Source organism: Neopararhizobium haloflavum (genome assembly GCF_002750855.1).
GTDB lineage: Bacteria > Pseudomonadota > Alphaproteobacteria > Rhizobiales > Rhizobiaceae > Georhizobium > Georhizobium haloflavum.
In genome coordinates, this window is the sequence record NZ_NWUC01000006.1 from 111744 (window position 1) to 169414 (window position 57671).

Consider the following 57671-nt stretch of genomic DNA (forward strand, 5'->3'; position numbering starts at 1 on the left):
AGCCCAGAAAACGAGCGGCACCAATGCAAAGACGGCACCCAGTCCGAAGAACTGCATCGCGATGTCGGCAAAGACTGCGCCGGGATAACCAAGCGCGTTGGTCGGCGTTGCCCCGTTGGCAAAGGACAGGCTGGGGTCGTTGACGTTCCAGGTTGCGAGCGCGCCGATCGCGAACGCCAGCAGAGAGAGGACAATCAGGCCGCCGGTAATTCTCAGGGGAGCGCGCAGCAGGGGCGGAACGGACAGCACCGGCCGTCGCCTGTATCCCCGGGCGACCTGGGCCACACCCCGACCGCCGCCTGCTTGATAGACACCGTTGTCCGCTTGAAGAGTTCGCCGCATGCCACACCCGTTTTCGCGCCTGGATGGCGCCGATTGTGGTGCGACACTAGCCGCGGCATGGTTAATGCGGATTTAACCATGCCGTAAACAGGCGGTTTCAGGCCCAGGGACGAGCCTCTGACCGGCGGCTTTCAAAGGCGGCGATCTTGTCGGACTTTTCCATCGTCAGGCCGATGTCGTCGAGCCCTTCCAGGAGGCAATGCTTCTTGAACGGATCGATATTGAATGTCACGACGCCGCCGTCAGGGCCATGGATTTCCTGCGTTTCGAGATCGACGGACAGCGTGGCGTTGGCGCCGCGGTCGGCATCATCCATCAGCTTGTCCAGATCATCCTTCGAGACGACGATGGGCAAAATGCCGTTCTTGAAGCAGTTGTTATAGAAGATGTCGGCGAAGCTGGTCGAAATCACGCAGCGAATGCCGAAGTCGGCGAGCGCCCAGGGGGCGTGCTCGCGCGATGATCCGCATCCGAAATTGTCGCCGACCACAAGCACCTGCGCTTTGCGATAAGCGGGCTTGTTCAGCACGAAGTCCGGATTCTCGGTGCCGTCGTCGTTGAAGCGCATCTCGGCGAAAAGCCCCTGGCCCAGACCCGTCCGCTTGATCGTCTTCAGGTAATCCTTCGGAATGATCATGTCGGTGTCGATGTTGATGATGGGCAGCGGCGCAGCAACGCCGGTGAGCTTGTCGAATTTCTGCAAGGCACCTGTCTCCACTTCTATCTGCCATGCTCTAGCAAAGCTTGCGGCGAAAAAGAAGGGGCCATGGTGCGCGCCCCGCTGTCCGGGATGGCGCGCTGATCACATGTCGATGATGGTGCCGCGCCCGTCATTCCATACGCGCGGCTGCGCCTTGGCGCGCGCAGCAACGGGCGCCGGCTTCGGTCCGGAGAGCTTCACGGCGACAGCGGTGCCGAGAGCGGCGACCAGCGTCACGCCGACAATGGCGATGCCAAACGCGGCGAACAGCGCGAGCGCCACGACACCGATCGTCAAACCTCCGACGACGCGAATGGCATTCGTGAATGCGTTCATTGTCTCATACCCCTTGTTGCCAACCTGATCTGGGGAGTCGAAAATGGCGCTTCAATGGCGAAACGCTCGTTATCGAACGTGGCGTTTCGAAACGCAGGGCAGCGATGTCCTTGCGAAGCCATGGCCCAGCGGGCAAAAGGGCTGGATGTCGACCAATTCGAAATTCACTCAGCCGGCGCACCCGATGCGGCCCTCGCGGCCTCGCCGCTCCGTGCTCTACGTGCCCGCCACCAATGCCCGCGCGATGACGAAGACCGCCTCGCTCGACTGTGATGCCGTCGTCTTCGATCTTGAGGATTCCGTTGCGCCCGACGCCAAAGGCAAGGCCCGTGAAGCCCTTCGCGCCTTTTTGGCCGAGCGGCCCTTCGACGGCAAAGAGATCGTCGTTCGCATCAACGGGCTCGACAGCGAATGGGGAACGGAGGATCTGCTGGCCGCACGCGGCGCCGGCGTCGATACCATCCTCCTGCCGAAAGTCGAGGAGCCGGAGGACATCCAGACGGCGGCTTCCGCGCTGAACCAGAGCGACGCTCCCGACACGATGCGGCTCTGGGCGATGATCGAGACGCCGAAGGCGATCATGAATGCCGGACACATCGCGCTAAGCGCCCGAACCGTCGGCGCACGGCTGGACTGCTTCATCATAGGGCCCAACGACATTGCCAAGGAAACCGGCGTGCCTCATCTCGAGGGCCGGCCCTATCTGGTACCCTGGCTCATGCAGGTAGTGCTTGCGGCAAAGGCATTCGGACTCGATATCCTGGATGGTGTGTACAATGATTTTCGTGATCTGGAAGGCTTCGAGCGCGAATGCGGCCAGGGTCGGGACATGGGTTTTGACGGCAAGACGCTGATCCACCCCGGCCAGATCGGCGCAGCAAATCGCCTTTTCGGTATCGACCGTCAGGCGCTGGCAGAAGCCGAACGGATTATCGCCGCGTTCGATGCGCCGGAGAGCGCCGGCCTTGGGGTCATCCAGATCGACGGGAAAATGGTCGAGCGCCTGCATCGCGACCAGGCCGAGAAACTGGTGGCCAAGGCCAAGGCTCTGGCCGCGCGATCGCAGGTGTCAGAAACGGGAGACGAGAAATGAGACTGTACCGCTTCCTGACAGGCAGCGACGACTCTGCCTTCTGCCACAAGGTCACCCTGGCACTGAACAAGGGTTGGCTGCTTCATGGCGGTCCGACCTATGCCTTCAACCCGGAGACACGGCAGATGCAATGTGGCCAGGCTGTCTACAAGGAGGTCGAAGGCAAGGAATACAGCCCCGAGATGAAACTCGGCGACGCGTGAAGCGGCCTATTCGGCTGCCTCCTCGATCTGCTCCATATCGTCGTCGCTGAGCCCGAAATGATGGCCGATCTCATGAATGAGGACGTGGGTGATGATATCGCCCAGCGTTTCCTCATGTTCGGCCCAGTAGTCCAGGATCGCGCGGCGATAGAGGGTTATGCGGTTCGGAAAGTCGCCGGTTTCCAGTGCGAAGCGTTCGCCGATCCCGCGCCCTTCGAAAAGGCCGAGCAGGTCGAACGGCGTCTCCAGCGCCATATCCTCGAAAATCTCTTCGCTCGGAAAATCATCGAGCTTGATGATGACCTCCCCCGTAAGGCTGCGAAACGCATCCGGCAGCCGCGCATAGGCCTCGCGCGCCAGCGATTCGAACTCGACGAGTGATGGCGAATAGGCTCTGCCCCAATCGTTTGTCTGATCCATTCGGGCCATGCGCCCCCCTTTCTCGCCGCCATATAGGCGATGTCGCGTCAAAGCGCGAGAGGCTTCGTCGGCAGCCAGTCGATGATGGGGCAGTATACATCTTGTCTTCATGCTTTGCCCCGCCGCCTCGATGGGGTAGTCAGGGCGCCGAAGAGAAATCGCAAGGAGACCGCGCATGACCGCTCAAACCCCGCCCTTCCGCGCCGACCACGTCGGCTCGCTTCTGCGGCCCGAAAGCGTCAGGAAGGCCCGCAAGGCGCACTATCAGGAAAAAACGATGACGGCTGCCGAGTTGAAGTCTGTCGAAGACGCAGCCATCCGCGACCTGGTCGCAATGCAGGAATCGGTCGGCCTCAAGTCCGTCACGGACGGTGAGACGCGTCGCTCGTTCTGGCACTACGATTTCATGGGCGATCTAACGGGACTTGATCTCGAAGAGCGCGAGCAGGACGGCGTACAGTTTCACGGCGTGAAGCTGCGGCCGATTTTCCCGACGATCAACGGTAAGCTTGATTTCCCGGACGATCATCCGATGCTCGATCACTACAAATATCTCGCTTCAGTGACGAAGAGCGCCACGCCCAAGATCTCGATTCCCGGCCCCAGCGCTGTCCATTTCCGCGTCGGAAAGGATGATATCAACGTCAAGGAGTACAAGGACGAACCCGAAGCGCTTTTCACCGATCTCTCCAGGACCTACGCCAAGGCCGTGAAGGCTTTTTATGCGGCCGGCTGCCGGTATCTGCAGATGGACGACATCTTCTTCGCCTATCTCTGCGACCCGAAAATTCGCGAGCAGAAGAAGGCCGAGGGCACCGACCCGGACTGGCTGATCAACCGCTACGCCGACATGATGCATGACGCCATCGCCGACCGGCCAGACGACATGGTCATCGGCATGCATATGTGCCGGGGCAACTTCAAGTCGACCTGGGTGGCCGAGGGCGCCTACGACCCGGCCGCCGATGCGATCTTCAACAAGACCGGCATCGACATCTACTTCATGGAGTATGACACCGACCGCGCTGGCGGACTTGAGCCCCTGCGGCTGCTGCCCAAGGGCAACAAGCGCGTTCATCCTGGTTTCATCACGACGAAGACGGGCGAACTCGAAGCGCTGGATGACCTCAAGCGCAAGTTCGACGAGGCGTCGAAATATGCCGATATCGACCAGTTGGGCATCGCGCCGCAATGCGGGTTCGCCTCGACCGAGGAAGGCAACGACATCACACCGGACGACCAGAAGCGCAAGCTCGAGCTCGTCGTGAAGACGGCAGAAGCCATCTGGGGCACCGCCTGATTGACCAGCCCCATTGCTATGAAAGGCCGCGTCCGCGAGAAAGCCAGCGGACGCGGCTTGCTTTTTACCCGCCAACGATCATAACGTTGAGCACCCCGATGGGAGAAACCGGCTCTGCCGGTGCCGAAGGAGCAACCGCCCCGGAAACTCTCAGGCAAAAGGACCATCGGACCGGTCATGCACTCTGGAGAGAGGCGCATTCGCTGCGCCCGCCGAAGGGATAACAATCTCAGGCGAAAAGGACAGAGGGGGCGTCGCGCGGCGAAGGAGTGGATTCTTCGCCTGGATTCGACGCCGGACCTGTGCCGCATGGCATGCCGGCGACAAGCCGGAGGCGTTATGGCCGATTCCACCGACCTGAAGACGACACCGCTTCATGCCATGCACAGCGCCGCCGGCGCCCGAATGGTACCCTTCGCCGGATACGACATGCCGGTGCAGTATGCGCCCGGGGTGCTCAAGGAACATCTGCACACGCGCGCAAAAGCCGGGCTGTTCGACGTGTCCCACATGGGGCAGGTCGAATTGCGTCCCAAGGACGGCATGGTCGAGACCGCGGCGCGCGCGCTCGAGACGCTTGTACCCGTCGACATTCTCGGCCTGAAGCCGGGCCGGCAGCGGTATGCTCTCTTTACCAATGAGGAGGGCGGGGTCATGGACGACCTGATGGTCGCCAACCGTGGTGATCATCTCTTTCTGGTCGTCAACGCGGCCTGCAAGGCGGCGGACATCGATCATTTGAAACGGCACCTTGGAGAAAGCTGCGACATTGTCGTGCGCGACGACCGCGCACTCCTCGCCCTTCAAGGACCCGAGGCGGCCCGCATCATGGCCGGGCTTGCACCCGAGACGGCCGAGATGCGGTTCATGGACGTTCGCGACATCGAGATCGCCGGAGCCGGTTGCGTCGTGTCCCGTTCGGGCTACACGGGAGAAGACGGCTTCGAGATATCTGTCCCCGGCGACAAGGCGGGTGACCTTGCTTCCGCACTGCTGGAAGACGGCGATACCGAATGGATCGGCCTTGGCGCCCGCGATTCCCTGCGGCTCGAAGCCGGGCTATGCCTTTACGGCAACGACCTTGATGCTGAGACGACGCCCGTCGAATCGAACGTCGCCTGGGCCATCCAGAAGGTGCGGCGCCGCGGCGGTGCGCGCGAGGGCGGTTTTCCGGGCGCCGGCCGCATTCTTTCTCAGTTGAGCGACGGCGCATCGAGGCGCCGCGTCGGTCTGAAACCTCGGGGCCGCGCACCGGTGCGTGCGGGCGCCTGGCTCTTTGCCGACGAGAAAAGCAGCGACGCGATCGGCAAGGTCACGTCAGGTGGATTCGGGCCGAGCGTCGACGGGCCGGTCGCCATGGGCCTCGTCCCCACCGAACAGTGCGGCGAAGACACGATCCTTTTTGCGGAAGTCAGAGGCAAGCGGCTGCCGGTTGCGGTTTGTGCCCTACCTTTCGTCAAGCAGACATACAAACGTTGAAAACAGGGGAGCCGTTATGCTGAAATTCACCGAAGACCACGAATGGCTGAATATCGAGGGCGATACCGCGACGATCGGCATCACCACCCATGCGGCCGAGCAGCTTGGCGATCTCGTCTTTGTCGAATTGCCCGAGGTCGGCGCAAGCTTCGAGAAGGGTGGAGAAGCAGCAACCGTCGAATCGGTCAAGGCGGCGTCGGAAGTCTATGCGCCTCTGGGCGGCGACGTGGTCGAAGTGAACGAGAAGATCGTTGATGACCCCTCGCTCGTGAACTCCGACCCGATGGGCAGCGGCTGGATGTTCAAACTCAAGCTCTCTGACGCGTCGGCCGCCGATGGCCTGCTCGACAAGGACGCGTACGACAAGCTCATCGGATAACGCCATGGCCTTCGAATTCACCGACTACCAGCCCTACGATTTCGCCAACCGCCGCCACATCGGTCCATCGCCAGAAGAGATGGCCGATATGCTCGACGTTGTCGGCGCCGAAAGCCTCGATGCACTGATTGACGAGACCGTGCCGGCATCGATCCGCCAGAAGTGTCCATTGGACTGGGGCCCAGCCATGACAGAGCGCCAGGCGCTCGACCGGCTGCGCGAAACCGCCGATATGAACCGGAATCTGGTTTCGCTCCTCGGGCAGGGGTACCACGGCACCATCACGCCCCCCGTTATTCAACGCAACATCCTGGAAAATCCGGCCTGGTATACTGCTTACACGCCCTACCAGCCGGAGATTTCGCAAGGCCGGCTCGAAGCGCTGCTGAATTTTCAGACGATGGTCTGCGACCTGACGGGTCTCGATGTCGCCAACGCCTCGCTGCTCGATGAGGCAACGGCCGGCGCCGAGGCCATGGCGATGGCGCAACGCATCTCGAAGTCGAAGAAGACGTCCTTCTTTGTCGATGCCCAATGCCATCCGCAGACCATTGCCGTCATCAGGACACGTGCCGAGCCGCTCGGTTGGGATGTCGTGGTTGGCGATCCATTCACTGATCTTGAGCCGGCTAATGTCTTTGGCGCCGTCTTGCAGTATCCCGGCACTGATGGAGACGTCCGGGACTTCACGCCGGTCATCAAGGCGTTGCATGGCGAAAGCGCGATCGCAATCATGGCGGCAGACCCGCTCGCGCTCGCGCTTCTCAAGACGCCAGGCGAAATGGGCGCCGACATCGCATACGGCTCGACGCAGCGCTTCGGCGTCCCGATGGGGTATGGTGGACCGCATGCTGCCTACATGGCCGTCAAGGACCAGTACAAGCGCGCCATCCCTGGCCGTCTCGTCGGCGTCTCCGTCGACGCGCGCGGCAACCGCGCCTATCGACTGGCGCTGCAAACGCGCGAACAGCACATTCGCCGCGAGAAGGCGACCTCGAACATCTGCACCGCCCAGGTTCTTCTCGCCGTCATGGCGTCCATGTACGGCGTTTTCCACGGCCCGAGGGGCATCAGAGCCATCGCCCAACAGGTTCACCAGAGCACCGTCCGGCTGGCCGCTGGTCTGGAGCGGATCGGCTACGAGATCGAGACCACCACCTATTTCGACACGATCACGGTCAAGGTCGGCGCGATCCAGGGCGCCATCGTAAAATCCGCGCTCGACGGCGGGGTCAATCTGCGCCGCGTCGGACAGGACCGGATCGCAATCACGCTCGACGAGCGCACCCGGCCATGGGTGATCGAGACCGTATGGCGCGCCTTTGGCGGCGAATTCAGCTTCGACGAATTCGAATCCGGCTATCGGTTGGACGACGTCCATCTGCGCAGATCGGATTACATGACGCATCCGATCTTCCATATGAACCGCGCGGAAAGCGAGATGACCCGCTACATCCGCCGCCTCGCCGATCGGGACCTGGCGCTCGACCGCGCGATGATCCCGCTTGGTTCGTGCACCATGAAGCTGAATGCGACGGCCGAAATGCTTCCGATCACCTGGCCCGAATTCTCCGAGCTCCACCCCTTCGCGCCGGCCGATCAGGCCAAGGGCTATCGTCTTCTGATCGACGACCTGTCGGACAAGCTCTGTCAGATCACCGGCTATGATGCCATCTCCATGCAGCCGAACTCGGGGGCGCAGGGGGAGTATGCCGGGCTCCTGACGATCCGGGCCTATCACGCGGCAAACGACGAAGGGCACCGCGATGTCTGTCTGATCCCGACCTCGGCGCACGGCACCAATCCGGCGTCGGCGCAGATGGTCGGCATGAAGGTGGTCGTGGTCGGCGCGGCCGAGAACGGCGACATCGACGTGGCTGACTTCCGCGCCAAGGCCGAGGCCCACGCGGGCAATCTTGCCGCCTGCATGATCACCTATCCTTCGACCCACGGCGTCTTCGAAGAAACCGTGCGCGAGATCTGCGAGATCACGCATCAGCATGGTGGTCAGGTTTATCTCGACGGTGCCAATCTCAATGCGCTGGTCGGACTGGCCCGCCCGGGCGATATCGGCGCCGATGTCAGCCACCTCAACCTGCACAAGACGTTCTGCATTCCCCATGGCGGCGGCGGCCCGGGAATGGGCCCGATCGGCGTCAAATCGCACCTGACGCCTTTCCTTCCCGGCCATCCAGCCTCGGGCGGAGATCAGGGACCCGTGTCGGCGGCGCCGTTCGGTTCCCCATCGATCCTGCCGATCTCCTGGAGCTATTGCCTGATGATGGGCGGCGCCGGACTGACGCAGGCCACCAAGGTTGCGATCCTCAATGCCAACTACATCGCCAAGCGACTCGAAGGCGCTTTCGGCGTGCTCTACAAATCGCCATCGGGACGCGTCGCCCACGAATGCATCATCGACACCCGGCCCCTGCAGCAGAAAGCTGGCGTGACGGTCGACGATGTGGCCAAACGGCTGATCGACAGCGGCTTTCACGCACCGACCATGAGCTGGCCGGTCGCCGGCACCTTGATGGTTGAGCCGACCGAATCGGAGACCAAGGCGGAGATCGATCGCTTCTGCGACGCCATGCTGTCGATCGCCAGCGAAGCGAAGGCAATCGAGGATGGCAAGCTCGATCGGGAAAACAATCCCCTGAAGAACGCGCCTCACACGGTGGAAGATCTCGTCGGCGAATGGAACCGTCCCTACAGCCGTGAGGAAGCGTGCTTCCCGCCAGGCTCGTTCCGCGTCGGCAAGTACTGGTCTCCGGTCAATCGCGTCGACAACGTCTATGGCGACCGCAACCTGATGTGCTCCTGCCCGCCGGTCGAGGACTATCTCGAAGTGGCCGAATAGGGGCCAATGCCGCAGACGGCGCGGCACCATCGTGTCGCGCCGATAAACATATGGTTCTCTTAGGAAAATTGGAGCGGGCGATGGGATTCGAACCCACGACCCCAACCTTGGCAAGGTTGTGCTCTACCCCTGAGCTACACCCGCTTCCGACTTGGTTCGGGGCAAAAATGAACCATGTCGTGAGGACGCTGCGGCGTCCGACGGGCGCTGTATGGCGCAAGAATTGGCGAATTGCAACAGGGAAATCGCAGGAAGGCGACGGATTCTGCCTTTCGTCAGGCTTGGCCGTGCCAGCGCTCGATTGCGTCGGCGGCTCATGGGACTTATGAACGGCGGAACGAACGGATCGAGGCCCCTCCGGATGCACCAGACGATCGACGACCGCGCAGAATCGTTGTTCCAGCGGCTTGACGCGCTTGGCATAGCGCACAGGACCGTCCGACACGAATCCGTTTACACCGTCGAGGAAGCCCAGAGCATTCGCGATGACGTTGCCGGCGCGCATACCAAGAACCTTTTCGTCAAGGACAAGAAGGACAACTACTTTCTGCTCGTCCTCGAAGAGACCGCGCAGGTCGATCTCAAGACCATTCATGGCGTGATTGGTGCGCGAAGCAGGGTGTCGTTCGCCAATGCCGAGCGCCTGATGGAATATCTCGGCGTCGAGCCCGGCTCGGTGACGTCTCTGGCGGCGATCAACGATACCGATCTCAAGGTGACCGTCATTCTCGACGAGGCGTTGATGGACAATGAGATCATCAACGCCCATCCATTGAAAAACGATGCTACGACATCGCTCAGCCGCGATGATCTCGTGCGCTTTCTTCGCGACTGCGGCCACGAGCCGCTGATCTTGAAACTTTCGGCGTGAATGACGATTTCTCGTCCGCACCCGCCAGTCAATTTCTTGGAGCCACAACCATGATGAGCGACAATCCATATGCCGGCCACGGAATGGGTGGTGAGCAACTGACGGGCAGCGTCAATTTCTCCGGCGCCGCCGCGCCGGCGAATGCGCCCGCCGGCGATGCCGAACTCATCAAGGACACGACGACCGCGAAGTTCATGGCCGACGTCGTCCAGGAATCGCGCAACCAGCCCGTTCTGGTCGACTTCTGGGCACCGTGGTGCGGCCCATGCAAACAGCTCACTCCCGTTCTCGAAAAGGCGGTTCGCGCGGCGGGCGGCCGGGTCAAGCTGGTCAAGCTCAACATCGACGAGCATCCCGCAATCCCTGGCCAGATGGGCGTTCAGTCTATTCCCGCCGTCTTCGCCTTCGCTGATGGCCAGCCTGTCGACGGGTTCATGGGCGCGCTGCCGGAAAGCCAGATCAACGCCTTCATCGACAAGATCGCCGGACCGGCAGGGAAGGATGAGAAGGCACAGATCGACGCCGTCATTGATCAGGCGCGGGAGCGGCTGGCCGCTGGCGACGTGGCAGGCGCAGCGCAACTGTTCCAGGCCGTCGTTCAGCACGACGCGGAAAATCTTCCTGCCAAGGCCGGTTTGGCCGAGTGCCTGATCGCATCTGGCCGCGACGATGAAGCAAAGGCGCTGCTCGACGGTCTCGATGAAAAAGCCAGGGCGCATCCGGATATCGCCAGGATCCTGGCTGCGCAAGCGCTTGAGGCAGAGGCGGCCGATCTCGGCGATCCCGAAGCATTGCGCGCACGGATCGAAGCCGACCCGTCCGATTTCGACGCCCGCATGGAGCTTGCCAAGATCCTGAACGTTAGGGGCCGCCGCGACGAAGCGGCCGAGCAGTTGCTCGCCATCATGAAGGCCGATCGCTCCTGGCAGGACGACGGTGGGCGACGGGAGCTATTGACGTTCTTCGAAGCCTGGGGACCTGCCGATCCTGCGACGCTCTCAGCTCGCCGCAAGCTGTCGTCGATCCTGTTCGCCTGAAATAATGCGCCGGCTGTCGCCGCTTTCGCGGGATATCCCTTGAGATTGAGCCGTCGCGCCCCACATTTTCCGTGAGGAATTTCACGCGGTGGAGGCCATGCAGGCGGGAAACGCGCACTACAGGACAGCACGAGACTTGCCGGACGTCGTGGCGATGTTCCCTTTGACGGGAGCGCTGCTGCTGCCGGGCGGGCAGATGCCGCTCAACATCTTCGAACCGCGCTATCTGGCGCTGTTCGACGATGCATTGGCATCCAATCGACTGATCGGGATCGTGCAGCCCAATTTCGACCGCTGCAAGGAACAGCGCGACAAGGACAATCCGAAAGTCTGCGAAGTCGGCTGCCTCGGACGCCTGACCTCGTTTTCCGAGACAGGCGACGGCCGATATATCGTCTCGCTCACCGGGGTTTGCCGCACGCGCCTCTTGGACGAGACAGCCCAGCGGCATGGCTACCGCAGTTTCCGGATCGCACCTTTTCTTTCCGACCTTTCTCCGGACGAAACGGCCGATCAGGTGGATCGCAAGGCGCTCCTGTCGAGCTTCAAGGCATACCTCGACGCCAACCAGTTGGAAGCCGATTGGCCGAGCGTCGAGAGGGCGAGCAATGCCACTCTGGTCAATTCCATGTCGATGATGTCGCCCTATGGCCCCGCCGAAAAGCAAGCGCTTCTCGAGGCTCCCGACCTCAAGAGCCGTGCCGAAACGCTCATCGCCATCACCCAGATCGCCCTTGCCCGCTCAACGGACGATTATGACGGTACCGTTCTGCAATGACCGCGACCGGTGAGATCGACACCAAGCTGCTGGAACTGCTGGTCTGCCCGCTCACGAAGGGGCGCCTTTCCTACGACGGCGAGCGCAACGAACTCGTTTCGGAGGCGGCGAAACTGGCCTATCCGATCCGTGAAGGCATTCCCATCATGCTGGTCTCCGAAGCGCGGCAGATCGAGGCCTGAAGGCTTTCAAGTCTGCCAGAGCGATCTCTTCGTGCTAAATCGCCTCGCCTCGCAGAAGCCGCGGCGCGTCGCCCGACGCTTCACCCGCAGCCTGGCGAATGAAGAACGACTTGAGGGCCGGCATCCGGTCCACCAATCCAAGCCCGAAGTCACGCAGCGCACGCACCGGCGTAACATCGTTGGAAAACAGCCGGTTGAGCACGTCCGTCGTCACGCCCATTTGAAAAGTGTCAAAACGGCGCCATTGCTGATAGCGCTCGAGCGTCGCGAGGGAACCGATATCGAGCCCCAGCCTGTCGGCCTCGACCACCGTTTCAGCGAGAGCCGCGACATCCTTGAATCCGAGGTTGAGACCCTGCCCTGCGATGGGATGGATTCCATGCGCCGCGTCACCGGCGAGCGCCATGCGCGAGGCGACGAATGCGCGAGCGAGCGTCAGGCCGAGCGGAAAGGCGCGGCGCCCCCCTGCAAGCTTGAGAGCGCCCAGCTTGTGACCGAACCGGCGCTCCAGTTCTGCCTCGAATATGAAATCGTCTTCGCGGATAAGACGATCCGCGTCGGCTGTGCGCTCCGTCCACACCAGGGACGAGCGGTTGCCCTTGAGTGGCAGGATGGCGAAGGGACCGGCGGGCAAGAAATGCTCTTCCGCCCGTCCATTGTGGGGCCGCTCGTGTTCCACCGTGGTGACAATGCCCGATTGGCCGTAGTCCCATTTGACGGTCCGGATGCCGGCGATCGCTCTCAGCCCTGAGTGAATGCCGTCCGCCGCCACCACGAGGCGCGCCATCAGCCGGCTGCCGTCCGAAAGCCGGACGTCCCGCACAGCCCTGTCCCGGTCTTCGCGCGCGTCGGTGATCTTCAACCCTTGCCTGATGTCGATGCCGAGCGACTTGGCCCGCTCACGAAGGCTTCGCACCAAGGACCTGTTGGGGACCATATGAGCAAAAGGCTGACCTGCGCCGATCTCTCCGTCAAAAGTCAGGAAAACCGGACGAACCGGGTCACCGGTCCGCGAATCGGTCACGATCATGTCGCGGATCGGCTCCGCGTCCGACACCATCCCATCCCAGGCGCCGAGTTTGTCCAGCATGCGGCTGGCGGCGGCTGCGATCGCCGAGGCGCGCTCGTCGCGCTGCCAGGCGTCCTGGGGCGCCGCATCGACGACGACGATCGAAAGGTGCGGCGCCGCATCCTTGATCGCTACCGCGGTCGCGATCCCGACATAGCCGCCACCGCCAACGACGATGTCGAACCCCTCATCGATCCGGCCTTCGCTCATTCGTTGCATCTCCCTCGTGCCCGCCTCGCTCGTCGGGGCGTTGCAATCTCGTGCCCTCGCATATAGTTCGTTCGATCGCCCGTTCCCACCGCGACAGGAGCATTTCGTTTGTCACGCGCCATGGAAGAACTCCTGTCGATCCTCGACCTGGAGCGATTGGAACACAATCTGTATCGCGGTCGCAGCCCGCAGGTCGGCTGGCAACGCGTCTTCGGGGGTCAGGTAATCGGGCAGGCTCTGGTCGCGGCCCAGAGAACCGTCGATGACGGTCGCTACGTCCATTCCCTGCACGCATATTTCATGCGCCCGGGCGATCCGTCGGTGCCGATCATCTATGATGTTGACCGGATCAGGGATGGTTCCAGTTTCGCCACACGGCGCGTGGTCGCCATCCAGCACGGCAAGGCGATCTTTTCGCTGTCGGCGTCCTTCCAGCGCGACGAGGACGGCTTCGACCATCAGTTCGAGATGCCGGTTGTCACCCACCCCGACCAGCTGATGAGCGAACAGGACCTGAAGGAACAGTTCCTGAAGAACGCTCCAGAGAACATCCGACGCTATTGGGAGCGCGAACGGGCGATCGAAATCCGTCCCGTATCGTTGGTCCACTATGTATCGCGTGAGAAACTCCCGCCGAAGCAGGATGTCTGGGTTCGAGCGAACGGGGCCGTTCCAAACGAACGGCACCTTCAGGCCGCAGTGCTTGCCTATCTGTCCGATATGACGCTGCTCGATACGTCTCTTTTCGCACACGGACATTCTGTTTTCGACAAACACCTTCAGGTCGCAAGTCTCGATCATGCCATGTGGTTTCACCGGCCCACCGAGCTGGCGGACTGGTTGCTCTATACCCAGGACAGCCCCAATGCATCGGGCGCCCGTGGCCTCACGCGCGGCAGTCTCTATACGCCCGACGGCACGCTGATCGCCTCCGTCGCCCAGGAAGGTCTGATCCGCGATCGTCGATAGCATATTTTCTATGCTTTTCGGCTTTTTTGCCTATTTTTTGATCATTGATGCACCATTAATAAGTTGCTGACTCCCGATCAGCGATTATTTTTTGCATATTTTCAAAGCCTTACGCAGCCAAAAACCAACTGGCACGCGCCTTGAATCCTTCAAAACCGAGTCACGCTGTGGGGGCAACTGCAGCCGCTGGCCGGATGGATGGCGACGGACTCGTCGCCGAACCGTGAAGGATTGGAAAACGCATGAAAATTGTGATGGCCATCATCAAGCCGTTCAAGCTCGAGGAGGTGCGCGAAGCCCTCACGGCTGTCGGCATCCAGGGCCTGACCGTCACCGAGGTCAAAGGTTACGGTCGGCAGAAGGGGCACACGGAGATCTATCGCGGCACAGAGTATGCCGTGAGCTTCCTGCCGAAACTCAAGATCGAAATCGCAGTCGCCGCCGATCTCGTCGACCGCGCGGTGGAAGCGATCGCCGCGTCTGCCAAGACGGGTCAGATCGGCGACGGGAAGATCTTTGTCTACGCCATCGAGCAAGCCGTGCGGATTCGCACCGGCGAGACCGACACGGAAGCGTTGTAAGGGCCAAGGGGAGCATCAGAACAATGGAATTCAAACCGAAACACATCGCCGGCCTTGCCGCCTGCACGTTGCTGGCAGCCACGCTGCCCGCGTTCGCTCAGGAAGCGGCGGAACCTGCGGCCGAAGCCGCGACGACGGCGCCCGTCGGGGAACATGTCGTCTTCATCTTCAATTCGCTTCTCTTCCTGATTGGCGGGTTTCTCGTCTTCTGGATGGCCGCCGGCTTCGCCATGCTCGAGGCAGGTCTCGTGCGTTCGAAGAACGTATCCATGCAGCTGACCAAGAACGTGGCGCTCTTCTCGATCGCCGCCATCATGTACTATCTCATCGGCTACAATCTCATGTATCCGCTGGGCAGCTGGACCATCGGTGCGGACGAAACGGGCGGCTATCTCGGCGCCTTCGGCGTTGCCGTTCTGGAAGCGGTCGGCGTCGCCCCGGAGGCTGCTGACGATCTCAGCTACGCCTCGACCGGTTCGGACTTCTTCTTTCAGCTGATGTTCTGCGCAACGACCGCTTCGATCGTCTCCGGCACGCTCGCCGAGCGCATCAAGCTGTGGCCCTTCCTGATATTCACCGTCGTGCTGACCGCCATTCTCTATCCGATCCAGGCGTCCTGGAAGTGGGGTGGCGGCTTCCTCGACACGCAGTTCGGGTTCCTCGACTTCGCCGGCTCGACGGTTGTCCACTCCGTTGGCGGCTGGGCGGCCCTCACCGGGGCGCTGATCCTCGGCGCACGCAAGGGCAAATACGATCCATCCGGCGCCGTCATGCCGATGCCGGGCTCAAACATGCCGCTTGCAACGCTGGGCACGTTCATCCTCTGGCTCGGCTGGTTCGGCTTCAACGGCGCATCGCAGCTGGCAATGGGCTCGGTAGGCGACGTCGCGGACGTATCGCGCATCTTCGCCAACACCAACATGGGCGCGGCCGGCGGCGCTGTCGCCGCTCTGGCCCTGACCCAGATCCTCTACAAGAAGGTCGATATAACGATGGTTCTCAACGGCGCGCTCGCCGGTCTGGTCTCCATCACGGCAGAGCCGCTGACACCCACTCTCGGCGCAGCAACGCTCATCGGTGCCGTCGGCGGCGTGATCGTCGTGTTCGCGGTCCCGTTCCTCGACAAGCTCAAGATCGACGATGTGGTCGGCGCAATCCCGGTACACCTCTTTGCGGGGATCTGGGGTACGATCGCCGTCCTCTTCACCAACAGCGATGCGACGCTGACCGGTCAGCTTTCGGCTATCGTGATCGTCGGCATCTTCATGGTCGTCACATCGGCTGTCGTCTGGTTCATCCTCAACGCCGTCCTCGGCCTGCGTTGCAGCGAGGAAGAAGAGATGCTGGGCCTCGACAAGGCAGAGATCGGGGTCGAAGCCTATCCTGAATTCGTCAGGGGCTGATCTGCTTGCGGGCCGCGCGCGGCCCGGCACACCACGGAAAAATCCCGTCGGAGCGCCTCGCGCTCCACAACTTAGGGCCCGATCGGATCGGGCCCCTTTTTTGTGCGCCGATGCGGCTTGCGTGCCGGGCTGCATGGCTTTAGCAAAACCCCGACAAGATCGTGGAGAGGACCCCTGATGGCAAACCGAACGCTTTTCCTGCTTCCCGGCGACGGGATCGGACCAGAGGCCATGGCCGAGGTACGCAAACTGGTGGCGTATATGAACGACGACCTCGATGCCGGTTTCGCGACCGACGAGGGCCTGGTCGGCGGCGCCGCCTACGATGCGCACGGCGCATCCATCTCGGATGCCGACATGGAGAAGGCGATGGCGGCGGATGCCGTCCTGTTCGGGGCTGTCGGCGGACCGAAATGGGATGCCGTACCGTATGAGGCGCGCCCGGAAGCCGGCCTGCTCCGCCTGCGCAAGGACATGCAGCTGTTTGCGAACCTGCGTCCGGCGATCTGCTACCCGGCGCTTGCTGCCTCCTCCTCGCTGAAGCCCGAAGTGGTGGAAGGGCTCGACATCCTGATCGTGCGCGAGTTGACCGGCGGCGTCTATTTCGGTGAGCCGAAGGAGATCATCGACCTCGGAAACGGCCAGAAGCGCGGCATCGACACGCAGGTCTACGATACCTATGAGATCGAGCGCATCGCCGGCGTGGCCTTTGAGCTGGCCCGCACACGCGGCAACAAGGTCTGCTCGATGGAAAAGCGCAACGTCATGAAATCCGGCGTGCTGTGGAACGAAGTCGTGACAGCCACTCACAAGGCCCATTACGCCGATGTGGAGCTGAGCCACATGCTGGCCGATGCCGGCGGCATGCAACTGGTTCGCTGGCCCAAGCAGTTCGACGTCATCGTCACCGACAATCTGTTCGGCGACATGCTCTCGGATGTCGCTGCCATGCTGACCGGGTCCCTCGGAATGCTGCCGTCCGCCTCGCTCGGAGCGCCTGACGCCAAGACCGGCAAGCGCAAGGCGCTCTACGAACCGGTACATGGCTCGGCACCGGACATCGCCGGTCAGGGCAAGGCCAATCCGATCGCGATGATCGCCTCGTTCGCCATGTGCCTGCGCTATTCCTTCGACATGAGCGCGGAAGCCGACCGCCTCGAAAAGGCGATCGCCAACACCCTCGATCGCGGGCTGCGCACGGCCGACATCGCCGACAAGGGTGCAGCCACGGTCTCGACCGCGGAGATGGGCGATGCGGTATTGGCAGAGTTCAAAACGCTGTCGGCCTGAGGGCTGGCCCTGCGCCAACCATCTGCTAGGGTCCGGCTGATCCGACACGGAGCCGGACCCCTCGCCGCTCCGTTCCCACGCTAAACGGCAGCGGCACTCCATGAAACCAGCAAGCCTCTCGATCGGGGAAGCACGCCGCCTCTGGCTGAAGGCGCAGCGCCTCGACCGTGAGACCCCGTTTGGAAGTGGCCCGGCCGCCGTCAGGGCGGCGATCGAACATCTCGGTTACGTGCAGATCGATACGATCAATGTCATCGAGCGTTGCCACCATCACATCCTCTTCAATCGCATACCGGCCTATCGGCGCGACGATCTGGACATCGCCCAGTCCGTCGAAAAGACCGTCTTCGAATATTGGACCCACGCCCTGTCCTATATTCCGGCGCGCGATATCCGCTTCTTCCTGCCGGCCATGAAGGCCCATCGGGTCGAGAAGAATCGATGGTTCGCCAATGTCTCGCAGGCCGATTTGCGCAAGGCGGTCGGCCGTGTGAGGCGCGAAGGCGCGCTGACGATCCGGGATGTCGATGAAAAGCTGATTGAGAAGGACCATCCCTGGGCCAGCCGCAAGCCGACGAAACAGGCGCTGCAGATGGGCTTTTACAATGGTGAGCTGACGATCAGTGGCCGCACCGGCATGGTCAAGACCTACGAGATCATGGCCCGCCATTTTGGCTGGGAGCGGCCGCCACGTCCGGCCACCGAGCGACAGGTCAACGACTACGTGCTCGACCGCGCGCTACGCGCCCAGGGCATCGTCAGCCTCGATTCCATCTGTCACCTCGATGCGAAGCGAAAGCCCGCGGTGGCTGAACACATCGCGCGCCGCGTGAAGGCGCGCAAGCTCGTGCCCATTGCCGTCCAAGGGCTTGAGAAAACCCGCTTCTGGGCCGAGCCGTCGACGCTGGAGGAAACGGCCGAACTGGCGCATATGACGCATGTTCTGTCGCCGTTCGATCCGCTCATCATCCAACGCAAGCGCACCGCCGCGCTTTTCCAATACGATCATCTTTTCGAAGCCTATGTGCCCAAGGCAAAACGCAAGCTCGGCTACTTCGCCCTGCCCGTGCTGGTCGGGGAGCACATCGTGGCGGCGATTGACATGAAGGCCGACCGTCAGGCGGGAACGCTGCTCATCCAGAACTGGACCTGGACCGAGCACGCCGACAGGTCCCTCCACCAGCCGGAAGTCGAAAACGCCCTTGACCGGTTCGAGCGTTTCCAGTTCGATCGCAGGTGATCCGCCTTCACACTGGGCCGCACATTCATCACTCGTGCGCGACCAAGGTCATATTTGACTTCGCTAACAAGCAGTGTAGAACCACGGACCATATCTGGAGCGACCCGATGCCGACGATCAATACCTGCATTGCGGTCAACACCGAGCGAACCTTTTCACTGATAAAAGCGTTTCGCCTCACTCCGGCGTCGAAAACGGCGACATTCATCCACTGAGCTTTCCGGCCCGTCCGCCTCTCCCCGGTCAGGTCGGCTGCGAGGCCCGACGGGCTTCTGGGACGGGAGAGAGGAGATGGACAGGTTATGAGTTTCAAGATTGCGATCGCCGGCGCGACCGGCAATGTCGGCCGAGAAATGCTCGACATCCTCGCTGAGCGCGGTTTCCCGGCCAGCGAGGTCGTTCCTCTTGCGTCAAGCCGCTCGGTCGGCACGGAAGTTTCGTTCGGCGACAAAACGCTGAAGGTCAAGAACCTCGAAAACTACGACTTCTCCGACACCGACATCTGCCTCATGTCGGCAGGTGGCTCGGTGTCGCAGAAATTCTCGCCGAAGATCGGCGCGCAGGGATGTGTCGTCATCGACAACTCGTCGGCCTGGCGCTACGACCCCGACGTGCCGCTGATTGTGCCTGAGGTCAATCCTGACGCGATCGAAGGCTTCAGCAAGAAGAACATCATCGCCAATCCGAACTGCTCGACGGCACAGCTCGTCGTCGCCCTCAAGCCGCTGCACGAGGCCGCGGGCATCAAGCGCATCGTCGTGTCGACCTATCAATCGGTCTCAGGCGCCGGCAAGGACGGCATGGACGAGCTTTTCAACCAGTCCCGGGCCGTGTTCGTCGCCGATCCCGTTGAAAGCAAGAAGTTCACCAAGCGCATCGCCTTCAACGTCATTCCGCATATCGACTCCTTCATGGATGATGGTTCGACCAAGGAGGAATGGAAGGTTCTGGCCGAGACGAAGAAGATGCTTGATCCGAAGATCAAGGTCACCTGCACCGCGGTGCGGGTGCCGGTCTTCATCGGCCATGCCGAAGCGGTGAACATCGAGTTCGAACGTGAGATTACCGCTGATCAGGCGCGCGATATTCTTCGCGAAGCGCCCGGTTGCCAGGTGATCGACAAGCGCGAGGACGGCGGCTACATCACGCCCTATGAGAGCGCCGGCGAGGATGCGACCTACATTTCACGCATCCGCGAGGATTCAACGCTCGAGCATGGTCTGAACATCTGGGTCGTCTCGGACAATCTGCGCAAGGGCGCCGCCCTCAATACGATCCAGATCGCCGAACTGCTCGTCAGCCGGGGATTGATCAAGGCAAAGCAGCAGGCGGCCTGACACCGCCTTTTTGGAGTCGAGGCTTGAAGGGCCGCCGACCGTTCTCGGTCGGTGGCCTTTTTGTGTGCGCCACGTCTGGATCACCGTTAAGCATCGCGCATCTTTTGCAACGATGGCGCGCACAGCTTTGTTGTGACTTCGCCGAAATTTTGTCACTATCCGGTCAACCGGAGAGGACATTTCATGATCGGCAGAAAAGCGCGTCACACGATGAAGGCCGTTGCGGCTGGTCTTCTGTTCTCCGCCGTTTCGGCAACGGCGCAAGCCGCGCAATGCGGCAACGACGCCTCGGGTTTTCCCGCATGGGTTGAGCAGTTCCGGGTCGAGGCTCAGGCCAACGGCATATCGCCGCAAACGCTCGACGTCTCGCTCGGCAACGTGCGCTATGCGACGAAGACTATCTCGCTCGATCGTAATCAGAAGAGCTTCAATCTCTCGCTGGAACAGTTCATGCAGCGCCGCGGCGCCGACCAGATCGTATCGCAGGGTCGCCGTCTGAAGGAGCAGAACGCCGCACTTTTCGCGAGCATCGAGAGCCGCTATGGCGTGCCACCCGGCGTGGTCATCTCCATATGGGGCATGGAGACCGCATTCGGCAGCTTCATGGGCGATCAGAGCGCTATGTCGGCCTTGTCGACCCTGGCCTATGATTGCCGCAGGTCCGAGTTCTTTACGCGTGAACTCTACGCCGCCCTGCAAATCGTCCAGAGCGGCGAGCTCACGCCGGATCAGATGCGGGGCGCCGGCCACGGCGAGCTTGGCCAGACCCAGTTTCTGCCATCGAACTATGTTCGCTTCGCGGTCGACGCAGATGGAGACGGGCGCCGCGACTTGATCCGCTCCAAGCCGGATGCGCTGGCTTCGACAGCGAATTTCCTGAGAGCCTATGGCTGGCAGCCCGGCGCGGGATATCAGCCGGGACAGCCCAATTTCGGTGCTATTCAGGCGTGGAACGCGGCCGGTGTCTATCAGCAGGCGATCGCGATCATCGCCGCCCGCATCGATGGATGATCACTGCGGATCGGGCCGCCTGAAGTCGCCGCTCGCACCGTCCATCACCCATAACTCGCCAGTCCCGATGTCGAACCAGGCACCGTGAAGGCTCAGCTCGTCCTTCTCTTCCAGGTCGCTGACCCAAGGGAAGGTTCTGAGATTCTTGATGGAGTTGCGGATCGATATCCGCTCCAGCGCCGTCTGCCGCTCTGCCGCTGTCAGCGCGCTGTATCCGTTCATTTCTTCTGCGAGCGGTTTGACGAGCGCCATCCAATGGCCGACGAAGTTCCCGGGCGACAGTGGCTCGCCATCCTCGTTGAGGGCGGCCTGAATGCCGCCGCATCGTCCGTGACCCATGACGATCACGTTGCGAACCTTCAATCCGTTCAACGCAAATTCAAGCGCCGCCGAAATGCCATCGTGCTCCCGATCCGGATCGTATGTCGGCACCAGGTTGGCCACGTTGCGCACGACGAACAGCTCGCCGGGTCCAACGTCAAAAATCGTCTCCGGCGCTGCGCGGGAGTCGCAGCACGCAATCACCAGCGCTTTGGGGCTCTGGCCGGCATCGGCCAGGCGGCGGTATCTGTCCTGCTCCTGCGCGTAACGCGCGTGCATGAAGCTGCGATAGCCATCAAGAAGGGTTTGCGGAAAACCAGTCATCCTGTCTGATTAGCGTTGCTTTAGTGACATTGCAATCACCGACACGCGGCCTGAACGCGGCCTATTTGCGCCGCCTCTGGCCGGGATGAACGAGATGACGCATCTGAACCATCGCCATCGGCCGCAACACGCTTTCCGTGTCGCTTTCCAACGTCAGTTCGTCGGCGCCGCGCTTCACCGTGCGCGCCAGAATTTCATAGACGGTTGCCGTCGCCGATTGCAGCGCTTTTTCATCTGATTGCCCGCTCATCAGCCGAGCCAGGAACACGGCTGCCAAAAGATCCCCCAGCCCGTTGGGCGGATTGGAAATCGCCCTGTGCTCGGCCAGGAGCGCCTGTCGCGCCGTCAGAAGAAGATTGCCGATGCCGCCGGACATCATCGGCACGGCCGAGGTAACGAGGACGCGTTCGGGCCCGAGCCAGAGTGCGGCGTCCATGATCGCGTTGTTGTCATCGAGGGATGCGCCGCTCATCCAGGCCAGTTCGTAGCGATTGGGGGTCGCAACGCTGGCGATCGGCAACAGATGCTCCTGTATCGCGGCAGCGGTCGCTTTGGGAACATATAGCCCACCGAGGTCGCCGATCACCGGATCGCACATGTAGATCGCTCGCGGATTGTGCTTGCGGACCGCGCTAACGGCCCGTGCGACGGCCGCAGCCTGCCCCGGGTCGCCGAGATAGCCCGACAGAACAGCCCCGATTTCGCCGAGCCATGGCGCGCCGCACAGGTCATCGATCATCGCGCCAAAAGTGCCCGCGTCGAGCGCCATGCGCGTGGATGGACCGTGGCCGGGGTGCCAGGGAAGGATGACCGTCGGCAATGCCCATACGGGATGGCCAAGCAATTCGAGTGCCAGAACGGCGGCTCGATTGCCGACCGAGCCACGCACGACATGGCTGGAAATGACGAGGACCGCCTGCTTGTCGGCTGCTGTCTCGCTCATGCCGTCAGCTGAAACTTATCGCCGAGAGAAGCCACAAGGCCAGCGCCACGAAGGCGATGACCGCGAGAACGCGTCCCGTCCGCGTCGCCGCCACTTCGATCGGGTCGCTCTGATCCGCGTCGCGCGCGGCGAAATGGTCTCCCACCGATTTCGCCTTGCTCTGCATCGCCGGCGAACCGAAGACGCCACCCTCTCCGCCCAACCGGTCGAGGTCGCGGCGGGCCTTTCGGCGATCCCTGTCATCGTCCTGCATCGAGGCCTCCTTGAGAATGGCAGTCATCGAGCCATGCGATGGTAGGCCGAATTCGGCCGCATGTCAGTCGCCGATGCCATCCGATTGGACATGTTGAAGAAGGCAGCAACAGCGGCAATATCCCAGATGTCGCGGTCGGTAAATCCGTGCTCACGCAGATCCTGCCGGTCCGCTTCCTCAATACGGTCCGGAGCCTCGGTCAGCTTGACCGCGAAGTCGAGCATCGCCTTCTGCTTTTCGGTGAGGACGGCCGCGCGGTAATTCATCGCCATTTCCTCCCCGAACGCCGGGTCACCGGAAAGGCCGCGCACAGCCGCCCCATGCGCCGTCAGGCAGTAATAGCAATGATTGACCGCCGAAACCGCGACAGCGATCATCTCGCGCTCCAGCTTGCTCAGACCCGAATCGCCCAGCATGAGATCATTGTAGAAATCGGAGAAGGCACGCAGCTTGCGCTCGTCGAAGGCGTAGGCCTTGAGGACGTTCGGGATCATCCCGAGTTTTTCCTCACATTTGGCGAAATAGGCCTTCGTTTCGTCGCTGAGCGGATCGGCCATCGCCAGATCGAGCGCCGTCACCTGTGTCTCGTCCTGCGCCATAATCATCTCCCAAAAAGAACCGGACCTGGCAGCCGCAAGGGTTCTGCCGCGCAATTCTTCTGATAGGCTCCACCGAAACACAAGGGAGGCAAAGCCTTGGGCGCACGCAGAAACCCTCGAATCGACCGAAAGATCGCCGATGCGCGCAGTGTGCTGGCACAGCGAAAATCTGACGACGCGATCGATCCGGCGGTTCTTTTCGGCCGCGTCGCCTACGACGATCTGGATGCCTATGACGGAAGCGAACTGGCCATGGTCGCACGTCATGCCCACGCCGAAGTCAATGCATTCGACGGCAAGTCGGCACGCATCTCGGTCGTGTCGCCCACCGATCTTTCGGCTGACGGCCAGCAAGTGTCGATCATCTCCGTCACCGACCGAAACATGCCATTCCTCTATGATTCGATCGTCGGCGAGATTTCTGCTGCCTACCGCACGATCTTTCTCGCCATGCACCCGATCCTGTGCCGTGGAGAGGATGGCGGACTGGAACTGTTCTCCTCCTCCCGGCCGTGCCCGCCGTCCCAGCGCATCAGCCACGTTCAGATCCACGTGCCTGTGCTGTCGGACGAACAGGGCGAGACGCTCCGCGAAAAGCTGAAGTCGATCCTCGAGCAGGTCCATGCGGCCGTTGGCGACTGGAAGCCGATGCTGTCGCGCCTGGACCGGACCATGACTCTTCTCGAAGAGGCTCCGGCCTCGGGTAGAAAGGCCGAGCGCGCCGAAGCGCTGGCCTTCCTGCGCTGGCTGCGCGACGACAACTTCACCTTTCTGGGCATGCGGGAATACGTCTATTCGTCCGAGGACGGCGAGGGAAAGGTCGAGCGCGCCCGCGAAAAGGGTCTCGGCATCCTGGCGGACCCCGATATCCGGGTGCTTCGGCTCGGCAAGGACCACGTCACCACCACGCCTGAGATACTCGCCTTCCTCGAGGGTCCGGACTCGCTCATCGTGACCAAGGCCAACATGCGCTCGATGGTCCATCGCCGCGCCTACATGGACTACATCGGCGTTAAACTCTACGGCGAGGACGGCACGCTCGCCGGTGAGTTGCGCATTGTCGGTCTCTTCACATCGACGGCCTACACACGCTCGGTCGCCGACATTCCGCTTTTGCGCATGAAGGTCGATGCGGTGGTCTCCCGTCTCGGCTTCGACCCGGAGAGCCACTCGGGCAAGATGCTTTTCAATACGCTGGAATCCTATCCGCGCGACGATCTCTTCCAGACCGACGTTGAGACGCTGACAGCCTTCAGCATGCAGCTCAACGAATTGGCCGATCGGCCCCGCGTTCGTGTGCTGCCGCGAATAGACCGTTTCGACCGCTTCGTTTCCGTCATCGTCTACGTCCCGCGCGATCAATATGATTCCGACGTGCGCGAGCGCATCGGGCTTGCGTTGGCAGACCATTTCGACGGCCACGTCTCTGCCTATTATCCCGCCTTCCCGGAAGGCAACCTGGCGCGTGTTCACTTCATCATAGGCCGCGCCGGCGGCAAGACCCCGCGCGTGGCGCAAGACAAGCTGGAGCGTCACGTACGCACCATCGTGACCCGGTGGGAAGATCGCTTCGATCTGGACCGGCCGCTGGGCACGCCGATGCTGCATGCGTCCGAGGCCTATCGCGAACGATACACGCCGAGCGAAGCCATAGCGGACCTCGCCGATTTGCAGGCCTGCAACGCGCTGGGGGCGATCCGCATCGAATTGAGCGAAAGCAAGGACGGCGAGACGGCCCGCCTGACGCTCAAGATCTTTCATGCGTTCGAGCCGGTCGCGCTGTCCCGGCGAGTCCCGCTGCTGGAGAATCTCGGCTTCAACGTCATCAGCGAGCAGACCTTCGATCTCCAGGTGAAACCCGACAAGGGGCCTTCGCATCTGGTCGTTCTGCATGAGATGGAACTGGAGCCGGCGGACGTTGCCAGCTTCGACCTCGCCGCAACTGGTCCTCTGGTGGAACATGCGTTTCTCGAAGCCTGGCACGGCCGCATCGACGATGATCGTTTCAACCGCCTCGTCGTCTCCGCCGGCCTGACGGCCGAGCAGGTCGTGGTGCTGCGCGCCTATGGCCGCTACATGCGCCAACTCGGCAGTTCCTATTCACAGGACTACATTGCCAGGGTCCTGAACCGTTACCCCGCGCTGACGCGAAAGCTCTTTGAGCTGTTTCGCATCCGCTTCGATCCTGACATGGCGCTCGACCAGCGAACCAGAAGGATGGAGACTGCCAGAAAGGTGATCGCCCAGGCATTGGGCGACGTGACGATCCTCGAAGAGGATCGGATTCTGCGCCGCTATGAGAACGCCATCCTGGCGACGCTGCGAACGAACTACCATCAGCGCGACGCGGCCGGGGATGCAAGGCCGACTCTCGCTCTCAAGATCAATCCCCGTGCGCTTGATAGCGTTCCCGAACCCAAGCCATTCCGTGAAATCTTCGTCTACGGCGCCGAGGTGGAGGGGGTCCACATGCGCTTCGGGCCCGTGGCGCGTGGCGGTTTGCGCTGGTCCGACCGGCCGGAGGATTACCGCACGGAAGTGCTGGGTCTCGTCAAGGCGCAACAGGTCAAGAACGCTGTCATCGTTCCGGTGGGTGCGAAGGGCGGCTTCTTTCCCAAACGCCTGCCGATGTCGAAAGGACGGGACGCGGTTTTCGACGCGGGGCGCGATGCTTACAAGACCTTCATCCGCACCCTGCTCTCGGTGACTGACAACATTGTCGACGGCGCGATCGTGCCGCCGGACAAGACGATCCGGCATGACGGCGACGATCCGTATTTCGTGGTTGCCGCCGACAAGGGAACCGCGACGTTTTCCGACACGGCGAACGCCATCAGTCAGGAGCACGATTTCTGGCTTGACGATGCGTTCGCCTCCGGCGGATCGGCCGGCTACGATCACAAGAAGATGGGCATTACCGCCCGCGGCGCGTGGGAGGCGGTAAAGCGTCATTTCCGCGAAATGGATATCGACATCCAGACGACCCCCTTCACCGTGGTCGGTGTCGGGGATATGTCGGGCGACGTGTTCGGCAACGGCATGCTGCTGTCGCGCCAGATAAGGTTGCTCGCCGCATTCGACCATCGCGACATCGTTATCGATCCCGATCCGGACCCGGCGACAAGCTTCAAGGAGCGCAAACGCCTTTTCGGCCTCGGCCGGTCGAGCTGGCAGGACTACAATCGCGACAAGCTCTCACCGGGCGGCATGGTGATTTCGCGCAGCGAGAAATCGGTCAAACTGACGGCGGCGGCGGCCGCGGCGATCGGCCTCGACAAGTCCACGGCATCACCACCCGAGATCATCAGCGCGATCTTGAAGGCGCCGGCCGATCTGCTGTGGTTCGGCGGCATCGGAACCTATGTGAAGGCAGCCGACGAAAGTGACGCCGACGTCGGCGACCGGACCAATGACGGCATTCGGATCACGGCCGGCGAAGTCGGCGCACGGGTCATCGGCGAAGGCGCCAATCTCGGTGTCACGCAGAAGGGCCGCATCGCCTATGGTCTTGCGGGAGGGCGGTGCAACTCCGATGCGATCGACAACTCGGCAGGCGTCAATTCCTCCGACGTCGAGGTCAACATCAAGATTGCGCTCGCATCGGCCATGAAGGAAGGCCGCTTGTCCCGCGCCGACCGCGACAAGCTCCTTGTGTCGATGACCGACGAAGTCGCTGCATTGGTCTTGCGCAACAATTATCTGCAGTCCCTTGCCATTTCCCTCACCGAGAGGCGCGGCAGCCAGGCAGCCGGAGAACTCGGGCAACTCATGCTGCGGCTCGAGGAGGAAGGCAGGCTGGATCGGAAGGTGGAAACCTTGCCCGCACCGCAGGTTTTCGCCGAACGCTACGCCGCCGGCAAACCCCTCACCCGAGCCGAGATCGGCGTGCTTCTGTCCTATGCCAAGATCGGCCTGTTCGACGATCTGACAGCGAGCAGCCTGCCTGCTGATCCCTATTTCGAGACGACGCTCGGCTCTTATTTCCCCCGCGCCATGCGCGAAGGATTTGACGGCGACATCGCCAATCACCGTCTGCGCCGCGAAATCGTGGCGACGTTGCTTGCCAACGACGCGATCAATCGCGGCGGGCCTGGCTTCGTCAGCTACTTCGCCGATGCCAGCGGTGCATTGCCGGCCAACACGATCAAGGCATTCGTCATCGCTCGCGACGGCTTGCAGTTGAACGACGACTACGATCAGATCGATGCGCTGGACACCAAGCTGCCGGGGGACGTGCAGAACCGGCTCTACCAGATGGTCGGCGACACGTTACGCGGCGCCACGGGCTGGGCCTTGCGCTCCTCGGCGTATAATGGCGATCTGAAGACGTCGGTCACCGCCTTGCGCGACGCCGCCAAGCGTCTGAAGCCCATCCTCAAATCGCTGATTCCTCCTTTTCTCAAGGAGGAAGCAGAGGCCCGCCTCGTCATGTTGCTGGACGCCGGCGTTCCCGATCGTCTGGCAAAGGCTGCCGCCATGTTGCCGACGCTCGCGCATGTGCCGGAAATGGCCGAGATCGCCGTCTCCTGCGATACCGACGTCGAGGCGACGGCTCGGCAGTACTTTGCCGTCACCGACGCATTTCGCATCGGCCGGATCGAGGCTGCGGCACGCCGGATCGATACGGCCGACCATTACACGGCCCTGGCGCTGGCCCGAAACCTTGATGAGATTTCGGTGGCGCGTCGCGCGATCACATCGGTCGCACTCTCGCGCTTCGGCAAAGAGGCAAACCCCGTGGAAGCCTGGATCCGAAACGACAAGCTCCGCATCAGCCGCGTGCGCGGTCAGATTCTCGCGCTTGCCGAGGGCGGCGACTTCAACGTCGCGCGCCTGACCGTGGCCGCCGGGATGATGGCTGATCTGGCCCGCGGAGAAAATGGATGAACGGCCCAGCAGCGGCCCCGTCCAGCGTTGGCATGCCGTCCGAAGTCGATAAGCGCGGCATCTACGGCTGGATGGCGTTCGATTGGGCAGCACAGCCATTCTTCACGGTTGTCATCACGTTCATCTTCGGACCTTACTTCGTCTCCGAATTGGCAAACGATCCGGTGCGTGGTCAGGCTTGGTGGGGCTATGCGATTGCCCTTTCGGGCCTCCTGATAGCGGTTCTTTCGCCGGTCCTCGGCGCGATCGCCGATGAAACAGGCAACCGTAAGCGATGGATAGCGGGGCTGGCCATCATCAAGATCGTGGCCCTTGCTCTGCTATGGTTCGCAGCCCCCGGCTCCCCGCTCATCTACCCATTCCTCCTGATTATTGCTGCCTCGGTTGCCGCCGAATTTTCCATTGTGTTCAACGATTCCATGATGCCGCGTCTCATGAACGACAGGCAGATCGGCAAATATTCGAACATCGCCTGGGGGCTTGGCTATCTGGGCGGGATGGTCTTCCTGATAGCCGTCGTCGCGTTCATGGCGGGTTCGCCCGAGACGGGGCGCACGATCCTGGGGCTGCAGCCGATCTGGGGCCTTGACCCGGTGGCGGGCGAAGGCGCGCGGGCAACCGGGCCGTTGGCGGCTCTCTGGTATCTGATCTTCATCCTGCCGATGTTTGTCTTCACACCGGATAGCGCGACGGGAAAGCCGATCAGTCGCGCCGTGACGGATGGCATCGTCCAGTTGAAATCGACATTCCGGGAGATCCGCCGACGCTCCGGCATCCTGCGGTTTCTGGTTGCACGCATGATCTACCAGGATGGCGTCAACGGATTGATCGCACTCGGCGGCACATTCGCGGCCGGCATGTTTGCCTGGAGCGTTACCGAGATCGGCATCTTCGGCATCATTCTCAACGTCGTCGCCATCGCCGGATGTCTGGTCGCGAGCAGACTGGATCAGCGCCACGGTGCAAAGCGCGTGGTCGCGGCGGCGCTTGTCTGCCTGCTCGTGGCAACGGTCGGCATCGTGTCCACCGGTCCCGGCTTTACACTTTTCGGCGCCTTGCCGCTGGGCGCCGAGGACAGCGGCGGGCTGTTCGGCACGCCGGCGGAGAAGGCCTATATCGTGTTCGGGTTGCTGATCGGCCTAGCATTCGGCCCCGTCCAGGCCTCGTCGCGCTCTTATTTCGCGCGCAGCGTCAGCGCCGAAGAGGCTGGACGCTATTTCGGCTTCTATGCTCTGGCTGGCCGAGCGACATCGTTCCTCGCGCCGCTATCGGTGGCGACGGTAACCGCCGTTTCGGGCTCGGCTCGGCTCGGCATGGCAACGCTGATCGCATTTCTGCTGGTCGGCCTTCTCGTGCTGCTCGCAACGCCTTACCCGGCCTCCGAGCCGCTCAGTGACGGAAGTGACGCACGCCGGTGAAGACCATGGCGATTCCGGCGTCGTCAGCCGCAGAGATCACCTCGTCATCGCGCATCGATCCGCCCGGCTGGATCACAGCCGTCGCTCCGGCTTCGACTGCCGAGACAAGGCCGTCGGCAAAAGGGAAGAAGGCATCGGATGCAACCACTGACCCCCGGGTCAACGGCGCGGCCAGCTTCCGTGCGTCAGCCGCGTCTTGTGCCTTTCGAGCGGCGATCCGCGCCGAGTCCACCCGGCTCATCTGGCCAGCTCCCACGCCAACGGTGGCGCCGTCCTTGACATAGACGATGGCATTGGACTTGACGTGCTTTGCGACCTGGAAAGCAAACCGAAGGTCGCGAAGCTCGGCCTCGCTGGGCTTGCGCCTGGTCACAACCTTGAGGTCGAGGTCGTCAACGGCCGCGTTGTCTCGCGACTGGACCAGGATGCCTCCCGCCACGGTCTTGGCGAACAGGCCAGGCGCTTTGGGATCGGCAAGACCCTCGGTCGTCAGAAGCCGGAGGTTTTTCTTCGCCGCCACGATGGCGCGCGCCTCCTCGCTGGCGCCCGGCGCGATGATGACCTCGGTGAAGATCTTGACGACTTCTGCCGCCGCAGCCGCATCGAGCGGCTGGTTGAAGGCCACGATCCCGCCGAAAGCAGAGGTCATGTCGCAGGCATACGCCTTGCCATAGGCGTCGGCGAGCGACGATCCGACGGCGACGCCGCAAGGGTTGGCGTGCTTGATGATGGCGCAGGCCGCCCCCTTCTCCGGCGCGAATTCGCTGACCAGTTCGAACGCCGCGTCGGTATCGTTGATGTTGTTGTAAGAGAGCTGCTTGCCCTGATGCAGAACGGCTGTCGCAACGCCGTTGCGTTGCTCGCCGGTGGCGTAGAAACCGGCGCTTTGATGCGGGTTTTCGCCGTAGCGCATCACTGCCTTTAGACTTCCGCCGAGCGCGCGATGACGTGGAACGGCCACATCCAGCACCTCGGCGAACCAGTTCGAGATCGCCGCGTCGTAGGCGGCGGTTCGCGCATAGGCCCGGGCCGCAAGGTGTTTGCGCAACTCAAGGCTGAGACTGCCGCCGCTGGCCACCAGTGCCTTCAGGATTTCGTCGTAGTCGGCAGGATCGGTTGCCACGCCGACATAGGCGTGGTTCTTCGCCGCCGCCCGGATCATCGCGGGGCCGCCGATATCGATGTTCTCGACGCTCGTGGCGTAGTCGCCGCCCGCTGCTCTCACACTTTCAAATGGATAAAGGTTGATGACCGCAAGATCGATCGGACCGATGCCGTGCGCTTCCATGGCCGACTTGTGATCTGCATCGTCCCTTATCGCCAGCAAGCCGCCATGAATGGAAGGATGAAGCGTCTTGACCCGGCCGTCCATGATCTCCGGGAAATCCGTGATCTGCGAGACATCCTTTACCGGCAGGCCTGCGTCGGCGATCGCGCGTGCGGTGCCACCGGTCGAGATGAGTTCGACGCCGTGCTGTGCAAGCGCGGTTGCCAGATCGATCAATCCGGTCTTGTCGGACACGGAAAGCAGCGCCCGCTTGATCTGAACCTGATCCGGCGCGGGGATCTGCTTTGCAACTACGGCCATGACGATATCCTGTGCTGATTGTGCGCGCGACTTAGCACAGCGCTCCGGGCGTGCAAATGCGGCACAAAGCGGGACAGCCCGTCATTCCGGGCGGCGGATCAACTGCCATTGGATTTCAGGGCATGACCCGACCGTGAAGCTGAGCGTGATCTGACGCGTCTTGCGCGGTCCCGTCAGGTCGGCAAGAAAGATGCTTTCTTCAATCGCCGGCCGGGCGTCGATCGAACTGAATAGCCATTTCTCACCGTCGGCCGCCGTCAGCAGAATTGCCCCGTCGCTTGTCTGGCCGACCGAGATCTTCGGATGGATATGAAACCGCACGATAGCGAGCGAGGCGTCCTCCGCCTTCGGATCCTTGTCGCCAGTGCGCAGCAGCCGGTCACGGCCGGTGATCCGGTCGCCTTCGGCGTTGAGCCGGATTTCGCGCTCGTGAATAAGGCCGAAACGCGAGAGATAGCCATCGTGGCGCGCGGAAAACCCCTGCGCACCCTCGTCGCTGTCGATGCGCTGCGATGTCACGGAGCGAATCCCGCCAACGATGATCGGGCCAAGAAAATGCGACTGTGACTGACGTGCCGATGACGTGTCATTGAGAATGAGTCCCGAATGCGCAGCGGTCGAACGCGACAATGCACCGAACTGCGAAGCCGCCGCCACCGGCACACCGGCATTGACCACATAGCGATTTCGTCCGGACGACATCTCGAATGAAAGACATCCGGCATGGGCACGCTGCGACAGCACGCCGGGCGGCGGGCGTCCCGTATCGGCGATCACCACCGTCTGGCTGCATTCCAACCGGTGATAGTGCATGTGTGGAGCGGCACGGAAGGTGCGACCCGTGCTCTCATCGTAACGCAGGACGCACAGAAGCCGGTCGGCCGAGACTGCCGTCGCTCCATTGAAGAGCGCCAGTTCGCCATTCGAATGGCGAAAGAAACGCAGGGCGGGAAACATCCTGTCGATGCCCGGTATCAACCTTTTCGGCAAGGACTGGCCTAGGTTGATGTATGTCTGACGCAGCGGAAGGAGATCGGCCAGAAGATCGAGGATCACCTGCGGATTGCGCGAGACATGCCCGCCGTCCGGCAAGATCTGCCGATCCATCTCGTGATCGAGATTTCGCGCTGCGCTGCGGATCGTTGATGGGCTGGCCGGCATCGCCAGCGTCGCCATCGCAAGCGCGATGCGTACGCGCAGCCGCACCTCACCGTCGATCGTCGTGGGCGCGATGTGGCGCAGATACCTTATCTGGAGCGCGAGGCTGCGCAGGAAGCGTCGATAAAAGCCGTGGTCGGCGCCTTTGAGCACGATCGGCGAATGCGAAAGCCATGCGATCGTCCGCTCGGCAATGATGTCGGGCCGCCAGCCGATCCCTGTCATGCGCCGTCCGTGAACGGAGATCCATTCATCCACCAGTGCGCGCCCATTGGCAAAGGCAAGCTCATGGTTGGCCGCGCGCAGATGCCTCAGCCAGCGGAAGGAATGCAGCCGCTCGGCGAATTCCTCCGAAGGCAGATCCGAGATGAAAGGAGAAGCACCGAACGTGTCGAAGACCTGTCCGGCAAGCGGAAACCGGCCCGCATAGATTTCTTCCGCGATGTGGCGGTCGGCGATTCGCAGATCGGTCGGGGCGACGATCAAACGATCCGGCGCCATTCCGGAAAACCGGAACGCCGTCATCCGGCCGAGAGCCACGCGACGATAGAAACGTCGCCATGTCTCTTCCGCATAAAGACGCAACGAACGTCGCGCATCGGAAATAGCCAATGCCAAATGGGCCCCGCAAAGCTTGTCCGCGGCCAGCGCCACGGAACGCGAATCTAATGCATATCGGCTCTATACGGAATCGTCTAAAACAAATGACGAAATTGAACGATACGGCGAACCGGTTGTCGGTCAGTCCGTCCGCACGAGAATGGCCGCGAAGAATCCGTCCAGCCCCGAAAGGCGCGGCGAATAGGTCTCCAGCATCGCCGGCGTGGTCCTGACTGCCCCTTGCCGCGTGATTGCGCCTTCCAGCCCTGGCAGGTCGTCTGGGGTGACGGGCTCGAGCCGCACCGCGTTTACACTGGACAGAACACGATCCACCAGATGCTCGCCCTCGCTCGGGTCCAGCGAGCAGTTGGAGAAGACGACACGTCCGCCCGGACGCACGAGCGCCAGCGCCCGTCGAACCATTTTCTCCTGCAGGTCAGCGAGTTTGGCGATGTCGTCCGGTCCCTTGGTCCAGACGACGTCCGGATGGCGGCGCACCGTTCCGGTCGATGAGCAGGGAGGGTCGAGGAGGATGGCGTCGTAGCTGCTTTCGGGCGCCTCCGTCATGAAGTTGCCCACGCGGCATTCTGCTTGGAGGCCGAGACGTTGCAGATTGTACTTCAGGCGCTTCAGCCGATTGGCCGACAAATCGTAGGCTGTCACGTTTGCTCCGGCTTGCGCAAGCTGGGCCGTCTTGCCACCCGGAGCGGCACAGAGATCAGCGACCTCCTTACCGGCGATCGCGCCCATCAAACGGGCAGGAATGCTGGCGGCAGCATCCTGAACCCACCAGGCTCCATCTGCAAAGCCTGGCATTTCGCTGACGGGGCCGTTCAGTTCGGCAAGACGCACGCTGCCTGTTGGCAGCACGATGCCGGAAAGGCGCGCTGCCCATCCTTCGGCGTCGGATTTGACGGTAAGGTCGATCGGCGGCTCGCGGCCATGCGCTTCGAGGATTTGCTTTGCCGCCGCATCGCCATAGTGCGATTTCAGTCGGTCCACGAACCACCCCGGCGCGTCAGGAACGTCGGCGACAGCCGGCAGAAGCGCACCCTTCTCGCGCGCAAGCCGCCTCAGCACGGCATTGATCAAGCCGGAAAACCGGCGATTTCGCGGGTCCCCATTGGCCTGCTCCACCGCCAGATCGACAGCCGCCCGGTCGGGAACGTCAAGATAGAGGATCTGCGTCGCAGCGACCACGAGCACCATGTGCAGCGAGCGGGCGCCTTCGGGCAGAGGTTTGTCGATGAGCCGGCCGAGAGCTGCCTCGATCTTTCCCAGATGACGCAGGCCCGCCAGTAGAATGGCGCGGGCCAAGGCACGATCACCATCCGCGAGCGCCCGATAGGCGGCATTGCCGTTGTCGACATCGAGAAGGCCGTCGAGCGAAACCTTCCTGTCGATCACAGCTGCAAGCAACTTTGCTGCGGTTCTCCGCGTCTCGAGACCCGCCTTCACCGGCACGCTGGAAGACGAGGTCGGCTTGCCGGCTCTCGCCGCCGCGCCCCTCAAGACCAAGGTCCACGCGGTGCGTCAGTGTCGCCCGCACGGCCCCAAGGACCATTGCCCCCCTGTGGCGACGCACCGCCCATCTCGCGGTGCAACTCGGTCAGAGCCGCAATACGGTTCTCGGTCGAGGGGTGCGTGGAAAAGAGGCCGTCCATTCGCTGCCCGTTCAGCGGGTTGATGATGAACATGTGCGCCGTTGCGGGATTGCGTTCGGCATCTTCGTTCACAACGCGCCGTGCGCCCCCGGCGATCTTCTGCAATGCCGATGCAAGCCACATCGGGTTGCCGCAAATCTCCGCTCCGCGCCGGTCAGCCGCGTATTCGCGCGTCCTGCTGATCGCCATCTGAACCATCATTGCCGCAAAGGGCGCGACGATCATCGCTGCGAGCACGCCGATGATGCCAAGTGGATTGTTGCGGTTGCCGCCGAAGAAGAACGCGAAATTGCCGAGCATGGAAATCGCACCGGCCAGCGTCGCGGTAATCGTCATGATCAGCGTATCGCGGTTCTGCACATGCGCGAGTTCGTGGGCCATAACGGCCGCGACCTCCTCACGCGTCAGCGAATTCAACAGCCCGGTCGTGGCCGCAACGGCTGCGTTCTCGGGGTTGCGCCCCGTGGCAAACGCGTTCGGCTGCGGGTTGTCGATGATATAGACCTTCGGCATCGGCAGGTCCGCGTTGCGTGCCAGTTGCTCGACGATCCGGTAATATTCCGGCGCGTTGCGCTGATCGACCTCCTTCGCGCGATGCATGCGAAGCACCATCTTGTCGGAGTTCCAATAGGCAAAGACATTCATACCGATCGCGATGAAGAGGGCGATGAGCATGCCGTTGCTGCCGCCGATCAGGAGCCCGACGCCCATGAACAGCGCGGTCATGAAGGCAATGAGCATCGCTGTGCGCACATAGTTCATCGGCGTAAATCTCCAACTGCGGCGCCCGGTTGGCCGGTGCGCACTTTGCGACTATATGATGGGGAGAAAGCCGAGCCACTTCAATATTTTCGATGCAATGACCGATACCGCCAATCGCACCCCATCCTCCGATACGCCTGCTGAACCACCGCGCAAGACGCCGAACCCCGCCGCTCAGCGCGCGCTGGCCGAAGCAGAGGCGCGTCGACGCCAGGAGCCACAGGCGACCCAAGCCCGCGAAATTGGTGGCCGTGGGGGGCTGGACCCCGCGAGATTTGGTGATTGGGAAATCAAGGGCCGCGCTATCGACTTCTAGATTTCCGACCCCGAAGTCCCGGAGTGGAGCACCGCCTGCCCAGCACCGGAACACATGTACTAATCGTGTACAAATAGGCGTTATTTCAAAACGTTATTCGGTTAACTCCACTTAAAGCACGTTTTGACAGAGAAGGAGGGGTTTACTCTTCCGTTAACCGCGACCGGCTATCACCGATTTCGTCCCGCGCACCTTGATGGCGGGTTCTGGCATGAACAGGCGGAACGGTGATGATAAAGGCAATCCATCGACAGGCCAGGCGGCTGTTCGGCGATCGCGGCGGCAACTTCAGCATCCTGTTCGGCGTATCGGCGATCGCCATCATGATGAGCGCAGGCATCGCGGTGGAATTCACCCGCGCGATGTCCGAAAAGAGTGCCATGGCCAATGCGCTCGACGCGGCCGTGCTGGCGACCGCACGTGGCATCGCGATGGGTGACCTCACACTTGATACCGCCGAGGATTATCTCCAGGCCGTCTTCGTCGCCAACATGAATGCCCCGGCCTCAGAGGCCGCCGGTGCTTATCGGGTCGAGAACATCGAATTCAATACGACAACCGAGACGCTGACTGCGACCGCCGCCTCACGCTTCGACACCATGTTCCGCTTCTTCGGTGAGAACAACACGCAGACCATTCGCACCGCGGCAGCTGCGACCTACGGCTCCAACAAGGCGGAGGTCGCCATGATCTTTGACCTGACAGGCTCTATGAGCGGAACGAAGATCAATGCGTTGAGAAATGCTGCCGTGGAGGGTGTTACGCTGCTCCTAGAGCAAAAGGCAGCCGAGCCGCGTATTCGCGTCAGTTCGATACCGTACGCCCAATCAGTGAATGCCGGCCCTCTGGCAGCCTATGTATTTCCAGACAATGGGAACGACAATGCCAATCCACCCAGCTATGGTCAATTCGTCGACGAGACAGAGACCGGCGTTGGACCGAAATGGTTTGGCGGAAATTTCAAGCGGAACGGCTCGCTTGCCGGCGTAAATGGTGCATCCGATACCTGCGCGACCGAGCGAAAGGGCGACCATCGCTATGATGCTTCCGGGCCGGACGTGGCCATGGTCAACCGTGATGGGGATCTGAAGTACGAGGCACCGCCATTTTGTCCAAGCTCCGAAATCATACCGCTCACGAGCGACCTGAAGACGCTGGCTGACCAGTTCCGGAAGTTTTCCACCTACGAAATGACGGCCGGACACATCGGTATTCAATGGGGTTGGTACACGTTGTCCCATGAATGGGCGGATTACCTGCCGACCGACAGCAAGCCTGCGGACCCGAGCGATGAAACCGAGAAAGTCCAGAAGTACGCGATCATCATGACCGACGGCGTCTTTAACAAGCCCTACGCGCCCCTCCCCGAAAGGCGCGGCCGCGCCAATGCGGAGGAAATCTCGACCCAGCACGCGCTTGCCTTGTGCGCAGCGATGAAGGCCGAGAGTATCGCCATATTCACGATCGGCTTTGAGCTGGAGAATACAAGAGCCATCAACATGCTCAAGCAGTGCGCAACGCCGGACACGCCCAGCACCCGTTATTTTTATGACACGTCTGGCGGTCGCGAACTGACTGAAGCCTACCAGGCGATCGCACGCTCGATCCAGGCGCTACGCCTCGTCCAATAAACGGCAGAAAGATAAAGACCGCCCGGACGGTGTGTCCGGGCGGTCCATTCGTGGCGTGATCTGCATCCGCCGCGGTGCTGTCGGCCGACTGGCTTCAGCCGGCACCGCTCATGTCTTGCCGGTCAGCGGGAAGGCTGCTCCCCGTGGCGGCGATCCATCAAAGCCTCGCGACGGACACCAAAATCACTCGACATCGGATCACCTCCTTTCGTTTCGTTGGACATGGATCGAATATGGGGCGTTTGGCGATCAGATGCAAACAGCGCCATGGCTTGCCTTGCCAACGCAGCGCACCTCCGCAACTGTAAGGTCGTGCTCTGGCTGGCCACAACCGAGGAGGAATTGCGATGACGCGTTTCGATCAGGCGGCGCTCGATATGCTGCGCATCATCGTTTCCGTGCTCGCTCCGAGATTTGCCGTGACCAGTTGGACGGGCGAGCGCATCGGCCCGCCTGACGGGCCGGCCCTGCACATTGCAAGCCCCGATGCCGTGCGTCGCATGGCCTTGCGTCCGCGCATGGACACCGTCGTCGACCTTTGGGCGGAAGGCGCGGTCGATGTCGAAGGCGGCACACTGTTCGACATCGTGGACCTGAAGCCGGAAGGCCGGTTCAAGGAACGGCTGAGGGCGCTTCCGAAGGCGCGTTTGCTGGCGCTGATCCCCGCACTGCTGGGCGGCGGCTCCAAGCGCCAGACGTCGGAGCTCGCCGGCAAGGACCCATTCGTCAGCGGTTCGGACAAGGCGGCCATAACTCACCACTACGACGTCTCGAACGCCTTCTACCGTCTCTTCCTGGACGAGCGCATGGTCTACACATGCGCCTATTTCAAGGACTTCTCCAACACCATCGACGAGGCCCAGCGCGACAAGCTCGATCACATCTGCCGCAAGTTGCGTCTGAAGCCCGGCGACCGCCTGCTCGATATCGGGTGTGGCTGGGGCGCCCTGCTTATTCACGCGGCCAAGCATTATGGCGCGATCGGGACCGGCGTTTCCCTGTCCGAAGCACAAAGCGAGCTCGCGCGCGAGCGAATCCGCGCCGAGGGCCTTGAAGGCAAGATCACGATCGAAATCAAATCCTATACGGAAATAGAGGGCACGTTCGACAAGATCGCCTCGATCGGCATGTTCGAAGCGGTCGGCATCGCAAACTACGATACCTACTTCACGACCGTACACCGGCTTCTGGCGCCCGAGGGCATCTACCTGCACCACGCCATAACGCGCCGGCAAAAGCGGAGCCGGCGCCGGTTTCGAAAGAAGAGCGCCGAACATCTCGCTCTGGTCAAATACATCTTCCCTGGTGGTGAACTCGATCATCTCGGCATGACGATCGAAAACCTCGAAGGTCATGGATTCGAAGTGCACGATGTCGAAAATCTGCGCGAGCACTATGGCCGGACTTGCCGTTTGTGGGCCGAGCGATTGCATGCCCGTTTCGCAGACGCGGTGGCCGAAGCGGGTCAGCCGCGCGCCAGACTCTGGCTCCTCTATCTGACCGGCTGCGCATTGGCGTTCGAGCGCGGAACCGTGCAAATCAACCAGACGGTCGCGACCAGGCGGCAGCGGGGGCCGAGCGGATTGCCGCCGACGCGCGATGATCTCTATCGCGCGTCGGAAGCAAGGTGATGGCCGTCAGCCCTTGCGATTTTCGCGGTTGTCGATCAGGTCGTCGACAACAGCGGGATCGGCAAGGGTCGAGGTATCGCCGAGTGACTTGAAGTCGTCCTCGGCGATCTTGCGCAAGATGCGCCGCATGATCTTGCCGGAGCGGGTTTTCGGCAGTCCGGGCGCGAACTGGATCTTGTCTGGCGAAGCGATCGGGCCGATCTCGTTGCGCACGTGCTTGACCAGCTCTTTCTTGAGATCGTCCGACGGGTCGATGCCGCCCATCAGCGTCACGTAGCAATAGATGCCTTGGCCCTTCACGTCATGGGGGTAGCCGACGACAGCTGCCTCGGAGACCTTTTGGTGTGCGACAAGCGCGGACTCGACCTCGGCCGTCCCCATCCGGTGTCCGGAGACATTGATGACGTCGTCGACCCGGCCGGTAATCCAGTAATAGCCGTCCTCGTCGCGTCGGCAGCCGTCGCCGGTGAAATACTTGCCCTTGTAGGCGGAGAAATAGGTCTGCACGAACCGTTCATGGTCACCATAGACCGTGCGCATCTGCCCGGGCCAGGAATCGGCGATGCACAGATTGCCGTCCGTCGCCCCTTCCAGAACCTTGCCCTCCGCATCGACCAGCTCTGGTTTGACGCCGAAGAAGGGCTTGGTCGCCGAGCCCGGCTTGAGATCGGTCGCACCGGGCAAGGGTGTGATCATGATGCCGCCCGTCTCGGTCTGCCACCAGGTGTCGACGATCGGGCACCGCTTGTCGCCAACGACGTTGTGGTACCACTCCCAGGCTTCCGGATTGATCGGCTCGCCCACCGATCCGAGCGTGCGCAGCGACTTGCGGGACGACGATGTCACGTGATCGTTGCCGGCACCCATGAGAGCGCGGATCGCCGTCGGGGCCGTGTAGAAGATATTGACCTGGTGCTTGTCGACGACCTCCCAGAAGCGCGCGGGCGTCGGATAGTTCGGCACGCCTTCGAACATCAGCGTCGTCGCGCCGTTCGCCAGCGGACCGTAGACGATATAGGAATGCCCGGTTACCCAGCCGACATCCGCCGTGCACCAATAGATGTCACCATCGTGATAGTCGAAGACGTATTCGTGCGTCATTGACGCATAGACCAGATAGCCGCCCGTCGTATGGAGAACGCCTTTCGGCTTTCCGGTGGACCCGGAGGTGTAGAGGATGAACAGCGGATCTTCCGCCTTCATCTTTGCCGGCGGGCAGTCCGGCTTCGCCTTGGCGACTTCCTGATGATACCACAAGTCCCTCTTGGCATCCCAGTCGACCTGCGCGCCCGTGCGCTTGACCACCAGCACATTGCGCACCTTCGCCTTCGATTTGGCAGCGATCTCGATCGCTTTGTCCGTGTTCGCCTTGAGGGGAATCTTCTTCCCCCCGCGTATGCCTTCATCGGCCGTGATCACGAAGTCGGACGCGGCATCGACGATCCGGCCGGCCAGCGCATCGGGCGAAAACCCGCCGAAGACGATCGAGTGCACCGCGCCGATGCGCGCGCATGCGAGCATGGCGTAGGCTGCCTCGACGATCATCGGCATGTAGATCGTGACACGGTCGCCCTTCTTGACGCCGTTCGACTTCATCACGTTGGACAGGCGGCAAACCTGCTCGTAGAGCTCGTTATAGGTGACCTTGCGGTCATCATAGGGATTGTCGCCTTCCCAGATGATGGCCGTCTGGTTGCCACGCTTCTTGAGATGGCGATCGACGCAGTTGTAAGCGACGTTGGTGACGCCGTCCTCATACCACTTGATCGCGACCTTGTCCTCGAAACTGGTGTTCTTGACCTTGCTGTAGGGGGTGAACCACTCGATGCGCTTGCCGTGCTTGTCCCAGAACTTCTCGGGATTCTTCACGCTCTGCGCATACCACTTCTCGTAGGTCTCCGCGTCGATCTTGGTACGCTTCTTGGCGTCCTTGGGTACCTTGTAGACGGCTGCGGACATGGAAATCCTCCTCAAAGCTGGTGTGCGAGCATCCTCCTGCCCGCAAAGTCTCTTGTTCGGCCTGAAGGACCGGTTCGCCGGCATACATAACATCTGCGACCCGAGCGACAATTAGACGAAGGGTCGTGATGACGGCGTTTCGCAAGCACAATGCGCGCAATGCCATGTCAATTGCAATCGCCGCCGAACACAGCTATAGAGCACTCCAATTTCCGGACATTGCGGCCCTGCCCAACGCTCCCGGCGCTCCCCCTGAAAAGGGACGCGGACGACAGAAGGATCACATCCATGGCTCAACAACTGCTCATGCCGAAAGCGACCGCCGTCTGGCTGGTCGACAACACGGCCCTCTCATTCGATCAGATCGCACAGTTCTGCAAAATGCATCCGCTGGAGGTGAAAGCCATCGCAGACGGCGAGTCCCACCAGGGCATCAAGGGCCTCGACCCGGTCCAGACCGGGCAGCTGAGCCGCGAGGAGATCGCCAAGGGCGAGGCCGACACGGCCCACAAGCTGAAACTCGCGGAGCCGAAAGTCCGTGTTCCGGAAACCAAGCGCAAGGGCCCACGCTATACGCCGGTCTCCAAGCGGCAGGATCGCCCGAACGCCATCTACTGGCTGGTGCGCAACCATGCCGAATTGAAGGACGCGCAAATCTCGCGGCTGGTGGGCACGACGAAATCGACGATCGAGCAAATCCGCAATCGCACCCACTGGAATTCGGCCAATCTCACGCCGATGGATCCTGTGACCCTTGGGCTTTGCACCCAGATCGATCTCGACATGGAAATCGAAAAGGCGAACAAGGGTCGTCCGCTGCCTTCGGCGACAACGGGCGAGGACACGCTGGCACCGACGAGCGAGACGGAACGCCTTGGCACCGAGGTCGATCGCGACGAGCGCGACGACGAGAAGGAAATCGATGCTGACGCCGTTTTCGCCAAGCTGAAATCGCTGAAGCGCGACACGCCGGAAGACGATGACGAGGACGATCGCTACTGATCGCCCGCTCCAACCGAATTCATTGAAAAGCCCGGCTTCGCGCCGGGCTTTCTTTTGCGGATCAGTCTTCCCGGGGCGTCACGGTATAGTTGAGCGGCAGCCGGCCGCCATCAGCGTAGATCGTCTGGCCGGTGATGTAGCTCGCATCGTCGGATGCCAGGAATGACGCGACGGATGCAATCTCCGACGGCTCTCCGATACGCCCGAGCGGGGTGCGCGAAAGGATGCGCTTTTTTGCTTCCTTGTCGTTGGCGACCGCGGACAGCATGTCCGTCATGATCGAGCCGGGGCCGATCGCGTTGGCCCGGATGCCGTAAGGTGCCAGCGACAACGCCATAACCTTGGTCAATTGGCTTACCCCGCCCTTCGAGACCGAATACGGCACCTGATTGGCGATCGCGAATGTGTCGTTGATCGACGACATGTTGATGATGACGCCAGGCTCGCCACCGGCTTTCACCGTCTCCACGAAATGCCGCGCCACGGCCTGCCCGCACAGAAACACGCCCTTCAGGTTTACCCGAAGGACACGATCGAAATCGCTCTCCTCGAGGTCGAGGAAATCGGCGGCGTGCACGATCCCGGCGTTGTTGACGAGAATATGGATATCCCCGAAAGCATCGAGCGCAGCGGCCAGCAGGTTGTGCACGTCGAGCCGTTCACCGACATCGGCGGCGAAGAAACGAATTTCACCGAGATCCGCGAATTCCTTTTCCAGCGCATTGCCTGCCTTCTCGTCGTTGTCCGCGACGACGACGCGCGCCCCGTCCCTCAGGAAGCGTTCGACGATCGCCCTGCCGATCCCCTTCGCTCCGCCGGTGACGATTGCAACTTTTCCGGCCAGCTTCATCGCATGCACTCCTGATTGAGAAAGCAGGAGATTGACCAGAAGGTCCACGCAGCGTCAATGGAGACACGAAACGCCGTCAGGTCTCCTCCCGAAACGCGTTCCCGACGCGGCGTGAACGCATGAGCGCCTCGAACTCGTCCAGGATCGCCGGATCGTCGATTGTCGCCGGCATCTTCCATTCATCGCCATCGGCAATCTTCTGCAGCGTCGCGCGCAGGATCTTGCCCGATCGGGTCTTCGGCAACCGCTTGACGGCGAGTGCATTCTTGAACGCGGCAACCGGTCCGATGCGATCGCGCACCACAGCCACGACCTCGGCCGAAATCTCCTCCTCGGATCGGTCGACGCCATTGTTGAGAACATAGAAGCCGACAGGCACCTGCCCCTTCATCGGATCAGCGATGCCGATGACGGCGCACTCGGCAATGTCCGGATGGGTCGCGATCGCCTCTTCCATGCCGCCGGTCGAAAGGCGATGTCCGGCAACATTGATGATGTCGTCCGTCCGCGCCATGATGAAGAGGTATCCGTCTTCATCGATATAGCCTGCGTCGGCCGTCTTGTAGGTGCCGGGAAACTCCTTGAGATACGCCGTCCTGAAGCGTTCTTCCGCGTTCCAGAGGGTCGGCAGGCACCCCGGTGGCAATGGCAGCTTGACGACGACATTGCCGAGCGTTCCGCGCGCAACCTCCTTGCCACCATCGTCGAGAACCCGGATGTCGTAGCCGGGAAGCGGCACTGAGGGTGAGCCGACCTTGACGGGCAACTGGCCGAGCCCGACCGGATTGCCGACCATCGGCCATCCCGATTCGGTCTGCCACCAATGGTCGATCACCGGCACCTTCAATGCCGCACGCGCCCATTCGATCGTATCGGGATCGGCGCGCTCTCCCGCCAGGAACAGTGTGCGGAAGCTGGACAGATCGTAGCGGCCGATCAACTCGGCCTTCGGGTCTTCCTTGCGGATTGCCCGAAACGCCGTTGGTGCCGTGAACAGTGCCGCGACGCCGTGTTCTTCGATGACCCGCCAGAACGTACCGGCATCCGGAGTGCCGACCGGTTTGCCCTCGAAAAGGATGGTCGTGTTTCCGTTGAGCAGCGGCGCATAGACGATGTAGGAATGGCCGACGACCCAGCCGATGTCCGAGGCCGCCCAGAAAACCTCGCCCGGCTTAACACCGTACATCGCTTCCATCGACCATTGCAGCGCCACCATATGGCCGCCCGTATCCCGCACCACGCCCTTCGGCTGTCCGGTGGTGCCGGACGTGTAGAGCACATAAAGCGGGTCGGTCGCGGCCACGCTGACGCACGGCACATCGCGTCCCGCCTTCCGGGCGGCATCGACAAGAGACGCGTAGTCGAGGTCGCGCCCTTCCAGCAGTTCGGCGGCCAGCTGTTCGCGCTGGAAGACAATCGTGTGGTCCGGCTTCACCTTGGCCTGGGCAATCGCCGCGTCGAGCAGCGGCTTGTAGGCAACGACGCGCCCCGGCTCGATCCCGCAGGACGCCGAGATGACGAGACGCGCACCGCAATCGTCGATGCGGGTTGCCAGTTCGCTCGCTGCAAAGCCGCCGAAGACGACAGAATGGATGAGCCCCAGCCGCGCGCAGGCCAGCATTGCGATACACGCCTCCGGGATCATCGGCATGTAGATGATGACCCGGTCGCCGGACCTGAGACCAAGATCCTGGAGCACGACAGAAAGCGCCCGAACTTCATCGAGAAGTTCCCGGTAGCTGATCGTACGCTTCGTTCCGGTGACGGGGCTGTCATGAATGATGGCCGCCTGATCGCCGCGGCCGGCCGACACATGACGGTCCACACAGTTGTGGCAGGTGTTTGTTTCCCCGCCGACGAACCAGCGTCCATAAACGCCCTGGTCAGGATCAAAGGTCTTGGCCGGCGGGACGAACCAGTCGATGGCGTTTGCGGCTTCGGACCAGAACCCCTCCGGATCTTCCTGCCAGGCGCGGTAGGTCTGTTGATAGAGTGCCATTCGTCGATCCTCCCGTCCGGTCCGGCCTCCCGCCGAACATGTCCTAAAGGACTAGAGCAGGAAATGCCGGCGGGCAAACCCCCACCAAGGTGGCAACAGGCTACTGGCGAGCGCCGAATATCGCCGACCCGACCCGCACGCTGGTGGCGCCAAAGGCGATTGCCTGCTCGAAATCGCCCGACATGCCCATGGAGAGCTTTTCGACACCAGCTTCACGCGCCAGCTTTCTCAGAAGTGCGAAATGGGGGCCGGCATTCTCGTCCAGCGGCGGAATGCACATCAGGCCTTCGATCTCCAGACCATGCTCGTCGCGGCAGCGCTTCACGAAGGCTGCGGTCTCCCCCGGCGCGACACCTGCTTTCTGATCCTCCGCACCGGTATTGACCTGAACATAAAGACGCAGCCGCCGATCCTGCTTCTTCATCTCCTTGGCAAGCTCTCGGGCAATCTTCTCGCGATCGACGCTTTCGACGACATCGAACAGCGCGACGGCATCGGCCGCCTTGTTCGATTGCAATGGGCCGATCAGACGAAGCTCGATATCGCGATGCCTTGTGCGCAGATCAGGCCATTTGGCCTGCGCCTCCTGCACGCGGTTTTCTCCGAAGCGCCGCTGTCCTGCGGCAATCACCGGCTCGATCGCTTCCGCGTCGTAGGTCTTCGAGACGGCGACGAGGTCCACCGCGTCCGACGGACGCTCGGCCTTGCGGCAGGCGCGCGCGATACGCTCGACGATACCAGCCCAGTTCTCTGCTGCACGCACGGTATTCTCCTTGATCTCGACCTCCACTCCTACGCCAGGGCGGAAAACCCCGCCAGCCCTGCACTGTCAAGGCCGAGCGGTTGACGGTAAACGGGTTTCGTGGTGAAGGTCCGCAACCTCCCAGGAACGACCACCGGAACGAAACGACAAGCCATGGCGACCGAAAGATACAATCCGCGCGAGACCGAGCCGAAATGGCAGAAGAACTGGTCTGACGCGAAGGTTTTCGAGACGAACAACGACGCGCCTGGCGAGAAGTACTACGTCCTGGAAATGTTCCCCTATCCTTCCGGTCGCATTCATATGGGCCATGTTCGCAATTATGCGATGGGGGACGTGGTGGCCCGCTACAAGCGCGCCAAGGGCTACAACGTGCTGCATCCGATGGGTTGGGATGCCTTTGGCATGCCGGCCGAGAATGCGGCTATGCAGAACAAGGTCCACCCCAAGGAGTGGACCTATCAGAACATCGATACGATGCGGCGCCAGCTCAAGTCCATGGGGCTGTCGCTTGATTGGTCGCGCGAGTTCGCGACGTGCGACGTCGACTACTATCAGCAGCAGCAGCACCTGTTTCTGGACTTTCTCAAGGCCGGCCTCGTCTACCGCAAGCAATCGAAGGTCAACTGGGATCCCGTGGATCAGACCGTGCTTGCCAATGAGCAGGTCATCGACGGCAGAGGCTGGCGTTCCGGCGCGCTGGTCGAGCAGCGCGAGCTGACCCAGTGGTTCTTCCGCATCACGGACTTTTCCGAGGACCTGCTTGAAGCGCTCGACGGTCTTGAGCGGTGGCCAGAGAAGGTGCGGCTGATGCAGCGCAACTGGATCGGCAAGTCCGAAGGCATGATGGTCCGTTGGGCCCTCGACGAGGAAACCGCACCAGACGGCGAATCCGAACTGGAAGTCTACACGACACGGCCCGACACGATCTTCGGCGCCTCGTTCATGGCGATCTCACCGGATCATCCTCTTGCACGAAGGGCCGCCGAGAACGATCCGGCCCTCGCCGCCTTCTGTGATGAGTGCCGCCGCGCCGGCACCTCGCTCGCCGCGCTCGAAACGGCGGACAAGAAGGGACACGCGACAGGGATTCACGTGAAACATCCCTTCGACGCCGAATGGAAACTGCCGGTCTATGTCGCCAATTTCGTTCTGATGGATTACGGCACCGGCGCAATCTTCGGATGCCCTTCGGGCGATCAGCGCGACCTTGATTTCGCCAATCGCTACGGCCTGCCGGTGACACCGGTGGTCATGCCGAACGAGGCAGACGCCGCGACATTCCACATCACCGAGGAAGCCTATGTTGGCGATGGCGTGATGATCAATTCGCGATTCCTGGATGGCATGACGCCAACGGAAGCCTTCGATCGCGTCGCGTCGGAACTCGCGGAAAAGACCATCAACGGCCGGCCGCAGGGCGAGCGCCGCGTCAACTACCGTCTGCGTGACTGGGGCATCTCCAGGCAACGCTATTGGGGCTGCCCGATCCCCGTCATTCATTGCGATGCCTGCGGCGTCGTACCCGTGCCGATCACCGACCTTCCCGTTCGCCTGCCGGACGACATCACGTTCGACAAGCCCGGCAATCCGCTCGACAGGCATGAGACCTGGCGTCATGTCGCCTGCCCCGAATGCGGCAAGGATGCGCGCCGGGAAACCGACACGATGGACACGTTCGTCGATTCGTCCTGGTATTTCGCCCGCTTCACGGCGCCCTGGGAGAAAAGGCCGACGGACCCGCAGGCGGCGAACGCGTGGCTTCCCGTCGACCAGTATATCGGCGGCATCGAGCACGCGATCCTTCACCTGCTTTACTCGCGCTTTTTCACCCGCGCCATGCGCATCACCGGCCATGTCGGCATGGATGAGCCGTTCAAGGGCCTCTTCACGCAAGGCATGGTAGTGCACGAGACCTACAAGGGCGCGGGTGGCTGGATCGCGCCGGCCGACGTCGTTGTCGAGGACCACCAGGGCGAGCGCCGCGCCCGTCACGCCGAGACCGGCGAAGACCTGGTCATCGGCTCCATCGAGAAGATGTCCAAATCGAAGAAGAATGTCGTCGATCCCGACGACATCATCGCCTCCTACGGCGCCGACACCGCACGCTTTTTCATGCTTTCGGATTCACCACCTGACCGCGATGTCATCTGGACCGATGCCGGCGTGGAAGGCGCGCACCGCTTTGTGCAACGTGTCTGGCGCCTGATCCAGGAAGCCCGTGAGCCGCTCGTGGCGACAGACCCCGCCGCCGGTAAGGAGGGAGACGCCCTCGCTGTGTCACGCGCAGCCCACAAGGCGCTCAAGGCGGTCGGAGAGGACATCGAACGCCTCGGCTTCAACAAGGCCGTCGCGCGGATCTACGAACTGGTGAACGCGCTTGCCGCGCCGCTTCAACGCGCAGCAAGCGGCAAGGTCGACCCGCAACTCGCTGCAGCCTGCCGCGAAGCGGTGGAAATTCTGATCCAGTTGATTGCGCCGATGACGCCGCATCTCGCCGAAGCCTGCTGGGCATCGCTCGGCCACCCCACGCCGGTCTCCCAGGCCTCCTGGCCGCAGTTCGATCCAGCTCTTGTTACCGAGGATGAAATCACCCTGCCGGTACAGATCAACGGCAAGAAGCGCGGCGATTTGACAATTGCGCGCGATGCCTCGCAAGGTGAAGTCGAGGCGGCTGTGCTCGCCCTCGACGTGGTCCGCTCCGCAACCGATGGCAAGCCGCCGCGTAAGGTCATCGTTGTTCCGCAGAGGATCGTCAATGTCGTTGTCTAGGTCGCCCCGTTACTGCTCTGCCGTGGTGTTCGGATTGGTGACGGCGCTCTCGTTGTCTGCCTGCCAGGTCTCACCGCTCTATGGCGATCGTTCGCTGTCGGCCTCCAACAATGTCGCTGCCTCGGTGGCAGTCGACCCGGTCGGTGACCGGGTCAGCCAGGAAGTGCGCAATCAGCTGATCTTCCTGTTCCAGGGTGGCGCAGGCGCGCCTGCCGATCCGCGCTATCGTCTGCAACTCTCCGTCAATCGGAGTGTTCAGGGCATCTTGCGCGAAGCGATCGACGGGCAACCCACCGGACAGACCCTCACCTTGTCGGCGCAATACCGCCTCGTTGAGGTGGCCTCGACCCGCGAAGTTGCCAGCGGCTCTCAGGAGATCGCGGTGTCCTACGACGATTTCGACCAGGCGTTCGCGGATGTGCGGGCCATGCGCGATGCCGAGGATCGAGGCGCGCGCGAACTGGCGCAGCGGATCAGCACCGACGTCGCCATGACCCTCAGAGCCGAGCGTGCGCGTGTCCCAGATCAAGGCACATGAATTCGAAGGGCTCTACGCCAAAAAGCCGCCGGCCCAGCCCATTGTCCTGATCTACGGTCCTGACCGTGGGCTGGTCTCCGAACGCGCCGAGATAGTGGCGCGGACAAGCGGCGTTGCACTCGATGACGGCTTCTCCCTCGTGCGCATGGACGCGAGCGCCTTGCAGGGCGATCCCGGTCGGCTGATCGACGAAGCGCGGTCGATCGGGCTTTTCGGAGGCCACCGTCTCGTTTGGCTGAAAGGCGCCGGCAATGGCGATCGGGCATTGATCGAAGCCGTGACCCAACTCAATTCCGCCCCGCCGGTCGACTGTACGATCCTCATCGAAGCCGGTGATCTCAAGAAGGGCACCGGTCTGCGAAAGGCCGTGGAAGAGAGCCGGTCCGCCCTTGCGGTCCCCTGCTATGCCGACGAAGGAAGAGCGGTCAATGGGTTGATCGACGAGGAGATGGCCGCGGCCGGCTTGCGCATGACCAGTGGTGCGCGTCAGCTTCTTCTCGATCTTGTCGGCGGAGACAGACTTGCAACGCGCGCAGAGCTGCGCAAGCTCGCCCTGTACTGCATGGATCGGGAAGTTGTGAGCGAGGAGGATGTGCTTTCTATCGTCGGCGACGCCGCGTCATTGACCGTCGATGCTGCAGTCGACGCCGTCCTTCTGGGCGATGTTCCCGGACTGGAAACGGCCTTGCAGCGCATTATCGCCTCCAAGACGCCTGTCTTTCTGGCGTTGCAGAGCGTGATGCGACAATTCCAGATGCTTGATCAATTCCGATCGCTGATCGAATCAGAAGGCAAGACACAAGCTGGGATTATGCAGGCTAACGGCCGTCGCATCCATTTCAAAAGAAAGCCGGCTATCGAAAAGGCATTAGCGACATGGCGCGGCCGCGAAACCGCTCAGGCGCTGGACCATCTTCAGACAGCGATTCTCGAAAGCAGACGGCAGGCCGGTCTCGCCGATTCGATTTCAAGGCAGGCCCTGCTGGCGCTTGCCGTGCGTTCGGCCCGTCGCGCCCGCGTTTTGTAAGCCCTGCCAACTCAGCGATGGGCACCCAAAAGCCGGCAAACTTCATCGAGTTGATCAAGCGTCTTGTATTCGATGCGAAGCTGCCCGCCTCGGGTTTTGTGGCTGACTTCGACCTTCAGACCGAGAACATCCGACAAGGAACGCTCCAACGCCAGCGTGTCGGCATCCTTCTCGGGTCTTGGCTCGCGCGGGCCAGCCGAGCGTCCGCCGTCTTCGGCATCCTTTTGCGCCAGCCGCTCCGCCTCACGAACAGATAGACCCTTCGACACGATATCGCGGGCGAGGCGCGTCGGATCGGAAGTCGTCGCAATCGCCCTGGCATGGCCCGATGACAATTCCCCACCTGCCAGCATCTCGCGCACGGGCTCAGGCAATCTGAGAAGACGGAGGCTGTTGGCAACGTGGCTTCGGCTCTTGCCGATAATGTCTCCAAGATCGTTCTGCGTATAACCATGGTCGGCGATAAGCTGTTCGTAACCCATTGCTTCTTCAAGCGGATTTAGATCCGAGCGCTGAACGTTCTCGACAATCGCCAACTCGAGAGCGGTTCTGTCATCAACGTCGCGAATGATGACCGGGACCTCGACCAGGCCAGCCTGCTGGGCAGCGCGCCAGCGCCGTTCGCCGGCTATGATCTCGAAGCGACCTTGCGGACGCGACCGCACGACGACTGGCTGCACGATGCCGTGACGGCCAATGGATTGCGCGAGATCCTTGAGATCTTCCGCATCGAACTGGCGGCGTGGGTTGTTGGGGTTCCGGCTGATCAGTTCAATCGGCACGAAACCATCAGCGCGCGCACGGGACTGGACGTTCTCGATCGGCTGGTCCATTTCGCCAATCAGCGCCGCAAGGCCTCGACCCAGCCGTCTCTTGGAACCGTCGTCACTCATCGTTATCGCTCTTTCGTCAATCGTGTTCAGGCAGCCTTGTGGCGGCGTTCACGCTGAATCACCTCAGATGCCAACTGCAAATAGGCTTGGCTGCCGGCGCACTTCAAATCGTAGATGATGGCAGGTTTGCCATAAGACGGCGCTTCGGACACGCGAACATTCCGCGGAATGAGCGTCGAATAGACCTTTTCGCCGAGATGAGCCCGAACGTCCGCGACCACCTGCTGCGCCAGGTTGTTGCGCGCGTCGTACATCGTCAACACGATGCCCTGGATATCCAGGGTCGGATTGAGTGTCTGGCGTACTTGGCCCACCGTCTCCAGAAGCTGGCTCAACCCTTCCAATGCAAAAAACTCGCACTGAAGCGGCACCAGGATCGAGTGGGCAGCGACCATCGCATTCATCGTCAGGAGGTTTAGCGATGGCGGACAATCGATGAGCACGTAGTTGTAACGTGTGGCATATGCCGTCCCGAGGGCATTCTTCACACGGCTCACGCGGTCACGCGCGCCGGATATCTCCATCTCGACGCCGAGAAGATCCATGGTCGACGGTATGATCGAGAGGTTGGGCACGGCCGTCTCGACCACGATATCTTCGATATCGGCTTCCCCGGTCAGCAAGTCGTACGACGACAAACGGCGATCCCGCCGGTCGACGCCCAGACCGGTGCTGGCATTACCTTGGGGATCCAGATCGACGACGAGGACTGATTCGCCGATCGCCGCCAGTGCCGTCGCTAGGTTGATGGCGGTGGTCGTCTTGCCCACGCCACCCTTCTGGTTGGCTATGGTGATGATCCGGTTTGCAGTCAAAATCACGCTCCACGGGCAGGTGGTTCAGATCCGCTCAAGATGCCTGATCTGAAGCACGACCGATTCAGGATTGATCTTGCTTCGATGTTCTATCAGATCGAAGCGCCAATCACCACGAGCGGCTGCGACTTCCTTCTCATAATCCCGACCTTTATGAAACCAGCCCGTCGCGTGACGATCCGATAACCAGGGATGTGACAGCTTTAAGAGCGTTGAAAGATCGGCCAATGCGCGTGCGGAGACCGACCAGGCTTCGGGCGCGACGTGGGAAGACGCCTCGATCCGTATCGCGTGGACACTACCTCGGCCACCGGTGTGATGCAGCGCAGCGCGCAGAAAGGCCGCCTTTTTCTGGTTGCTTTCGACGAGATGTACCCATCCCGCATTGTGCTCGGCGAGTGCGATCGCAGTGACGACGCCCGGAAATCCGCCGCCACTGCCGAGATCGACCCATGGCTGCGGTTCAGGGCAGAGTGCCATCAACTGCAAACTGTCGCAGACGTGCCGCGCCCACATGTCCTGGCGGGTGGAGCCTGCGACTAGATTGATGCGAGCCGACCACTTTTCAATCAGGTCAACAAAAATCTTCAGCCTATCCACCGTTTCACGTGAAACAGGACAAACGTCTGACAGCATATTCCCGATATCACTCATGCCGAAAGTCGTTCGCTATCCCGTCGCTTGAGATGCGCGAGAATAAGCGCGATCGCTGCGGGTGTGACGCCTTCTACACGCCCTGCATGGGCCAACGTACGCGGACGCGCAGCCCCGAGCCGCTGCTTCACTTCGTTCGACAGGCCGGGGAGGCTTTCATAGCTGAAGTCTTCGGGCAAGGTCCGGCTTTCCTCGCGCTGCAGCGCTACGATCTGATCCTCCTGCCGCTCCATATACACGGCATAAGTCGCCTCGATCTCGAGCACCTCCGCCATTCTCGCGGATACGGACTGGAGTTCAGGAACGGCGGGACGAAGCTGATCGAAATGGACTTCGGGCACAGACAGAAGATCGTAAAGCGACCGCTTGGCACCATCCCGTCGCGGTGCAAGGCCGAGGGATCGATCGATGGTCGTGGTCGAAGAAGCATCCTTCAAAACCCGACGCAGGGCATCGATCTCTGAAATCCACGTCGTGAACCGCGCCTCTCGCGAAGCTCTGACGCACCCGAGTTCGATGGCTCGCGCAGTCAAGCGCAGATCGGCATTGTCCGCTCTAAGCGAAAGCCGGTATTCTGCCCTTGAGGTGAACATCCGGTACGGCTCCGAAACGCCTCTTGTCGTTAGATCGTCGATCATCACGCCAATGTATGAATCCGTGCGACTGAACACGACGGGTCCACCGCCGGCAGCTGACCGCGCGGCATTCAGTCCTGCCACCAACCCCTGAGCGCCCGCCTCTTCATAGCCGGTGGTTCCATTGATCTGCCCGGCAAAATACAAGCCAAGCAGGCGACGCGCCTGTAGATCGGCACCTAGTTCGCGCGGGTCGATATGATCATACTCGATGGCATATCCCGGTTGCAGGATGCTGACCTCTTCAAGCCCAGGAATGGTCCGTATGAATGCATCTTGCACATCTTCGGGAAGCGACGTCGAAACGCCGTTGGGATAGACCGTGTCGTCGTCCAAACCTTCGGGTTCAAGAAAGATCTGATGACTCTCCTTGTCGGCGAAGCGCACGATCTTGTCCTCGACCGACGGACAATACCGGGGTCCCCTGCCCTGGATATGACCGCTATACATCGCGGACCGGGCGATGTTCTCGCGGATGATGCGATGCGTTTCGCTCGTCGTTCGGGTCACGCCGCAGGCGATCTGGGGCACGCTGATGCGGTCGGTCATGAAGGAGAATGGTACCGGATCGCTATCCGCCTCCTGACGCTCGATTCTGTCCCACCCGATGGTGCGTCCGTCCAGACGAGCGGGCGTACCCGTTTTGAGGCGCCCGAGAGCGAAGCCAAGCCGGCTGAGCGTTTCGGCCAGACCGACCGAAGGCTTCTCATTCATGCGACCGGCTGGAAATCGCCTGTCGCCGATATGAATGATGCCACGCAGAAAGGTGCCCGTGGTGACGACAATGCTGGACGCGCGCAGCACACGACCGTCCGCCAACAGCAAACCGACCGCGCGACCTTGCTCTATGACCAGATCAAACGCCTCACCTTCGACAACATGCAATCCAGGCTGAGCTGCCAATTCGGCCTGCATTGACTGCCGGTAGAGCTTGCGATCGGCTTGTGTCCGCGGGCCGCGAACCGCCGGGCCTTTCCGCCGGTTCAGCATGCGGAATTGTATTCCCGCCGCATCAGCGACTCGGCCCATCAAACCATCGAACGCATCGATTTCGCGCACCAGATGGCCTTTGCCCAACCCGCCGATCGCAGGATTGCATGACATCGTGCCGATCGTATCGCGCGACAATGTGAGGAGCGCTGTCTCGGCACCGAGACGTGCTGACGCCGCAGCTGCTTCACATCCAGCGTGGCCACCACCGACGACGACGACGTCGAATTGCATGGTATCGCCCTCTTCAATTGCATTTGGTTTCACGTGGAACGCTGCATTCCGGTCAAACGTGTTTCACGTGAGTCACGCTACTTGCCGATGCAGAACTCGGAAAATATAACATCAAGCAAGTTCTCGACATCAACTCTGCCAGTCAGGCGGCCGAGCTCATCGGCTGCCAATCGCAGGTCTTCGGCGCGCAGTTCGTTCGGCTTGCTCCTATCGCGAATAGCAGCCTCAAGGCAAGTCAGGCAATGCCTGAGGTGGGCGCGATGGCGCTGTCTGTTCGGAGCTGCCATTCCCGACAGGCGCATCGAGGCCGATGCCCGCTCCCGGATAAGCGTGAGCAGATCATCCATCCCCTCGCCGGATTGAGCAGAGATATGAAGTCCCTCGGCCCAGCTGCCACGGTCACCCAAATCTGCCTTTGTGACAACCGTTACGACATCGCTGGCAGACAACGGGTAGTTCTGAGCATGCTGTTCAACGAGGTGAAGAACCAGGTCTGCGCTCTCCATCTGCGCTTCCGCCCTGCGAATTCCTTCCTGTTCTATGGCGTTTTCCGTCTCTCTCATTCCGGCCGTATCCACGATGGTCACTGGATACCCGCCAATATCCATATCGACGGACAGGACATCCCGCGTCGTGCCTGCTTCCTGGGAGACGATCGCCACGTCGCGCTTGGCCAAGTAATTGAGAAGGCTTGACTTTCCAACATTTGGTGCACCGACGATAACGACACGAAAACCGTCACGAATGCGCTCGCCGCTTTCCGCGTCCACGAGATGGCTTCGCAACTCACCCGCGAGGTCGGAAAGATCGTGCCATACCTCGTCAGAGACGCTCCCCGGAACATCGTCCTCATCGGAAAAGTCAAATTCCGCTTCAAGCATAGCGCGGGCGTGCGTCAGCCGATTGGCCCATCCACCATAACGCCGGGCCAATCCACCCTGTACGAGTTGCAGTGCCAACTGCCGCTGCACTTCGGTCTGGGCCGAGATGAGGTCAGCCAGGCCTTCCACTTCCGTGAGGTCCATCTGGCCGTTCTCGAATGCACGTCGCGTGAATTCGCCCGGCTCAGCATGACGAAGGGAGGAAAATTCCTCCAGCGCACCGATCGCGGACGCCACCACAGCCCGGCCGCCGTGCAGATGAAACTCGGCACACGCCTCGCCAGTGAAGGAGTTCGGAGCCGGGAAATACAGCACGAGGCCCTTGTCGATCGCCTGTCCGTTTCGGCTGCGAATCGAAACGAGCGTGGCCACACGTGCCTCAGGGACACGGCCCGTCATCGTTTGGAGAACGAATCGAACATCCGGTCCGGAGACCCGGATGATGGCGACCCCGGCCGGCAAGCCCCCGCTTGCGAGAGCGAAGATCGTCTTTCGCCCTGTCAGCATCGCATCGGACATCATCCCAATCCGCGCGTCAAAAGCCTCAGGTGTTCATCGAATCGAAGAAATCGCCGTTGTTCTTGGTCTGCTTCAATTTGTCGATCAGGAACTCGATCGCATCGGTCGTACCCATCGGTGCGAGGATGCGGCGCAACACGAATATCTTCTGCAGGTCCTGGCGCGAAACAAGGAGGTCTTCCTTGCGTGTGCCGGACTTCAGAATGTCCATCGACGGATAGATGCGCTTGTCAGCCACCTTGCGATCGAGCACGATTTCAGAGTTGCCGGTGCCCTTGAACTCTTCGAAGATGACTTCGTCCATGCGGCTGCCGGTATCGATCAGCGCCGTCGCGATGATGGTCAGCGATCCGCCTTCCTCGATGTTGCGCGCGGCGCCGAAGAAGCGTTTGGGGCGCTGCAGGGCGTTGGCGTCCACGCCGCCCGTCAGGACCTTGCCCGATGAGGGCACGACGGTGTTGTAGGCCCGACCGAGACGGGTGATGGAATCGAGCAGGATGACCACGTCGCGGCCGTGCTCAACGAGCCGCTTTGCCTTCTCGATGACCATCTCCGCCACTTGAACGTGGCGCGTTGCCGGTTCGTCGAAGGTCGAGGAGACCACCTCGCCCTTCACCGAACGTTGCATGTCGGTGACTTCCTCCGGCCGCTCATCAATCAGCAGCACGATCAGGTAACACTCAGGATGGTTTGCCGTGATCGAATGCGCGATGTTCTGCAAAAGCACGGTCTTGCCGGTCCGCGGCGGCGCGACGATCAGTCCGCGCTGACCCTTTCCGAGCGGCGCAACCAGATCAATGACGCGTGGCGACAAATCCTTCGAGGTGGGAACGTCCAGTTCCATCTTGAAGCGCTCATTCGGATAGAGCGGCGTCAGATTGTCGAAATGGATCTTGTGCCGGATCTTTTCCGGATCCTCGAAATTGATCGTGTTGACCTTGAGCAGGGCAAAATATCGCTCCCCCTCTTTCGGGCCGCGGATCGGCCCTTCGACGGTGTCGCCCGTCTTCAGCGCAAAACGGCGCAACTGCGACGGCGAGATATAGATGTCGTCCGGCCCAGGAAGATAGTTCGCATTGGCCGAGCGCAGAAAGCCGAACCCGTCCTGCAGGACTTCAACGACGCCCTCGCCGATGATCTCGACATCCTGCTCCGCCAGCTTCTTGAGGATTGCGAACATCAATTCCTGCTTGCGCATGACGTTCGCGTTCTCCACCTCCAGCGACTCGGCGAAGGTGAGAAGGTCTGTCGGTGATTTGCTCTTGAGCTCTTGAAGCTTCATTTCCTGCATGGATTATCCAAGTGATGCGTAAAGACGTGGGGAAGGCGGCGCGTTGTGGGTATGGCAGGACGCAAGGGCCTTGAGGTCCGTGGTCGATGCAACGCAATGCCGTAGGAGAGTGGGCCGAAAATAGCGATTCACCTGCGCCTTCGCAAGCGCAATGTCGTCAGCCACATCGACGCATCCGCAAGAGGCCGATTAAAACGGTTTAACGATGACCAGAACGACGATGACGATCATCAGAGCGGTCGGGACCTCGTTCATCAACCGCCAATAGCGCGCAGAATGCGTGCGCTCGTCGGCGGCAAACGACCGCACGGCACGGGCAAATCGGTCATGCACGCCGGTCAGGAGGACGACCGCCAGGATTTTCGCCCACAGCCACCCGGCTGCAAAGCCGAAGCTCGAATAGGCAAGCCAAAGCCCCAAAAGCCAGGTCGCGATCATCGCCGGCCGCATGATGACGCCGAGCAGCCGCCCTTCCATCACCTTGAATGTCTCCGAACGATCGGAACCAGGAGGCGCGTCCGTATGATAGATGAAGAGCCGCGGCAGATAGAGAAGGCCGGCCATCCAAGAGATCACCGCGATGACATGCGCTGCCTTGATCCACAGATCGAGACCAGAGGGCCGCCAATAGACGAGGGCGCCGATCACAAGGGCGGCGATCGCTAGC

At 61.6% G+C, this 57671-nt stretch carries 50 protein-coding genes, 1 tRNA gene and 1 riboswitch (2 of these 52 cut by a window edge); of the genes, 26 read left to right on the forward strand and 25 right to left on the reverse strand.

The window, feature by feature from the left end:
* The 3 genes from CN673_RS14035 to CN673_RS14045 form a co-directional block, all read right to left on the reverse strand.
* Nucleotides 1-249 carry the 5' portion of a DNA translocase FtsK 4TM domain-containing protein gene (locus CN673_RS14035; RefSeq protein WP_370853046.1) on the reverse strand. 2355 nt of this gene lie to the left of the window's left edge, so the window shows 249 of its 2604 coding nt (coding positions 1-249); the start codon lies at nt 247-249; the stop codon falls past the left edge of the window.
* Between the two features lie 190 nt (nt 250-439).
* Nucleotides 440-1045, reverse strand: coding sequence for a 3-isopropylmalate dehydratase small subunit (leuD, locus tag CN673_RS14040; RefSeq protein ID WP_099867183.1), 606 nt, complete (start codon nt 1043-1045; stop codon nt 440-442).
* A gap of 99 nt (nt 1046-1144) precedes the next feature.
* Nucleotides 1145-1378 (reverse strand): hypothetical protein, encoded by a 234-nt coding sequence (locus CN673_RS14045; protein ID WP_099867005.1) that lies wholly within the window; start codon nt 1376-1378, stop codon nt 1145-1147.
* A 145-nt stretch (nt 1379-1523) separates the two neighbouring features.
* Here CN673_RS14045 and CN673_RS14050 point away from each other — a divergent pair, with 145 nt between their 5' ends.
* Entirely contained in the window at nt 1524-2471 is a 948-nt protein-coding gene (locus CN673_RS14050; RefSeq protein ID WP_370853047.1) for an HpcH/HpaI aldolase/citrate lyase family protein, read from the forward strand.
* Complete coding sequence (locus CN673_RS14055) at nt 2468-2674, forward strand: DUF1737 domain-containing protein (protein ID WP_099867006.1); 207 nt, start codon at nt 2468-2470, stop codon at nt 2672-2674. The genes CN673_RS14050 and CN673_RS14055 overlap by 4 nt, the downstream gene beginning before the upstream one ends.
* A 6-nt stretch (nt 2675-2680) precedes the next feature.
* On the opposite strand, the gene CN673_RS14060 is transcribed toward CN673_RS14055, so the two are convergent.
* A complete protein-coding gene (locus tag CN673_RS14060; RefSeq protein ID WP_099867007.1) occupies nt 2681-3103 on the reverse strand; it encodes a metallopeptidase family protein in 423 nt (140 codons plus the stop codon).
* Between the two features lie 166 nt (nt 3104-3269).
* On the opposite strand from CN673_RS14060, the gene CN673_RS14065 reads away from it, so the two are divergent.
* The 4 genes from CN673_RS14065 (at nt 3270) to gcvP (ending at nt 9109) form a co-directional block, all read left to right on the forward strand.
* Entirely contained in the window at nt 3270-4394 is a 1125-nt protein-coding gene (locus tag CN673_RS14065; protein WP_099867008.1) for a 5-methyltetrahydropteroyltriglutamate--homocysteine S-methyltransferase, read from the forward strand.
* An 89-nt stretch (nt 4395-4483) separates the two neighbouring features.
* Nucleotides 4484-4570, forward strand: a riboswitch (glycine riboswitch).
* A gap of 163 nt (nt 4571-4733) precedes the next feature.
* On the forward strand, nt 4734-5873 hold the full coding sequence (gene gcvT / locus CN673_RS14070) for a glycine cleavage system aminomethyltransferase GcvT (RefSeq protein WP_099867009.1): 1140 nt from the start codon (nt 4734-4736) through the stop codon (nt 5871-5873).
* A 16-nt stretch (nt 5874-5889) separates the two neighbouring features.
* The gene (gcvH, locus tag CN673_RS14075) at nt 5890-6252 is read left to right on the forward strand and encodes a glycine cleavage system protein GcvH (RefSeq protein WP_099867010.1); all 363 of its coding nucleotides are present in this window, start codon (nt 5890-5892) and stop codon (nt 6250-6252) included.
* Nucleotides 6253-6256: 4 nt separating this feature from the next.
* Nucleotides 6257-9109, forward strand: coding sequence for an aminomethyl-transferring glycine dehydrogenase (gene gcvP / locus CN673_RS14080; RefSeq protein ID WP_099867011.1), 2853 nt, complete (start codon nt 6257-6259; stop codon nt 9107-9109).
* Nucleotides 9110-9178: 69 nt separating this feature from the next.
* Here gcvP and CN673_RS14085 read toward each other — a convergent pair.
* Nucleotides 9179-9253 (reverse strand) — tRNA-Gly (locus CN673_RS14085).
* Nucleotides 9254-9470: 217 nt separating this feature from the next.
* Between CN673_RS14085 and CN673_RS14090 the strand changes: the two genes are divergently transcribed.
* The 4 genes from CN673_RS14090 (at nt 9471) to CN673_RS14105 (ending at nt 11977) form a co-directional block, all read left to right on the forward strand.
* Entirely contained in the window at nt 9471-9980 is a 510-nt protein-coding gene (locus CN673_RS14090; RefSeq protein ID WP_099867012.1) for a prolyl-tRNA synthetase associated domain-containing protein, read from the forward strand.
* Between the two features lie 53 nt (nt 9981-10033).
* Nucleotides 10034-11017, forward strand: coding sequence for a thioredoxin (gene trxA, locus CN673_RS14095; RefSeq protein WP_099867185.1), 984 nt, complete (start codon nt 10034-10036; stop codon nt 11015-11017).
* Between the two features lie 97 nt (nt 11018-11114).
* Nucleotides 11115-11795, forward strand: a complete 681-nt coding sequence (locus CN673_RS14100; protein ID WP_099867013.1) for an LON peptidase substrate-binding domain-containing protein — start codon at nt 11115-11117, stop codon at nt 11793-11795.
* Nucleotides 11792-11977, forward strand: coding sequence for a Trm112 family protein (locus CN673_RS14105; RefSeq protein ID WP_099867014.1), 186 nt, complete (start codon nt 11792-11794; stop codon nt 11975-11977). The genes CN673_RS14100 and CN673_RS14105 overlap by 4 nt, the downstream gene beginning before the upstream one ends.
* A 34-nt stretch (nt 11978-12011) precedes the next feature.
* Here CN673_RS14105 and CN673_RS14110 read toward each other — a convergent pair whose 3' ends face one another.
* Complete coding sequence (locus CN673_RS14110) at nt 12012-13256, reverse strand: ubiquinone biosynthesis hydroxylase (protein WP_099867015.1); 1245 nt, start codon at nt 13254-13256, stop codon at nt 12012-12014.
* 120 nt (nt 13257-13376) lie between these two features.
* Between CN673_RS14110 and tesB the strand changes: the two genes are divergently transcribed.
* From tesB to CN673_RS14145, 7 genes are all read left to right on the forward strand, one after another.
* On the forward strand, nt 13377-14225 hold the full coding sequence (gene tesB / locus CN673_RS14115) for an acyl-CoA thioesterase II (RefSeq protein WP_099867016.1): 849 nt from the start codon (nt 13377-13379) through the stop codon (nt 14223-14225).
* A gap of 230 nt (nt 14226-14455) precedes the next feature.
* Complete coding sequence (locus tag CN673_RS14120) at nt 14456-14806, forward strand: P-II family nitrogen regulator (protein ID WP_280951189.1); 351 nt, start codon at nt 14456-14458, stop codon at nt 14804-14806.
* A 23-nt stretch (nt 14807-14829) separates the two neighbouring features.
* The gene (locus tag CN673_RS14125) at nt 14830-16209 is read left to right on the forward strand and encodes an ammonium transporter AmtB (protein WP_099867018.1); all 1380 of its coding nucleotides are present in this window, start codon (nt 14830-14832) and stop codon (nt 16207-16209) included.
* A gap of 177 nt (nt 16210-16386) precedes the next feature.
* On the forward strand, nt 16387-17499 hold the full coding sequence (leuB, locus tag CN673_RS14130) for a 3-isopropylmalate dehydrogenase (RefSeq protein WP_099867019.1): 1113 nt from the start codon (nt 16387-16389) through the stop codon (nt 17497-17499).
* A gap of 100 nt (nt 17500-17599) precedes the next feature.
* The gene (locus CN673_RS14135; protein WP_099867020.1) at nt 17600-18739 is read left to right on the forward strand and encodes a winged helix-turn-helix domain-containing protein; all 1140 of its coding nucleotides are present in this window, start codon (nt 17600-17602) and stop codon (nt 18737-18739) included.
* Nucleotides 18740-19041: 302 nt separating this feature from the next.
* Complete coding sequence (locus CN673_RS14140) at nt 19042-20076, forward strand: aspartate-semialdehyde dehydrogenase (protein ID WP_099867021.1); 1035 nt, start codon at nt 19042-19044, stop codon at nt 20074-20076.
* A 183-nt stretch (nt 20077-20259) separates the two neighbouring features.
* Nucleotides 20260-21087 (forward strand): lytic murein transglycosylase, encoded by an 828-nt coding sequence (locus CN673_RS14145; RefSeq protein ID WP_099867022.1) that lies wholly within the window; start codon nt 20260-20262, stop codon nt 21085-21087.
* On the opposite strand, the gene CN673_RS14150 is transcribed toward CN673_RS14145, so the two are convergent.
* The 4 genes from CN673_RS14150 to CN673_RS14165 all read right to left on the reverse strand — a co-directional run bounded on the left by CN673_RS14150 (nt 21088) and on the right by CN673_RS14165 (nt 23527).
* Nucleotides 21088-21732, reverse strand: a complete 645-nt coding sequence (locus CN673_RS14150; RefSeq protein WP_099867023.1) for a carbonic anhydrase — start codon at nt 21730-21732, stop codon at nt 21088-21090.
* A 61-nt stretch (nt 21733-21793) separates the two neighbouring features.
* Nucleotides 21794-22675 (reverse strand): pyridoxal kinase PdxY, encoded by an 882-nt coding sequence (gene pdxY, locus CN673_RS14155; RefSeq protein WP_099867024.1) that lies wholly within the window; start codon nt 22673-22675, stop codon nt 21794-21796.
* Between the two features lie 4 nt (nt 22676-22679).
* Nucleotides 22680-22928, reverse strand: coding sequence for a hypothetical protein (locus CN673_RS14160; RefSeq protein ID WP_157928904.1), 249 nt, complete (start codon nt 22926-22928; stop codon nt 22680-22682).
* 23 nt (nt 22929-22951) lie between these two features.
* A complete protein-coding gene (locus tag CN673_RS14165; protein ID WP_099867026.1) occupies nt 22952-23527 on the reverse strand; it encodes a peroxidase-related enzyme in 576 nt (191 codons plus the stop codon).
* Between the two features lie 96 nt (nt 23528-23623).
* Here CN673_RS14165 and CN673_RS14170 point away from each other — a divergent pair, with 96 nt between their 5' ends.
* Both CN673_RS14170 and CN673_RS14175 read left to right on the forward strand, forming a co-directional pair.
* Nucleotides 23624-28414 (forward strand): NAD-glutamate dehydrogenase, encoded by a 4791-nt coding sequence (locus CN673_RS14170; RefSeq protein ID WP_099867027.1) that lies wholly within the window; start codon nt 23624-23626, stop codon nt 28412-28414.
* Complete coding sequence (locus tag CN673_RS14175) at nt 28411-29832, forward strand: MFS transporter (RefSeq protein ID WP_198586002.1); 1422 nt, start codon at nt 28411-28413, stop codon at nt 29830-29832. Before CN673_RS14170 ends, CN673_RS14175 begins: the two co-directional genes overlap by 4 nt.
* Here CN673_RS14175 and purH read toward each other — a convergent pair.
* From purH to htpX, 4 genes are all read right to left on the reverse strand, one after another.
* The gene (gene purH, locus CN673_RS14180; RefSeq protein ID WP_099867029.1) at nt 29804-31420 is read right to left on the reverse strand and encodes a bifunctional phosphoribosylaminoimidazolecarboxamide formyltransferase/IMP cyclohydrolase; all 1617 of its coding nucleotides are present in this window, start codon (nt 31418-31420) and stop codon (nt 29804-29806) included. The genes CN673_RS14175 and purH overlap by 29 nt on opposite strands.
* Before the next feature lie 81 nt (nt 31421-31501).
* Nucleotides 31502-33190, reverse strand: a complete 1689-nt coding sequence (locus tag CN673_RS14185; protein WP_370853048.1) for a heparinase II/III family protein — start codon at nt 33188-33190, stop codon at nt 31502-31504.
* A gap of 129 nt (nt 33191-33319) precedes the next feature.
* Nucleotides 33320-34690, reverse strand: coding sequence for an RsmB/NOP family class I SAM-dependent RNA methyltransferase (locus tag CN673_RS14190; RefSeq protein WP_245409914.1), 1371 nt, complete (start codon nt 34688-34690; stop codon nt 33320-33322).
* On the reverse strand, nt 34687-35604 hold the full coding sequence (gene htpX, locus CN673_RS14195; RefSeq protein ID WP_099867031.1) for a zinc metalloprotease HtpX: 918 nt from the start codon (nt 35602-35604) through the stop codon (nt 34687-34689). The genes CN673_RS14190 and htpX overlap by 4 nt, the downstream gene beginning before the upstream one ends.
* A 55-nt stretch (nt 35605-35659) precedes the next feature.
* On the opposite strand from htpX, the gene CN673_RS14200 reads away from it, so the two are divergent.
* The 3 genes from CN673_RS14200 to CN673_RS14210 all read left to right on the forward strand — a co-directional run bounded on the left by CN673_RS14200 (nt 35660) and on the right by CN673_RS14210 (nt 39182).
* The gene (locus CN673_RS14200) at nt 35660-35920 is read left to right on the forward strand and encodes a DUF1674 domain-containing protein (RefSeq protein ID WP_099867032.1); all 261 of its coding nucleotides are present in this window, start codon (nt 35660-35662) and stop codon (nt 35918-35920) included.
* A gap of 230 nt (nt 35921-36150) precedes the next feature.
* Nucleotides 36151-37551: a TadE/TadG family type IV pilus assembly protein gene (locus tag CN673_RS14205; protein ID WP_099867033.1), complete on the forward strand. Its 1401-nt coding sequence runs from the start codon at nt 36151-36153 to the stop codon at nt 37549-37551.
* 347 nt (nt 37552-37898) lie between these two features.
* Entirely contained in the window at nt 37899-39182 is a 1284-nt protein-coding gene (locus CN673_RS14210) for an SAM-dependent methyltransferase (protein WP_099867034.1), read from the forward strand.
* A 6-nt stretch (nt 39183-39188) separates the two neighbouring features.
* Here CN673_RS14210 and acs read toward each other — a convergent pair whose 3' ends face one another.
* Entirely contained in the window at nt 39189-41141 is a 1953-nt protein-coding gene (gene acs, locus CN673_RS14215) for an acetate--CoA ligase (protein WP_099867035.1), read from the reverse strand.
* Between the two features lie 288 nt (nt 41142-41429).
* On the opposite strand from acs, the gene CN673_RS14220 reads away from it, so the two are divergent.
* Nucleotides 41430-42143 (forward strand): DUF1013 domain-containing protein, encoded by a 714-nt coding sequence (locus CN673_RS14220; RefSeq protein WP_099867036.1) that lies wholly within the window; start codon nt 41430-41432, stop codon nt 42141-42143.
* 61 nt (nt 42144-42204) lie between these two features.
* Here CN673_RS14220 and CN673_RS14225 read toward each other — a convergent pair whose 3' ends face one another.
* The 3 genes from CN673_RS14225 to CN673_RS14235 form a co-directional block, all read right to left on the reverse strand.
* Nucleotides 42205-42993, reverse strand: a complete 789-nt coding sequence (locus tag CN673_RS14225) for an SDR family NAD(P)-dependent oxidoreductase (protein WP_099867187.1) — start codon at nt 42991-42993, stop codon at nt 42205-42207.
* 76 nt (nt 42994-43069) lie between these two features.
* Nucleotides 43070-44992, reverse strand: coding sequence for a propionyl-CoA synthetase (locus CN673_RS14230; protein WP_099867037.1), 1923 nt, complete (start codon nt 44990-44992; stop codon nt 43070-43072).
* Between the two features lie 100 nt (nt 44993-45092).
* Nucleotides 45093-45728, reverse strand: coding sequence for a YggS family pyridoxal phosphate-dependent enzyme (locus tag CN673_RS14235; protein WP_370853056.1), 636 nt, complete (start codon nt 45726-45728; stop codon nt 45093-45095).
* A 180-nt stretch (nt 45729-45908) separates the two neighbouring features.
* Here CN673_RS14235 and leuS point away from each other — a divergent pair, with 180 nt between their 5' ends.
* The 3 genes from leuS to holA are packed head-to-tail and all read left to right on the forward strand — an operon-like array spanning nt 45909 to nt 50092.
* On the forward strand, nt 45909-48527 hold the full coding sequence (leuS, locus tag CN673_RS14240) for a leucine--tRNA ligase (protein ID WP_099867038.1): 2619 nt from the start codon (nt 45909-45911) through the stop codon (nt 48525-48527).
* The gene (lptE, locus tag CN673_RS14245) at nt 48514-49065 is read left to right on the forward strand and encodes an LPS assembly lipoprotein LptE (protein WP_157928905.1); all 552 of its coding nucleotides are present in this window, start codon (nt 48514-48516) and stop codon (nt 49063-49065) included. Before leuS ends, lptE begins: the two co-directional genes overlap by 14 nt.
* Nucleotides 49043-50092, forward strand: a complete 1050-nt coding sequence (holA, locus tag CN673_RS14250; RefSeq protein ID WP_099867189.1) for a DNA polymerase III subunit delta — start codon at nt 49043-49045, stop codon at nt 50090-50092. Before lptE ends, holA begins: the two co-directional genes overlap by 23 nt.
* 11 nt (nt 50093-50103) lie before the next feature.
* Here holA and CN673_RS14255 read toward each other — a convergent pair whose 3' ends face one another.
* From CN673_RS14255 to hemJ, 7 genes are all read right to left on the reverse strand, one after another.
* On the reverse strand, nt 50104-50985 hold the full coding sequence (locus CN673_RS14255; protein ID WP_099867040.1) for a ParB/RepB/Spo0J family partition protein: 882 nt from the start codon (nt 50983-50985) through the stop codon (nt 50104-50106).
* 26 nt (nt 50986-51011) lie between these two features.
* Nucleotides 51012-51806, reverse strand: coding sequence for a ParA family protein (locus CN673_RS14260; protein WP_099867041.1), 795 nt, complete (start codon nt 51804-51806; stop codon nt 51012-51014).
* Between the two features lie 18 nt (nt 51807-51824).
* Entirely contained in the window at nt 51825-52454 is a 630-nt protein-coding gene (gene rsmG / locus CN673_RS14265) for a 16S rRNA (guanine(527)-N(7))-methyltransferase RsmG (protein ID WP_245409915.1), read from the reverse strand.
* Entirely contained in the window at nt 52451-54313 is a 1863-nt protein-coding gene (gene mnmG, locus CN673_RS14270) for a tRNA uridine-5-carboxymethylaminomethyl(34) synthesis enzyme MnmG (protein WP_099867043.1), read from the reverse strand. Before mnmG ends, rsmG begins: the two co-directional genes overlap by 4 nt.
* Before the next feature lie 77 nt (nt 54314-54390).
* The gene (mnmE, locus tag CN673_RS14275; RefSeq protein WP_099867190.1) at nt 54391-55701 is read right to left on the reverse strand and encodes a tRNA uridine-5-carboxymethylaminomethyl(34) synthesis GTPase MnmE; all 1311 of its coding nucleotides are present in this window, start codon (nt 55699-55701) and stop codon (nt 54391-54393) included.
* A gap of 37 nt (nt 55702-55738) precedes the next feature.
* Entirely contained in the window at nt 55739-57004 is a 1266-nt protein-coding gene (rho, locus tag CN673_RS14280; RefSeq protein ID WP_099867044.1) for a transcription termination factor Rho, read from the reverse strand.
* A 189-nt stretch (nt 57005-57193) separates the two neighbouring features.
* Nucleotides 57194-57671: the 3' portion of a protoporphyrinogen oxidase HemJ gene (hemJ, locus tag CN673_RS14285; protein WP_099867045.1), read on the reverse strand. It continues 68 nt past the right edge of the window; the window shows 478 of its 546 coding nt (coding positions 69-546); its start codon lies beyond the right edge, outside the window — the gene reads right to left on this strand; it ends in the stop codon at nt 57194-57196.

Coding starts and splice junctions, on each gene's coding strand:
- leuB (WP_099867019.1), top strand. CDS start 16,387: ATGGCAAACCGAACGCTTTTCCTGCTTCCCGGCGACGGGATCGGACCA.
- CN673_RS14220 (WP_099867036.1), top strand. CDS start 41,430: ATGGCTCAACAACTGCTCATGCCGAAAGCGACCGCCGTCTGGCTGGTC.
- CN673_RS14045 (WP_099867005.1), bottom strand. CDS start 1,378: ATGAACGCATTCACGAATGCCATTCGCGTCGTCGGAGGTTTGACGATC.
- purH (WP_099867029.1), bottom strand. CDS start 31,420: ATGGCCGTAGTTGCAAAGCAGATCCCCGCGCCGGATCAGGTTCAGATC.
- CN673_RS14205 (WP_099867033.1), top strand. CDS start 36,151: ATGATAAAGGCAATCCATCGACAGGCCAGGCGGCTGTTCGGCGATCGC.
- gcvP (WP_099867011.1), top strand. CDS start 6,257: ATGGCCTTCGAATTCACCGACTACCAGCCCTACGATTTCGCCAACCGC.
- CN673_RS14145 (WP_099867022.1), top strand. CDS start 20,260: ATGATCGGCAGAAAAGCGCGTCACACGATGAAGGCCGTTGCGGCTGGT.
- CN673_RS14200 (WP_099867032.1), top strand. CDS start 35,660: ATGATGGGGAGAAAGCCGAGCCACTTCAATATTTTCGATGCAATGACC.
- rsmG (WP_245409915.1), bottom strand. CDS start 52,454: ATGAGTGATATCGGGAATATGCTGTCAGACGTTTGTCCTGTTTCACGT.
- CN673_RS14135 (WP_099867020.1), top strand. CDS start 17,600: ATGAAACCAGCAAGCCTCTCGATCGGGGAAGCACGCCGCCTCTGGCTG.
- leuS (WP_099867038.1), top strand. CDS start 45,909: ATGGCGACCGAAAGATACAATCCGCGCGAGACCGAGCCGAAATGGCAG.
- CN673_RS14230 (WP_099867037.1), bottom strand. CDS start 44,992: ATGGCACTCTATCAACAGACCTACCGCGCCTGGCAGGAAGATCCGGAG.
- CN673_RS14105 (WP_099867014.1), top strand. CDS start 11,792: ATGACCGCGACCGGTGAGATCGACACCAAGCTGCTGGAACTGCTGGTC.
- CN673_RS14150 (WP_099867023.1), bottom strand. CDS start 21,732: ATGACTGGTTTTCCGCAAACCCTTCTTGATGGCTATCGCAGCTTCATG.
- lptE (WP_157928905.1), top strand. CDS start 48,514: ATGTCGTTGTCTAGGTCGCCCCGTTACTGCTCTGCCGTGGTGTTCGGA.
- tesB (WP_099867016.1), top strand. CDS start 13,377: ATGGAAGAACTCCTGTCGATCCTCGACCTGGAGCGATTGGAACACAAT.
- CN673_RS14065 (WP_099867008.1), top strand. CDS start 3,270: ATGACCGCTCAAACCCCGCCCTTCCGCGCCGACCACGTCGGCTCGCTT.
- CN673_RS14090 (WP_099867012.1), top strand. CDS start 9,471: ATGCACCAGACGATCGACGACCGCGCAGAATCGTTGTTCCAGCGGCTT.
- CN673_RS14140 (WP_099867021.1), top strand. CDS start 19,042: ATGAGTTTCAAGATTGCGATCGCCGGCGCGACCGGCAATGTCGGCCGA.
- CN673_RS14100 (WP_099867013.1), top strand. CDS start 11,115: ATGCAGGCGGGAAACGCGCACTACAGGACAGCACGAGACTTGCCGGAC.
- trxA (WP_099867185.1), top strand. CDS start 10,034: ATGAGCGACAATCCATATGCCGGCCACGGAATGGGTGGTGAGCAACTG.
- htpX (WP_099867031.1), bottom strand. CDS start 35,604: ATGAACTATGTGCGCACAGCGATGCTCATTGCCTTCATGACCGCGCTG.
- CN673_RS14050 (WP_370853047.1), top strand. CDS start 1,524: ATGTCGACCAATTCGAAATTCACTCAGCCGGCGCACCCGATGCGGCCC.
- CN673_RS14255 (WP_099867040.1), bottom strand. CDS start 50,985: ATGAGTGACGACGGTTCCAAGAGACGGCTGGGTCGAGGCCTTGCGGCG.
- mnmG (WP_099867043.1), bottom strand. CDS start 54,313: ATGCAATTCGACGTCGTCGTCGTCGGTGGTGGCCACGCTGGATGTGAA.
- CN673_RS14160 (WP_157928904.1), bottom strand. CDS start 22,928: ATGCAGGACGATGACAGGGATCGCCGAAAGGCCCGCCGCGACCTCGAC.
- CN673_RS14175 (WP_198586002.1), top strand. CDS start 28,411: ATGAACGGCCCAGCAGCGGCCCCGTCCAGCGTTGGCATGCCGTCCGAA.
- acs (WP_099867035.1), bottom strand. CDS start 41,141: ATGTCCGCAGCCGTCTACAAGGTACCCAAGGACGCCAAGAAGCGTACC.
- gcvT (WP_099867009.1), top strand. CDS start 4,734: ATGGCCGATTCCACCGACCTGAAGACGACACCGCTTCATGCCATGCAC.
- CN673_RS14225 (WP_099867187.1), bottom strand. CDS start 42,993: ATGAAGCTGGCCGGAAAAGTTGCAATCGTCACCGGCGGAGCGAAGGGG.
- pdxY (WP_099867024.1), bottom strand. CDS start 22,675: ATGAGCGAGACAGCAGCCGACAAGCAGGCGGTCCTCGTCATTTCCAGC.
- CN673_RS14055 (WP_099867006.1), top strand. CDS start 2,468: ATGAGACTGTACCGCTTCCTGACAGGCAGCGACGACTCTGCCTTCTGC.
- CN673_RS14125 (WP_099867018.1), top strand. CDS start 14,830: ATGGAATTCAAACCGAAACACATCGCCGGCCTTGCCGCCTGCACGTTG.
- rho (WP_099867044.1), bottom strand. CDS start 57,004: ATGCAGGAAATGAAGCTTCAAGAGCTCAAGAGCAAATCACCGACAGAC.
- mnmE (WP_099867190.1), bottom strand. CDS start 55,701: ATGCTGACAGGGCGAAAGACGATCTTCGCTCTCGCAAGCGGGGGCTTG.
- CN673_RS14210 (WP_099867034.1), top strand. CDS start 37,899: ATGACGCGTTTCGATCAGGCGGCGCTCGATATGCTGCGCATCATCGTT.
- gcvH (WP_099867010.1), top strand. CDS start 5,890: ATGCTGAAATTCACCGAAGACCACGAATGGCTGAATATCGAGGGCGAT.
- CN673_RS14060 (WP_099867007.1), bottom strand. CDS start 3,103: ATGGCCCGAATGGATCAGACAAACGATTGGGGCAGAGCCTATTCGCCA.
- CN673_RS14110 (WP_099867015.1), bottom strand. CDS start 13,256: ATGAGCGAAGGCCGGATCGATGAGGGGTTCGACATCGTCGTTGGCGGT.
- CN673_RS14165 (WP_099867026.1), bottom strand. CDS start 23,527: ATGGCGCAGGACGAGACACAGGTGACGGCGCTCGATCTGGCGATGGCC.